Raw genomic sequence first — 57,671 nt, forward strand, 5'->3', positions numbered from 1 at the left:
TAAAGGCCAAACAGATCGAGCACCCAGGACACCGGAACCGATCCACCGAAGGTATTGGTGATCTTGCGCGACTGAGCCGAGGCGCCGTCGCCGCCGGAAGCCCCGACCGTATCCGAACCGTTGAGGTTGACCTGCGGATAGGCCCCCGCCGTCGCGGAAATGACATTGGTCTCGGCCTGAACAATCCTCTCGAGCGCCTGAAGCACGGAAAGGTTCTGCACCATGCCCTGCTGGACATAGCCTGTCAGCAGCGGGTCGTTGAATGCGCTCCACCAGGCGACATCGGTCACATCGCCGACCGGCTGGCTGCTGCCTTCGCTGAACTTGTCCGGCAGCGCCGCTGTCGGCGCCACATAATCCGGCCCGACAACACAGCCGGACAGGAAAACCATGAGCAGCGGAACGGATGCAATACGGCGCAACAACATCTGAAATATCCTGTCAGTTCGGCTGGACCGCAACGCGGACCAACGGCCTATTAGTAAGCGCCGGGCCGGGCCCGGCGCAATATGGTTAACCCGGTTTTAAACCACCTGTTGCTCTTCTGCCGCTTTCTGGTCCTTCTTGCCGATGCCCATGATGCGGCAGACGGCGACGAAGAACGAGGGAACGAAGAAGATGCCAAGGGTGGTTGCCGCCAGCATGCCGCCGAACACGGCCGTGCCGATGGCGTTCTGCGCAGCCGAACCGGCTCCCGTCGCCAACACCAGCGGCGTAACGCCGAGGATGAAGGCGAGCGAGGTCATGATGATTGGTCTCAGACGCATGCGGGCGGCGTGAAGGGTGGCGTCGTAAAGCGAATCGCCCTTCTCGCTCTGCTCGCGCGCGAACTCCACGATCAGAATGGCGTTCTTCGCGGCCAGGCCCATTGTGGTGAGCATACCGACCTTGAAGTAGATGTCATTCTCCATGCCACGCAAGTTCGCCGCCAGAACCGCGCCGAGAATCCCGACCGGAACCGCGAGGATCACAGCGAACGGAATGCTCCAGCTTTCATAAAGCGCGGCAAGGCAGAGGAACACGAACAGCACCGAGATCATGTAGAGATACGTCACTTCATTGCCGGAGATCACCTGCTGCAGCGACATGTCGGTCCAGGCGACGGTGAAGCCGCCGGGCGTCTGATCCACCATGTCGACGAGCTGGTTCATGGCCTGTCCGGAGGCAAAGCCCGGCTGGGTTCCGCCCTGGATATCAACGGCGGAGTTGCCGTTGTAATGCGCCAGCGAAGGCGCGCCCGTGGTCCATTCGATATCGGTGAAGGCGGAGAACGGCACCATGTCACCGCTGAGATTGCGGGCATACCAGCGATAGATGTCCTCCGGTTGCATGCGGTAGGGCGTATCGCCCTGCACGTAGACCTTCTTCACCTTGTCGTCGAGCGTGAAGTTGTTGATGTTCGAGCCGGCGTAGATGGTCGACAGCATGCCCGTTGCTTCGGCGATGCTCACGCCATATGCGCCTGCCTTCTGATCGTCGATCGCGATCTTGAGCTGGGTTTCGTCCGGCTGGGTATCGGTGCGAACCTGCGCGGCTATGCCGCCCTGATTCATCTGCCGGATGATCCGGTTGGTAACCGCAAGCGTCGCCTCCTGGCCCTGATTGCCGCTGTCGACGACATAACCGGTCCAGCCGGTGGACTGGCCGAGGCCGGGGATCGACGGCGGCTGCACCACATAGACCTGAGCATCACGCACATTCATGTAGAAATAGCCGTTGGCGCGCTGGGCCACGGCGGCCGCGGTCAGGTTCTTGTCCGTTCTGTCGTCGAACGGCTTCAGCTCGATGAAGGCCATGGCGTAGTTCTGGCCCTGACCGGCGAAGGAGAAGCCCAGAACCGTGAACACGGCTTCCACGGCGTCCTTTTCCTGGTTGCGGAAATAGGCGCCCACCTGCTCCGTGACGGCACCGGTTCGCTCCGTCGTCGCTCCGGTCGGGAGATTGACGATCACGAACAGCGAGCCCTGGTCCTCATCGGGAAGGAAGGATTCGGGAAGCTGCGTGAAATAGTGATAGACCCCGAAAAGCAGGACGGCGAAAACCGCGAAAACCGGGATCAGCCACCTGAGCATGAGCGCGACGCCGTGGATATAGCCATTGGTCACGCGTTCGAAGCCGCGATTGAAATAGCCCGAAAGTCCGCGATCCTTCTTGGTCGGATCGACGGGCTTGAGCAGGGTCGCGCACAGCGCCGGGGTGAAGATCATCGCCACCATAACCGACAGGATCATCGCCGCCACGATCGTGATCGAGAACTGACGGTAGATGATGCCGGTCGAGCCGCCGATGAACGCCATCGGAATGAACACTGCCGTCAGCACCATGACGATGCCGATCAGCGCGCCCTGGATCTCGCCCATGGACTTCTGCGTCGCCTCCTTCGGCGGCAGACCATCCTCATGCATGATTCGCTCGACGTTCTCGACGACGACGATCGCGTCATCCACCAATAGGCCGATCGCCAGCACCATGGCGAACATGGTGAGCGTGTTGATCGAGAAGCCGGCAAAGGCGAGCACGCCGAAGGCGCCGAGCAGCACGACGGGCACGACTAGCGTGGCGATGAGCGTCGCGCGCAGGTTCTGCAGGAACACCAGCAGGACCACGAACACCAGCACGATCGCCTCGAACAGGGTGTGCACCACCTGCTCGATCGACAGTTCGACGAAGGGCGTGGTGTCGTAGGGGTAGATCACATCGACGCCCTGCGGCAGCGACGGCTTGATGGAGTCCATGAAATCGGTCACCGCTTTCGAGGTGTCGATCGCATTGGCGCCATTGGCAAGCTCGATCGCGAAGCCCGCTGCGGGCAGGCCGTTATAATAGGTGTAGAACTGGTAGTATTGCTGGCCGAGCTCGACCCTGCCGACATCCGAGAGCGTGACGGTCGCGCCGTTCTCGGTCGACTTCAGGATGATGTTCTCGAACTCCGTCACGTTTTCGAGCTGGGTGGCCGAAACCGCGGTAATACTGAGCTGTTGGCCCTCGACGGAGGGATTGCCGCCGATATCGCCGACGGCAACCTGCTGGTTCTGCGCCTGGATGGCGTTGGAAACATCGGCGACCGTCAGATTGTACTGGTTGAGCTTGTAGGGATCGAGCCAGACGCGCATGGCATAGGGCGTGTAGAAGCCCTGAACGCTGCCGACGCCTTCAAGGCGCGCAATGCTGTCATTGATCGAGCTGTCGATGATGTTGCCGAGGTCGGCGGCGGAATACTGGCCGCTGCTGTCGGTCAGCGCGACAACCATCAGGAAGCTGGAGGACGAACGGCTGACGGTGATGCCGAGATTGCGCACCACGTCGGGAAGCTGGGGCTGCACGAGCTGCAGCTTGTTCTGAACCTCGACCTGCGCGATTTCCGGATCGATGCCGGGCCCGAAGATCACCGAAATCTGCGACAGGCCGGGCGATGACGTCGAGGTGAGGTAGAGCATGTCATCGAAGCCGGTCAGGCCATCTTCGATGACGTTGGTCACCGTGGTTTCGACCGTTCTCGCGCTCGCGCCCGGATAGCTGGCGGAGAGCGAAATCGTGGTCGGCGCGATCTGCGGATATTGCGAAATGGGTAGCTGGGAAATGCCAAGCCCGCCGATCAGCATGATCACAATGGCGATCACCCAGGCGAAAACGGGTCTGTTGATAAAGAAATTAGCCATTAATCATACCTCGAGCGCTTGGTTCCGGTGCCTGCACAAGCCTTGCGCTCAGCCATTTCCGCCTGTTGATCCTGCAGCGCTTGATGAACCACCGCTCGAAGAGCCGCCGGAAGAACCCGACGTGTCATCGACGACGACGCCCTTATCATTGATTTTCGCCGGCACCGGCGTGACGTCGGTCACCCCGCCCACGAGCGACTGGAAGCCGTCGACGATCAGACGGTCGCCGTCCGAGACGTTCTTCTGCACCAGCCAGGAATTGTTGGAGACCATCACCTCGTCGAAGACCCGCGTCTCGACCTTGTTATCGGAGGTCACGAACATCGCCGAAACCTTGCCGCCGGCCTCGATCTGGGCGGCGAGCTGCGGGATGAGGTAGCCCTGCTCCTCGGCAACCGTCAGCGTGGCGCGCACGAACATGCCGGGCAGCAGGACATGGTCGGGATTGTCAAAGATGGCGCGCAGGTTCACCGTGCCGGTCGACTGGTCGACCGTGCGGGCCGAGACATCGAGATTGCCGGTCACGTCATAGGTGCTGCCGTCGTCGAGCTGGACATTGACCTTGACCTTGGACAGGTCGCTTTCCGATTTGAAATCGGAATATTTGCCGGTGGCCGAAAGCACCTGCCCGGCTGATTCGTACATGTCGACATAGATCGGATCGAGCTGGTTGAGATCAACCAGCGGGGTCGACGCGGTCGGGGACGCAAGGTTGCCGACCGAAACGTTGGACACGCCGAGAACGCCACCGAACGGCGCGGTAATCTTTGTGTGATCGAGGTTGATCTGCGCCGACTTCACAGCCGCCTTGGCCGCGCTGACATCCGCGAGCGCGGTGTCGTAACGGGTCTTGGCATCGGTCACCTGAATCTCGGTGGCGCCGGTGTTCACGATCCGCTGATAGCGCTCGTAGTTTTCCTTGGCGCCCGGAACGGCCGCATTGGCCTTGTCGAGATTGGCCTGCGCGGAAGCAAGAGAAGCCTCGTAGGTATCCGCCTCGATCTCGTAGAGCAGGTCGCCGGCTTCCACCAGGGCGCCGTCCTTGAAGGCCTTGTTGGTGATGATGCCGGTCACCTGCGGGCGAATCTCGGCATATTGATAGGCAACCGCCCGCGCCGGCAGTGTCGTGGTCAGCGGCACCGTCTGCTCCGACATCGTGATAACGCCAACCTTCGGCGGCGGCGGCTGCTGACCGGCCTGTTGGTTCTTGCCATCATCACTGCAAGCGCCGAGCGCGAATGCGAGAACGGTAAAGGCAGCGATCGGAAGCTTGCGCGACAGCATGGGCACCTATCCAGAATAGAAAATGAACAATGGTCGTTTTCTTAACACAGTCTAAACGTGGCAGGAAACAACATATCTGCCACACATGTGATCGGAATGAGGTTGGCTGCCTCATAACGGTCAAAGTGACGTATATCAGAAATCATCACTTTGCAACTCGGTATTTCAGTCCGCTGTCGATCAGGTCGATGATCAGCGCCGTCTTGTCCGAAAGCGCTTCGGGATCAACGCAATGCAACATCTTCGGGTGGAGCACGCTTGCCAGCATGTCGACGATCACCCCGGCATCGCGCGCCGGATCGCCCGGGCGATATATTCCGTCCTCCATGGCTTCGGCGATCAGGGCGCAGAGCTTGTCCTCGACGAGCCGGCGATAGATTCTGCCGCCCTTGGCGGGATCCTCGAGCACCAGCGGGATCATTTCGAAAAGATACTGATTCTCCAGCTTGTCGCAGACGTGTTCGCGCGCGAGCCGTGAGAGGAAAAGCTTCAGCTTCTGGTCGGGCGTTCCCGATGAATCCTCGATGCTGCAGCGCTCGGCAAGCCTGCGGCCGTGGCGATAGGCAATCGCCCGGCCAAGCGTCAGCTTGCTCTTGAAGTGCTTGAATACATTGGCCGGCGACATATCGAGTTCGGCGGCGATATCGGCGATCGACACGGCGGCAAAACCGCGCGCGCGGAACAAACGCTCGGCGGTCGCAAGGATCGCTTCCCGTGTTTCCGCGCCGCTTCGCCGTGGCCTTCGCATCAGCCCCAGTCCCCGTCGGGATAATAGGCCTGCAGATTGGCGCGGATCCGCGCCTTCACGCTGTCGCCGCTTTCATCGGCGACAAACGGCTTGCCGGTGATCATCTCGAATGCCCGACCATAGACGTCCGAGGCCGCCAGCACGACATCTTCGGGAATCTCCGGAATCGGGTCCTTGTAGGGGTCGCAGCGCGCCACCACCCAGGAGCGGATGAAGTCCTTGTCGAAACTTTCCGGCCGTTCGCCCGCCGAAAACCGCCGCCCATAGCTTTCCGCCATCCAGTAGCGGCTCGAATCAGGCGTATGGATTTCATCGGCAAGCAGGATATTGCCGTCGGCGTCCTTGCCGAATTCGTATTTGGTGTCGGCGAGGATCAGCCCCCGCTTCGCGGCGATTTCCTGCCCGCGCGCAAAAAGCTTCAGCGCCGTAGCGGAGACTTCATCCCACTCGGCCTGTGTCAAAAGCCCCTTCACTACGATCTCTTCCGGCGTCAGTGGCTCATCATGGCCGCCATCGAACGCCTTGCTGGTGGGCGTGATGATCGGCGCGGGCAGCGCTTCATTGTCGCGCATGCCATCGGGAAAGGTGATGCCGTAGATCTTGCGCTCACCGCGCTTGTAGCGGGTCAGGATCGAGGTATCGGTGGTGCCGGCGAGATAGCCGCGTACGATGATTTCGACCGGCAGGATATCAAGCCGCTTGCCCACCACCACGTTCGGATCGGGATAGGCGACGACGTGATTGGCGGCGATATCGGCGGTTTCCTCGAACCAGAACCGGGCGATCTGGGTCAGGATCGCGCCCTTGTGCGGTATCGAAGCCAGCACCCGGTCGAACGCGCTGGTGCGGTCGGTGGTGATGATGATCCGCCGGCCATCCGGCAGATCGTAGTTTTCCCTGACTTTGCCGCGATAGTAATTCGGCAATTCCGGAAAAAAGGCTTCATCGAGAACGCGCAAGAACAATCCCTTCCCTGTTTTCGGCCCTGCCGCAAAGTGTGGAATCTTGCAAAGCCTCACCGCCCTCATTACAGATTGTTAACCTCGTCGGCAATCACAATGAGGGTCCGCCACCCTCATGCAGGTGTCCCATGGATTTCATCCCGTCGCTTCCCGTTCTCCTCGCCTTTTCCGCCGCAACGCTGCTTCTGGCGCTCACCCCCGGTCCCGACATGACACTGTCGATCAGCAAGGCGTTGAAGGAGGGGCGGGCCGCCGGGCTGATGGTGCTTGTCGGCACCAATCTCGGCATCTGCGTCCACACGATCCTGGTCGCCTTCGGCGTCTCCGCCCTGATCATCGCTTCTCCCACCGCCTTCTTCATCCTGAAGAGCGGGGGTGCGGCCTATCTGCTCTGGATCGCGGTGATGGCGATCCGCAAGGGCAATAATTTCGTGCTGGAGGCGGAGGCAAGGCCGGAGCGCAAGCGCGGCTCGCTGAAGGCGGCGATGGCGAACGGCTTCTGGGTCAACCTGCTGAACCCCAAGGTCATCATCTTCTTCATGACCTTCCTGCCGCAATTCGTGACGCCGAGCGATCCGAACGTCACCGGCAAGCTGCTCTTCCTCGGCTTCACCTTCATCGCCGTCGCACTTCTGCCAACAATCGCGATCGTCCTCGCCGCCCACCGGCTTTCCGGCTGGCTGATGGCGCACAAACGCGTGCTGCGCGCCATCGACTGCCTGTTCGCCGGCGTGTTCTCGCTGTTCGCGGTGAAAATATTGCTGACGCAGGCGCGGTGAAATAAGATCGACGGCCATGAAGGCACATGAATTTGACAGGCGGTTTGAGGCAGGCGAGGATCTGAGCGACACTATAGACTGGTCGCAGGCTCGCAGGCCGAAAGCGCGGCCCGAGCACGACGGCACCTCGCCGCCCAGCCCCCAAAACTTCTCGCTCCGGAGGGGAGAGATGTCGCGAAAGCGACAGTGAGGGGAGAGTCTGTCCCCGCGAACGCCGTCACGATTTGAAACGCTGATCCACCCTCACTGCCCCTTTCGGGGCATCTCTCCCGCCAGCGGGAGAGAATATTGGGAGCAAGCGGCAAAGCAGAACCCTGCCTCAATCCCCGTGGTTGGCGATCATCATCGCCTCATAGGCAAGCCGTTCGGTCTTGCGCATGCGCTCCGATTCCGACTTGAGTTGGCCGCAGGCGGCGAGGATGTCGCGGCCGCGCGGGGTGCGGATCGGGGAGGCGTAACCGGCCTGGTTGATGAAATCGGCGAAGCGCTCGATCGTTTCCCAGTCGGAACACTGGTAGTTCGAGCCCGGCCACGGGTTGAACGGGATCAGGTTGATCTTGGCCGGCACGCCCTTCAGGAGCTTCACCAGGTCGCGGGCATCGGCAAGGCTGTCATTGACGTCCTTCAGCATCACATATTCGAAGGTGATGCGCTTGGCGTTGGACAGGCCCGGATACTCGCGACAGGCCTTGATCAGCTCTTCCAGCGGATACTTCTTGTTGATCGGCACCAGCAGGTCGCGCAGATCGTCGCGCACCGCATGCAGCGAGATCGCCAGCATGCAGCCGATCTCGTCGCCGGTGCGGTAGATTTCCGGCACCACGCCGGAGGTCGAGAGCGTGATGCGGCGCTTCGACAGCGACAGGCCGTCTTCGGCAGACGCGATCAGCAGCGCCTTCTTCACCGCCTCGAAATTATAGAGCGGCTCGCCCATGCCCATCATCACGATATTGGTGACCTTGCGGTCGGATTCCGGGATGAAGGCGCCGTTCGGCGCATCGCGGTTCGGAAAATCGCCGAGCGCGTCGCGGGCGACCAGCAACTGGCCGAGAATTTCCTCGGGTCGCAAATTGCGCACCAACCGCTGCGTGCCGGTGTGACAGAAGGAGCAGGTGAGCGTGCAGCCGACCTGGCTGGAGATGCACAGCGTGCCGCGATCTTCCTCCGGAATATAAACGGTCTCGATCTCGACCGGCTTGCCGGCGCCGTGCGAGGGGAAGCGGATCAGCCATTTGCGGGTGCCGTCGGTCGAAATCTGCTCGGTGACGATTTCCGGGCGGGCGATATCGAAGGCCTCGGCCATCTTCGCCCGCAAATCCTTGGCGACATTGGTCATCTCGGCAAAATCCGAGACGCCGCGTACATAGAGCCAGTTCCAGATCTGGCTGACGCGCATCTTGATCTGCTTGTCGGCAACCCCGATCGAGGCCAGCGCCTCGCCAAGCTCCGGCTTGGAAAGGCCGATCAGCGTGGTCTTGCTCTGCACTGAAGAGGCGGCCGGACGGGACCGGGCGCGCTGGGCTTCAAGATCGATTTCGGCTACGGACATGGCCTCTCCGGCAACGCGGCCGTTCGCCGCCGGCCATTCAGGCGGCAGGGCGAACCCGCTGATACGCTATGAAAAATCGTCGGGCGCAATCCTATCGCCGCCCGTTTGCGCGAGCCTATAGCACTAAATTGCCGCTCAGTCATCCCTTGCGGGGCATCGGCCTTTTAGCCGTGCCCCGTCACGGAGGTTCTTATTCGAACTGGCCCGTGTGAAACTGGCCGAGCCAGGTTTCCGTCAGCGGCGCACCATCCTTCGAAAGATAGGCGCGGACATCGACGGTATCGGCGCCCTCATCGAACTTCAGGTCATAGGTCAGCCGCCAGTCGTCGGTGCCGACGATCGGCATGGCGAAGGCATCAAGCAGCTCCGCGCCGGCGCCCACCGAGACCTGCGGCTCGACGCCATCTTCCATCGTCAGGCCAGAGACGGCATCGCCAGAGAACTCGACCACGACCTTGATCTGGTCGTCCGGCCGCGGCTGACCGGGCACGCCGCCGCGCCCGATCCGGCTCGCCTCGGTCTCGGCCAGCGCATCGTTTTCAGGCCCGCGCTTGGCCCAGGTCAGCGTATAGGCGAAATCGCGTTCGTCGCCCGCCTCGGGCAGGTCCTCGGGCAGCCAGTAGGCCACGATATTGTCGTAGATTTCGTCATCGGACGGCAGTTCCACGAGCTGCACCATGCCCTTGCCCCAGTCGCCCTCCGGCGTGATCCAGGCGGAAGCGCGGCGATTGTAGAACACGCCGTCATCGAGATAGTGGTCGAAATCGCGGTCGCGCTGGATCAGGCCGAAGCCCTGCGGATTGTCGTCATAGAAGCTCGAGGTCACCACCCGGTTTGGATTGTTGAGCGGCCGCCAGATCTGCTCGCCGCTGCCTGTGACGATTTCCAGACCATCGCTGTCATGGACTTCCGGACGCCAGTCGAAGGCCATGTTGCGATGGGTCTCGGAATACCAGTACATCGAGGTCAGCGGCGCGATGCCGAGACGCTCCACCGCATCGCGGAAGAACAGCCGGCTCTGGATATGGAGCACCTGGCCCTCGCCATCGGTGTTTTCCGCCTCGATCCGGTAGGCGCCGGCGACGCTCTTGCTGTCCAGCAGCGCGTAGATGACGATGCCCTCATCGGCATCCTCGTCTTCCTCCAGATAGAAGGCGGTGAAGCGCGGAAATTCCTCCGCCGTCGAAAGCCCGGTATCGACCGCCAGCGCGCGCGCCGAAAGGCCGTACTGCTTGTCGGGACCGTCGGTGCGGAAATAGGAGGCCCCGAGAAACGAAATCCAGTCGGTCTTCATATCCGGCCGCATCACCCGGAACCCGGCCCAGCCCGCGACATCCTCGACGGCCTTGGCGGGGCTGTCCTCCGGCATGTCGAAATAGTCGGCGCTGTACACAACTTCGCGGGCTTCGCCATCCGTCACCAGATTGATCGTGACCGGTTCCTTGAAATAGCGACCCTGATGGAAGAACTGCACCGGCGCGTCGCCGACCTCCACGGTGTGATCGGCGCGGAACCTGATCTTCCAGTGGGCGTCGTAGTCGATCTTGTCGAACAGTTCCGGCGTTTCAACCGGATAAGGCTCGAACGGCTTTTCGGAAAGGGCCTTTGCATCCTCGGAAAGCGTTTCAAACGAGAACGGCTTTGCCGGGCCGAGTTCCGGTTCGAAGGCGGAAGCCGTTGCCGGCAGCAGAAACAGGGGAACAACGAACAGGCTGAGAAGAGAGGGCGAAACAGAACGCATCGTCGTCATCAAGAGGTAAACTCCGTTTTGGCCATAATAGTGCTGAAGGCCAAAACGCGGCAAAATCCGCCAGGTTCCGCCTCGATCAAAAAAAGCCCGCGCAATGGCGGGCTTCATGGCTGCAAAATGTGGCTGTTTTCAGCCTACGACGCCGGAAATCCAGCTCGAAAGCGCGGTTTTCGGCGCGGCGCCGACCTTCACGTCGGCAAGTTCGCCGCCCTTGAACATGGCCAGCATCGGGATCGAACGGACCCCGTATTGGACCGCCAGATCCGGATTGTCATCGACATTGACCTTGGCGATCTTGACCTTGCCGTTCATTTCCTCGGCGATTTCCTCCAGGCTCGGGCCGATCATCCGGCACGGGCCGCACCATTCGGCCCAGAAATCGACCACGACGGGTTCTGAAGATTCAAGCACTTCCTGCTTGAAATTGGCTGTAGTGACCTTGACTGTCGTCATTTGATAGCTCCTTGCGTTGCCGGAAACACACCCGGCCCCTTTCGCAAAATCTTGAGATGCATGTGAGCATGGTTTCATAAAAAATCAATGCCGCCCCGTCACTTTGTCGCAAGTCGCGCAAGGGCTTCGGCGAGTTCGGCCTCGCTCAGCACCCGCACCGCCGCCGTCTCTGTATAGATCAGCAGGCAATCGATCGCGCTTTGCGGATAGAGCGGCTTCAGGATTTCGCGATAGACCGCCATCTGCGCCACATGGCTGAAGGGCGGCGTCTCGCTGTCACCCGGCGGATTGCGGTTGGTCTTGAAATCGGCGAGCAGCACCCGGTTATCCGTCACCGCCAGCCGGTCGAGCCGGCCGGAAACGGTATAGGCCCCGCCGGCGAGCCGCACGGTGCCGGCAATCGAGACCTCGGGGCGGGCGGACGGCGCAAACAGCGGCTGCAGCCGGGGATCGCCGATCACCGCCATCACGCTTTCCGCAATCGCGGCGCGTTCTTCCTCCGGCAACGAGAAGGCCGCGCGGTCGAGATAGCGTCGGCAGGCGGCGGCCCGGTCATCGGTTTCAAATCCCGGCAATATCTGCAACAGCCGATGCATCAGCCGGCCGCGCTCCAGCGCCAGATTGATCTCCGGCTTTTCGAACAGGGGCGAGGCCGTCATCGGCGCGGGGTCCTCGACCTCGATGCCGGCGCGCGACGGGCTGAGCGGCGGCTGCGGGCGGGCGGCATCGCGAAACGGCGTCAGCAGCGCCTCCGGCAGCGGCGGCTTTTCGGCGGCGGCCTTTCCGGCCTCGGCCTCGTCAAACCGGCGCGGCGGGATTTTCTCCTCGAAGACCAGTGCCGGCCATTCCTCGCCGCCCGGCCCGGCCATCACCGTCTCGTTGACGCGGTGATCGCCTTGCAGCGCCGACCAGACCATGCGATGCCAGGTATCCGGCACCTCGGTGCGGCCGCGATAGCCCGCCACGATCAGCCGGTCGGCGGCGCGGGTCATGCCCACGTAAAGCAGCCGGCGATATTCCTCCTTCGCCTCGGCCTCGCGCCGGGCGAGATCGGCGGCGACCATACTGTCGGCATCGCGCGCGGCTCCATGCCAGACCGGCACATCGCCCGCCATCACCCGGAAGCCCGAAAGGTTGCGCGGCTCGAACGGCTTGCCGCCGCCATCGACCAGAAACACCACCGGCGCTTCCAGCCCCTTGGCGGCATGGGTGGTCATGATCCGCACTTCATTGCGGCCCTGGTCCTGCTCGCGCTTGATCTCCAGCCCGCCGGTCTCCAGCACGTCGAGAAAGCTCTGCAAGCCCGGCAGGCCGGTATCCTCGTGGCCCTTGGCGGCATTGAGAAATTCATCGAGAATATCGCCCGCCTCGCTGCCAAGCCGCGCCAGAAACGCCCGCCTCCCGCCCTCGCGCGCCAGAATTCCGGCGTAGAAATCGAACGCGGTGCGCCGGCGCGCGGCGTTGATGACCCGCTCCAGCCTCTCGACCGCGACGGCAAGCGTCTCATCGCCGGCACCGGCAAGCCGGCGCAGCGCCGACCAGACATGCTCGCCCGCTTTGCGCATCGCGGCCACAGCAAAGAGATCGTCTTCCGAGAGCGACAGCAGCGGGCTCTTGAAGATCGCGGCCAGCGAAAGATCGTCCTCCGGCAGCACGGCAAAACGGCCAAGCGCGATCAGGTCCTTGACCGCGATATGATCGGCAAGCCGCAACCGGTCGGCGCCGGCGACGGGAATGTCGTAGGGCGATTTCAGCGCGCGGGTCAGCGCATTGACGAAGGCATCGCGCTTTCTCACCAGAACCAGAATGTCACCAGCCCTCACCGTGCGGCTGACGCCGTGATCGACGAGCGTCTCGGTTCCGACCATGGCGGCGATGCGGTGGGCGATCCGCCGGGCAAGGATCGCCGCCGGCGCCTCGTCAGGCGTGGCGTCGAACGGCGCGGTCCAGTCATCGGTCTCGATCACTTCGGCCGGCGCGATCACATCCCACGCCTCGACCCGACCCGGATGGCCGATGCGGTTGGAGATATGAACCGTGGCCTCGTCTTCCGCCGAAAGCCCCTTGCGGTTTTCCGGCACCGAGAACACGAGGTCGACCGCCGAAAGCACCGAGGCGGTCGAGCGGAATGACAGCGGCAGGCCGATCCGCGCGAAACCGGCATCGATCGCCAACACCCGCCGCTCGGCGAGGCGGCCCTCGGCGGAAAAGCGCTCGGGCCGCGCGCCCTGGAATGAATAGATCGACTGCTTCTCGTCGCCGACGGCGAACATGGTGCGCTGTCCCGGCCGCGCACCCTCGCCTGAGAAAAAGTCCTCGCTCAGCGCCCTGACCACATCCCATTGCAGCGGGGCGGTATCCTGCGCCTCGTCCACCAGAATATGATCGATGCCCTGGTCGAGCTTGTAGTGGATCCACTGGCCGGAATCGGGTCGCGTGAGAAGGCTCGCGGCATGGGCGATCAGATCCTCGAAATCGAGCTTGCCGCGCCGGCGCTTCAACTCCTCATAGCGCCGGTCGAGCCGATCCGCGAGCGTCAGCGCGGCCAGCGTCTTTTCGAAGATCCGATAGCGGGCGAGCGTATCGCGCACGGCAAAGACGTGATCGGCCGCGGCCATCACCGCCTCGGCAATCTCGGGCGCTTTGTCACGCAGGCTCTTGAACACCAGCGTGCGCTCCGCCTTCGGCGCGCCGGCCTTGGTCAGAAACGCCTCTTCGAGATGGGTGAAGCGAATTGCCGCGTCATCCTCGGCCAATGCGGCAGCCAGGGTCTCGGCGAATTGCCCGGCGCGGCTGCCGCCATCGGCGCGCGCGATCGCGATCAGCGACGAGAAACTGTCCTCGCTGAGGCCCGGCAACGGCCATGCCTCTCCGGCAAGCGTCTCCGCCGAGGCATCGGCGTCAAACCCGTAGGCCGCGCGCAATGCGTCTTCGAGACCATCGCGCGCACCTTCCAGAAACGGCCGGATCGCATGACGGTTGCGCACGATTTCGCCGAGCAGCTTTTCAAGCCCGCTGTCATCGGCGATATCGAGCACGGTCTGGAACGCCTTCGACAGCGCCGGGTCTTCGCGGCTCGCCGTTGCCGTCAACAGCCCGAGACGGGCGTCCGCCAGAAGCGTGGCGGCGGCGGTGTCGTCCAGCACCGAGAAGTGGCCGGCGACATTGGCCTCCAGCGGAAACCGGTGCAGCAGGCTTTCGCAAAAGGCGTGGATGGTCTGGATCTTCAGCCCGCCCGGCGTTTCCAGCGCATGGGCGAACAGCCGCCGCGCCATCGCGATCTTCAGCGCGTCCGGCCGCGCGCCCTCGATCTCGGCGATCTCGTCGGCAAGGGCCGCTTCCGGCAGCACCGCCCATTCGGCGAGCCGGCGGAACACCCGGTTCGACATCTCGGACGCCGCCGCCTTGGTATAGGTGAGGCACAGCATCGCCGAGGGCCGCGCGCCGGCCAGCAGCAGCCGGACGACGCGCTGGGTCAGCACATGGGTCTTGCCCGAGCCGGCATTGGCCGATACCCAGACGGAGCGGGCGGGATCGGAGGCGAGCCGCTGCCGTCCCGTGGTCCAGGACAGCCAGGCATCGGCATCGGCGTCGTGTCCGGGCGCGGTTTCGGTCTCAATCGTCATCGCCGCCCTCCCCGTCATCGGCCGTCGACCATTCGGCAACCCGGGCCAGATGATCGTATTCGCCGGAAAAATCGCGCGCGCTCGCCGGCACCAGCCGCGAGGCGAATGGCCGCTCGCCGGATTTCAGCGCGATGACGAAGCGGGTGAATTCCCGGAGCGCATCGGCTGCCAGTTCCTCGGCGGTAATGGCGGCTTCCTTGGCTGTCTCCGCCTTTTCCAGCGCCTCGCCGATGAAGCGATGGCCGGGGCGCAGCCGCACATATTTGAGGCTTGTCGCTTCCACCGGCGCAACCTCCTTGAAACCGCCCACCGCAAGGGCCGCCGCCTCCAGCGGCAATTGCGGGTCGAGCAGGGTGCGGGCCTGTTTCAGCGATGGCGAGGAGCCGGTCTTGTAGTCGATGATCTCGGCACCGCCGCCGGCGAGCATGTCGATCCGGTCGGCAATGCCGGTGAGCCGGACGCCCGCCAGCGGAATGTCGAAGCCGGCCGGAACCTCGGTCAGCGATTGCTCGATCGGGACCAGCGCCCGCCGACGGGTCTCGAAGGCCAGGAATTCGTCGGCGACCGAGCGCAGGCGCGGCACCCAGCTGACCGCGAGATGCGGCGCGAGTTCGGCTTCGAACAGCAGTTCCGCGATGATCTCGTCCATCGCCGCCCGGCCCTCCTCGCTGTCCGGTCTCGCGCCCGATTTGATGAAACGCTCGGCCAGCGCGTGGTAGAGAATGCCGCGCTCCTTGACGCCGGGATCGGCGTTTAACGGCAGAAGTGGGTCGAGTTTCAGCACCTTCTGGGCATAGACCGCATAGGGGTCGCGCCGCAGCCGGCCGATCTCGGAGAAGGAATAGCGCTCCGGCTGGCGTTCGGCCGGCGGATAGGGCGCGGGACGGCCGGGAATCGGTTGGCGCGGGGCCGCATCCAGTTGTTCGGCCCAGTCGCGATAGACCGCGCCACGACGGCCAAGGTCGGCGGCAAGGCCGGGGCCGCCAAAGGCCAGCAGGCGTTGCAGCCAGCGGCTGGCGACCGTTGGCGCGGTGCCCTGCCTGAGCGCGCGCGAAATGACGAGCCTCGGCGCGCCGGCAGTCATCCACAGGTCATGGGCAAGCTGACCGACGCGCTTTTCCGGCGGCTCCAACCCAATCTCGGCCTTCATCCCGCGCGACAGGAACGGATTGTTCTTCGGCTGGGTCGGCCACACGCCCTCATTCATGCCGCCGAGCACGATCGTGTCCATGTCCTGCAGCCGCGCCTCGACCGCGCCGAAGATGAACACGCGCGGATTGCCCATCTGGCGCGGCTTGACCGCCTCGGAGGCCGAAAGCGCCGCGACGATCTCGATCCATTGCGGCCCGTCGGCCTCGATCGGAGTCGAGGAGCCCATGATTTCCGAAAGCATGGCCGCCAGCCGCTCCCCGGCCTCCCCGCTCCACAGCGCCGCCAGATCATCGGTCGCATCGCGCGCCGTCGCCTCCAGCGCCCGTCCGGTGCGCGCTGCCCAGTCGGCAAGCATGAGGTTTTCGGTGATCGGCGCCCTGTCCGGCCCGCGCGCCACATGGGTTTCAATCAGCGACTGAAGGGCGAAATCGATGCGCCGTGCGAGATCGCGGGCATCATCGGCGGCGGTTTTCGGTAGTGCCGAGCGCCAGCGCGGCGGGTGCCGGTCGTCGGTCTGTTTCTCCAGCGCATCGTCCAGAAATGCCTCCAGATGACCGAGCGGGACCAGCCGCGTGCCGCCTCTCAGCGCTAAAAGCTCGAAAGCGGCGGCTGCCCCGCGCATGGCGCGGGCCGACAGGCCGAAACGGGCGAGCGGGTGTTTAAGGAGGGCGGCAAGGGTGGCCGGATCGCCGGGCTTCAAGGCCGCCTCCAGCATCAGCGTCAGCAGCGTGCCCTGCCCGGTGGCAGCCAATGGCGTGCCGGCCGAATCATCCGCCTCGATCTGAAACCGCCCAAGTTCGGCCGCCACCCGCCGGGCAAGATCCCGGTCGGGCGTGATCAGCGCCGCGCGCGACGGTCTGCCGTCTTCCGTTTCCTGCTCCAGCGCCAGCCGGAGCGCGATGGCGACGGCCACCGCCTCCTGCCGCTCATTGGCCGCCTCGACCAACGCAACCTCGGCAAAGCCGCGCGCGAGATCATCCGGCGCGATCGTCTCGCGCCATGCCTCCCAGCGATCGGTTGCCTCGGCCGGCGCGAAGGCGGCGGCGAGCACGCTGTGGCGGGCCGCGCTGTCGGGCTCCGGCGTCTCGAGAGCCTCGAATTCGGCCCTGGTCAGGCCGAGCCGTTCGATCAGCCGCGCCATTTCATATTGCGGATGGCTGCGGATCGAGGGATCGGGCATGGCCGGGTTGAGATCGGGCGCTGTCAGCGCCTGAAAATCCGCCTCCGGCATGGCGGTATCGAGGCCGGGCAGCACGATCACGCCGTTTTCCATCTCCGCCGCCGCCGCGATCAGCCCCGCCACCGCGGGAACCGAACCGGCGGAGCCGGCGATGATGACGGGCGAGGAAAGAGTCCGCAGCCGCTCCGCCTCGCCGGCAAGGAGGCCATTGCGATGGGCGACAGCCGAGGAACGGCCGAGTTCATCGAGCCGGCCCGGCCAGTAGATCGCCGCGATGCCGAGAAATTCGGCGGTCAGCTGCCACCAGACCGCGTAATTGTCCTGTTCCAGCGCCGACAGCCGGTCCCAGTCGACGCCTTCGGTCTCCATCGCGTCGATCAGTTCGGCAAGGTCGCGGGCAAGCCACACCGCATCCGCCGGACTGGCCGGCGCCACCAGCGGCGAACCGCCGTGCAGGCCGGCAAGCTCGTCGGAAAGCCGGTTGCGCCAGGGCAGGATCAGCCCGGCAAGCTCCAGCAGCCGCGGCACCGGCTCGATCGGCGGCAGGGCTTCCGCGGCCTCCGGCAGGCTTTCGCCCAAAAACCCCTCATCCTCGTCGACTTCGCCAAGCGCGCGGATTTCCGGCAGGATCGCCGCCTCGCCGCCGAGCTTTTCGGCAAACGACGCGCGCAGTTCGCGGACCGCGCGGCGGGTGGGTAGGAATATTTTCACATCGGCGAGCGCCAGCGGATTTTCGGGGTCGTGTCGGAATTGATCCGTCAGGCTGCCATCGAGCAGGCGGGCGGCAAGGCTGTCGAGAAACGCAACGCCCGGCGGTATCGTCCACAATCTCGCCCGCCCTTGCGCCACGTCTTCGCTCCCTGCTTCGCTTTGCAGGTTTTACGAAGCCTGGCGGAAGGACGCAAGCGCCGCCTCCCCTCACCCGGCGCATACGCGCCACCCTCTCCCCTTCGGGGCGAGGGGGAACCGTGCAGCCATCCTGGGAACAAGCGGCCAGGCAAAACATCGCCGGCTTCCCCTTCTCCCCTTGGGGAGAAGGTGGCCGAAGGCCGGATGAGGGAACAGCGCATCCTCATTGCACGGAGGTGGAGGGACCCGCCTCTCAAATTCCTACAGCGCCGCCGCCAGTTCGCCGGACCGCCCGCCCGAAAGCCGCACCCGCCGCCCCGCGCCTTCCTCGGCAAAAGTCAGCCGCAACGCATCCTTCGGCAGCACCCCCGCGCCCCGGTCCGGCCACTCGATCAGGCTGATTCCCTCCGCCAGCGCCTCGTCAACGCCGAGTTCGATAAGTTCGTCGGGATCGGAAAGACGGTAGAGGTCGAAATGCCAGATCGGCGGTTCGCCGTCATAGATCTGCACAAGCGTGAAGGTGGGACTCGGCACCTCAAGTTCGGGATCGCCGAACCGGGCGCGGATCAGCGCGCGGGCGAAGGTCGACTTGCCCATGCCGAGATCGCCGTTAAGCAGCAGGCAGTCGCCGGCAATCAGAAACGGCGCGAGGCGCCCGGCAAAGGCGATGGTGGCGGCTTCATCGGGGAGAAAGAGGCTGCTCATTCGGCCGCGATGATATCGGCCGACCCCTTTTCCTCGACGGCATCGGGGATCCGGCAGGAAACCGTGGTGCCGGCGCCGGCTTCGGAATCGATGAAGATCTTGCCGTGATGGAGGCCGACGAAGCTCTCGACGATCGCGAGGCCAAGGCCCGCGCCGGCATATTGCGCCTGCCGCCCGCCCGATTCGAAGCGGGAGAACACGTTCTCAAGCGCGTCATCGCTGATGCCGGGGCCGCTATCGGTGACGGTGAAGACGAAATCGCCGTTTTCCCGCCAGCATGACAGCGCGATGATCGAGCCGCGCGGGGCATAGCGGATGGCGTTGCCGAGGATTTTCAAGAGCACCTGTTTCAACCGCTGGAAATCGGCGGTGATCTCGCCGAGCTTCGGCGGCGCGGTGATTTCCAGCGTCACACCGGTTTCCTGCAACCGGCTCGAAATATCGTCGGCGACCGAATCGACCAGATCATCGAGCGACATCCGGTCGCGCTCGAGCTGGAGGATGCCGGCATCGGCGGATTTCAGGTCGATCATGTCGTTGACGATCGTCATCAGCACCGAGGAGGAATTGGCGATGTGATCGACATAATTGCTCTGGCGCGCCGTCAGCGGCCCGATTTCCGGCGATTTCAGCAGCTCGGCGAAGCCCATGATCGAGGTCAGCGGCGTGCGCAGCTCGTGGGAGACGTGTTCGAGGAAGGCGTTCTTGATTTCCTCGGCCTTGCGCAGCGCGTCGTTCTTCTCCGTCAGCGCGCGCTCGACATTGACCGAATCCGTCTTGTTGACGAAGGTCAGCATGGTCTGGGCGTTGGGAAGGGGCGTCACGGCGTAGTCGAGCACCACGCCCGACGCCAGTTCCAGCCGGCCCTGGCGCGACACGCGCTCGTCGTCGAAGGAGGTGATCATCCGGGCGAACAGCCGCCAGCCCTTGGCCGCTTCCTCGTCCTTCTCGCCGATCTGCATCAGTGCGCGGATATGGGTGCCGGGTTCGGCCTCGTTCTCGCCGATCCGCCACAGGCCCAGGAAGGCCGGGTTGGAAAGCTTGAGCCGCCCGTCCGGCCCGAACACCGCGACCCCTTCGGAGAGATGATCGATGGTCTCGCCCTGGACCTTGACCAGCGTGTTGTAGCGGGTCTTGAGCGCCACCTGCTCGGTGTGGTTTTCAAACACCCAGGTGGTGCCGCCGCGCGGATGGGCGGAGGCGAACACGCTGAGCGTCTCCCCGCTCGGCAGATACCAGAGGTCGTTATAGGGCGCGACCGAGTGATAGACCGACAGCGCCTTGTCCTTCCATTCGCGCCACTGATGCGGCTCCGGCAGCTTGCCGTCGGCGCGCAGGCGCTCGAACAGTTCGCCGTTGTCGGGATGGCTTTCGAGGAAGCCCATATCGAGCTTCCAGAGTTTCTCGAACGCCTGATTGTAGAATTTCAGCCGCCGGTCGGCATCGAAGATCGCGACCGCGGTGTTGAGGTGGTTCAGCGTATCGGCATGGCTTTCAAGCGTCTGTTCCAGCGCCGTCTCGGATGCCTGCAGGGCGGAGACGTCGATCGCAATGCCTGCCGAGCCATCGCCGGTCGGCACTTCGGTCAGATCGTAAAAGGCGCGTTCGCCGGCGGTCACCACCGGCTGTCGGCCCTTGAAAGGCGCGCCGGCCTTGACCTTGCCATCAAGCTTTTCCTGGGTGGCGGCCGACAGCAGCATGCGGTTTTCGCCAAGCGCGTCCTCGGCGTCCTTCGCCTCCACGGCTTCGGCATAGGCGCGGTTGACCCAGATCAGCCGGCCCTCGCCATCGCGCTGCCAGGCCGGCGCGTCGACGCCGTTCAGCAGCGTCTCGAACCGCGACAGCGCGGCCTTGGCGCGCTTGTGCTCCAGCTTCAGCTCGGCCAGCTCCGCGCGCAGCGATTCCAGCGCGCCGAAGCGCACATGGGCGCGCCCGCCGGTGGTGCCGCCGATCACTTCCAGCACATAGCCGCCCCTGGTTTCGGCGAGCATTTCGAAGGCCTTGGCGCGGTTGCGCAATGCGGCGACGGCGGCATCGAGCTGTTTGGTGCTGCCCGGCGACAGCCAGTCGGCAAAGGCGAGAAACGCTTGGTCGTCATCGGGAGCCCCGGCTTCATCGGGTAGCGCGCCCAGAAATTCTGGTTCGCTGTCGGGCCCTTCCCAGAAGATGATGCGGCGGTTTTTCTCCGCGTTCAGCGCCTTGAGATTGGAAATCCGTTCGCGCTCGGCCTCGAGTTCGGCGGCCAGCCGCTGGTTTTCGGCCTCGGTGCGGCCGCGCAGGCGCATGAACCACAGCGTCGAGAGCACTGTGGCGGCCAGAACCCCGCCAAAGGTCGAAAGCGCCATGACCTCGCGCGAGGACAGCATCGGCGGCGCGGCTTCGGCGGCAAAGGCTGAAGCCGCCGTCAGCGACAGCGCGGTGCCAGCCAGAAGCAGACGAAACGCCTGCCGCCCGACGCGACCATGCCGCTTGTTATCGTGAGTGCCGCCCCGGCCCATCTAACCATCCGTCATTCCGGCGATCCGCGCTGCTGGCGGAATCGCCATTGTCGAGGCAGCGCCGCTTTTTTCCGAAGCGGCTTTGCCCCAAGGCATTTCATGTTCGTGAAGATCCGGCCGATTGCCGAATCGCGCCCCTTCAAAACATAGACGCTTGACGAATCCGCGAAAAGAGTCCGGCGGAAATAAAGCAAGCGCCCGCGTTCTGGCCAGCGTTTTGCCAGATTATGCGGACATGCTTTCGGAAGTCTTAAAGGGGCGGCGTCAGCCTTCAGGCGAAGGCCGGGGCAGGTCGCTCGCGCACCGTCAGATGCACCAGCGCCGAAACCAGGCCGAGGACGATCGCGGCATACCAGATCATGTCGTAATTGCCGTAGCGGTCGAACCACGCGCCGCCGAGCCAGACCCCGGTGAAACCGCCGATCTGGTGGCTCAGGAACACGAAGCCGAACAGCGTGCCCATCGATCGCGGGCCAAACATCACCACGATCAAACCGCTGGTGAGCGGCACGGTGGAAAGCCAGAGCCCGCCCATCAGCATGCCGAAGATCAGCACCGATGCGGGCGTCAGCGGCAGCCATATGAACACGAGAATAACCACGGCTCTCAGCGCGTAGATCGCCGCCAGCACATGGGGCTTGGCGAAGATATTGCCGAGCTTGGAAGCCAGCAGCGTGCCGAAGATGTTGCCGAAACCCGCCAGCGCCAGCGCCTGCAGGCCGAGCCCGCGCAATTGCGACGGCGACATGCCGGTGCCGGCGCAGAAATTCTGCACATAGGTCGGCAGGTGGGCGGTGATGAAGGCGAGGTGAAAGCCGCAGACGAAGAAGCCGAGCCCCAGCATCAGGAAGCTGGTATGGCCGAAGGCCTGCCTCAGGGTTTGCGGCAGATCGATCGGCGGCGGCGCGCTTGCGCCGGGCGCCTGCTTCACCTTGAGGAAGGGGATCGCGAACGCCATCGGCACCAGGAGCACCGTCAGGATCGCCATCGTCATGCGCCAGTCGAAATGGGTGATCAGGAAGGCGACCAGAAACGGCAGGATCGCTTGCCCGGCCGAGCCGGTGGCGGACGCCACGCCGAGATAGAAGCCGCGCTTTTCCGGCGGCGCGGCGCGGCCGACGACGGCAAGCACCGTGCCGAAGGCCGTGCCGGAAATGCCCATGCCGACCAGCACGCCCGCGCCCATATGCTGGGCAAAGGGCGTGGTGCCGATGATCGAAATGCCCATGCCGAGCACGTAGAAGGCAAAGCCGAGCCACATGGCGCGCCGGTCGCCATATTTATCGGCCAGCATGCCGAAAAACGGCTGGGCAAGCCCCCAAACCAGGTTCTGGATCGCAAGCGAGATCGAGAAGATTTCCAGCCGCCCGCCGAACAGGTCGTTGGACAGCGGCTCGATCACCCCGCCGAGCACCGAGCGCACCCCGAAGGACAGCGCCAGCACGAGCCCGCCTGCGACCATGATGCTGGTCATGTTCTGGGTGGTTTCCGATTGCCCGCGCATCTGTCCCTCAAACCCTCCGAAAATTCCGATCTAGCAGCGTTTCCGCCATAAGAACAGTGAATAGATTTGAAGGATAACCAAGGTTTCGGTGATGTATCGGGCGTCTATCTTGCCGCCATTTTAAACCGGCTTGTAGGCAACCGCCTCGATCTCGACCAGGATGTTGATCATCAGCCGCGCCTCGGTGGTCGAGCGGGCGGGAAACTTGCCCTGTTCGAAAAACGCGGAATAGGCCTTGTTGAACCGGGCGAAATCGCGGGCATCGTGCAGCCATACCGTGGTCTTGCAGATATCGGAGAGTTCGCAGCCGGCGAGCTTCAGCGCCTCCTCGATATTGCGCATCACCTGCGCGGTCTGGGTCTCGACGTCGTGGGCTACGACCGATCCATCGGCAAGGGTCGGCACCTGACCGGAGACATAGACGAAATCGCCGGCCCTGACGGCCGGGCTCAGGGGCGCCGGATTGGACGCGCCGCCTTCGGCGTGGAAATACTCGATCTTGCTCATGAAAAGGCCTTTCTTCGGATTTGGCAAAATGGACCGTCATTCTCCAGCACACCTGCCACAGAAAAACAGCATCGCGCAACGCGCCAAAGCGCCGTGGCAGTGCTGCGGCCGGCTTCTCCAACGAAGGCTTTCCCGATCCCGATCCATCGGCTATGCATCGGTAAATCAACCCGAACCAGAGGAGAGGCCGGATGAAACGACTGGAAGGGCGGGTCGCGCTCGTCACCGGCGGCGTCGGCGGCGTCGGCGCGGCGGTGGTCAAGGATTTCCTGGCCGAGGGCACTGCCGTCATCATCAGCGATATCCGCGCCGACAAGGTGGACGAGGCGGTCGCGGGTCTCAAGGCCGAGGGCCATGCCGTCGCCGCTGCTGCGGCCAGCATCACCGATTACGACGCCTTCAAGTCTGCCGTCGAGGCCGCGACCGGCGAACTGGGCCCGGTCGATATCGTCGTCGCCAACGCCTTTGTCGGCGGCACTTCGCCCACGCTCGACAAGACCACGCCGGAGAGCTTTCGTCAGGATGTTGCCGACAATCTCGCCGGCACGTTCAACACCGTGCGCGCGGTGATCGACGGCATGAAGGCGGCCAGGCGCGGCGCGATCGTGGTGATCGGCTCGGTCAACGGGCTCACCACGCTCGGCCAGCCGGCCTACAGCGCCGCCAAGGCAGGGCTTGAAAGCCTGACGCGGACCATGGCGACCGAATATGGCGAACACAATATCCGCGCCAACATCATCTGCCCCGGTACGGTGCAGACGCCGGCCTGGGACGCGCGGATCGCGCAGAAGCCCGACGTGCTGGACGGTCTTACAAAATGGTATCCGCTCGGCCGCGTCGCCACCCCCGGCGACATCGCAAAGGCGGTGACCTTCCTTGCCTCCGACGATGCCGGCTTCATCTCCGGCGTGACGCTGCCGGTCGATGGCGGGCTGATGGCCGGCAATCTGCAAATGGCGCGCGAACTGACGCTGGAAGATCGCTGAGGCGATCCGCATGTCCGCGCCGAAAGGAACCAATGTGACGTTTGAAGACCTCGAAACCCCCGCCCCGCTTGTCGATCTCGCCATTGTCGACGCCAATCTGAAGCGGATGCAGGATTATTGCGACAGCCACGGCATCAGGCTCAGGCCGCATATCAAGACCCACAAGAGCATCGCCATGGCGAAGCGCCAGCTCGCGCTCGGCGCGCATGGCATCACCTGCCAGAAGCTCGGCGAGGCCGAGGTGATGGCCGATGCCGGGATCGACGATATCCTGATTTCCTATCCGCTGGTCGGCAAGGCGAAGCGTCTCGCCGCCCTTGCCGCGCGGGTGAAGATGACCGTTGCGATCGACAGTGAGCAAGCCCTTACCACAGCCGCCGAGGCGGCCGCGAGCGCTGGCCATACGATCGGTGTGCTGGTTGAATTCGACAGCGGCGCGAAACGCACCGGCGTGGTGCGGGTCGAGGATGCGCTGGCGCTTGCCCGCAAGATCGCCGAAACGCCGCATCTGACCTTTGCCGGGCTGATGACCTATCCGGCGAACGAAAACACCGTCGCCTTCGTCAACGCCGCCCGCGCCGCCTTCGATGACGCCGGCATTGCCATTCCGATGGTCTCGGGCGGCGGCACGCCGGATGCCTTCAGCGTCCATGAGCTTGGCGTGATCGATGAGCTCCGGGTCGGGACCTATATCTACAATGACCGTATGATGATCGGCGCCGGCCATGCCAGCCTCGCCGATTGCGCCTTCGATGTGATCGCCACCGTGGTGAGCCGCCCGGAGGAAAACCGCGCGATCATCGACGCCGGCTCGAAATCGCTCACCAGCGATCCCGCCGGCAAGGGCGGGCCGGGCCATGGCCTTATCCGCGCTTATCCCGATACCGTGATCGACCGGCTGAGCGAGGAACACGGCATGGTCGACCTCACGCACTCCACCGCCAAGCCCGAGATCGGCGAAAAGCTGCGGATCGTGCCCAACCATGTCTGCCCGGTCACCAACCTGCATGACGCGATCTGGGTCGAGGCCGATGGCGAGATCAGCGAATGGCCGGTCGATGCGCGCGGGCTGACGCGATAGGCCTCAGGCCATCGCCGCCTTCATCGCCCGGATCGCGGCGGCGTCGGTGCGGCCGGGCGCGGCGCTCTCAAACCCCTGCAGCTTCAAGCCTTCGGCCTGATGGCGCATCGTGCAGGAGGCATGCAGTTCGCTGACGCCCGGGATCGCCAGAAACAGGTGGGCGTTTTCGGGATTGAGACCGCCGCCCGGCATCAGCGCGATCCGTCCGTCCGCCGCCTTCGCCAGTTCGGCAATCAGCTCGCGGCCTTCGCTGGCGCGCTGCTCCTGCCCGGAGGTGAGAATGCGCGGAATGCCGAGCGCGACCGCGGTCTCAAGCGCGGCGAAGGGATCGCGGGTCAGGTCGAAGGCGCGGTGCAGGGTGATATCCATGCCGCCGGCAGCCGCGATGAGGGTCGCAAGCCCGTCCGCGTCGAGATCGTGATTGCGGTCGAGCGCGCCGATGACCACGCCAGCAATGCCCGCCGCCCGGCAAAAGGCGATATCGCGCAGCATGGTTTCGAACTCCCGCGCCGAATAGACGAAGCCGCCGGCGCGCGGGCGGATCAACACATGGACGGGCACCGGCGCGGCGGCGGCAAGTTCAATCAGCCCGGTAGACGGCGTCAGCCCGCCCTGGTCGAGCGCCGCGCATAATTCGATCCGGTCGGCGCCGGCTTCCACCGCCGTATCAAGTCCGCCGGTATCGCCGACACAGATTTCCAAAAGTGTGGTCATGAACGTCTCCGGTCGAGAAAGAAGACCAGCAGCGCGCCGGCGAACCCGGCGGCGGCGGACAAGATAGCGGTTCCCGCATAATCGGTCACCCTGGTGCCGATCGCGAATTGCGCGGCGGCGATGCCGGCGCTGGCGAACATGTTGACGGATATCAGCGAGGCGCCGAGCCCGGCCTTGTGGGCGATCAGGTTCTGCAGATAGGTCACCGGGATCGAGATGATCGCCGCCGCCCCGAGGCCGGCGATCCCCGTCAGCGCATAGGCCTGCCACACCGCGGTGATATTGCCGAGCAGAAACAGATAGGCTGCGTAAATCACCGTGCCGACAATCAGGATCGCGACCTGCGGCACATAGCGTTCCGCATAGCCCCAGCCGATGATGAACACGATCTCGAGCGCGGCGACGATGCCGACCAGTACGCCGATATCGGCGACCGCACCGCCGGCCTGATCGGTCACGATCAGCGGCAGTACCGCGGCGTTCATATGCAGCATGGCGGTCATCAGGGCGATCGCCAGCAGACGCAGCCACAGCCCGCGCTGCGAGAACGCCGCAAACGCCCTGAAAAAGGACTCCGCCGGCCGCACCCGCAGCGTCTTGTCCGGTTTTGCCATGCCGAAAACGAACAGCGCGAGACAGGCGAGCGAGGCCATGCCGGCGAACAGAAAGGCCGGCAGCATATTCCTGCTTTCGGCGAGCGCGACGCCGACCACGCCCGGCACCAGCACCCAGGAGAGCGACAAGACCGCCCTGATGCCGGAATTGACCGATGCCACCTCTGCCGAGGGCAGACTTGCCGTTTCGGTGCGGACATTGGCGAACAGCAGAGGATAAAGTGCCGTGAACAGCGGAATGAACGCTACCTTCGCCAGCGCGAAGCTGCCGATCGACGGCAGAAGGTAGACGCCGGTAAAGCCGACGAAGCCCGAAACGGCGCAGAGCGCCAGCATCAGCCGGTAGCTGCCGAGCCGGTCTGTGAGGTTGCCGATCAGGACGCTTGCCGCCACCGAAATCAGCGCGCCCGCCGCCATTACCAGCGCATAGGCCCGGTCGCTCATGCCGAGTTCCTGGATGCCGATGACCGAGAGATAGGGCGCTGTGGCGGCACCCGCGAAGCCGAAACAGAAAACGCCCGCCGCTGAAATGCGGATCGACGGGTTTTTCAGAATGAGCGAGACTGTGTTGGGCATGGGGTCAGGCCGTGGGAGGAGAGGCGTTGTCGGGAGATCGCGCAAAGCGCAATATCCGCAATCGCGCCGCGGCGAAAGCCTCCCTCGCTGTTGTCGGCAGGCAGCGCCGGTGACTATTCAGCGCCGGGATGCCCATGGCTTATTCCCCGCCGTCATGTGCCGCCTTCCACCGCTTCGAGGGGCGCGGCTCAGGCGCATAGGCGAAATCGCGCTGGAACGGGTAGCACGGCCCGCGCCGCCTGTGGTTGGGCAGGGCCTCGATATCCTGGTTGACCGCGCCATCGGTGAGCGCCATCAGGTTCGGATTGGCGATCGGCGCGAGCTCGGGCGAAAGATAGCCGGACTTGACCACCAGCAGCCGGAAGGCTTTGGGATCAAGGCCGAGTTGGGTGAAATCCGCGATATTGTGATAGGGACGCCGGCGCGCCGACAACACGATGGTGATGCCGCCGGTCTCGACCACGGCCTGCCGCTCGTCTGGCCCCGCCGGATCGTCAAGGCGGATGACCCGGGCCGTGGCGGTCGCCGAGGGACTTCTGTCATCGAGCGTGCCGCCGATGAAAAGATCGAGCACCGCGCCCTTGCCGGCTGCGAAACAATCCTCCACCGCCGGCCGGTCGGCAATCCCGGCGATCAGGGCGTCCTCGAAGCCGCCTTCCATCAGCGCCACCAGAACATCGGCGCGATCGCCGACCCCGCCACCCGTGGGGTTGTCGCCAGAATCGGCCAGGATAACGGGTTTCGTGTCCGCCCTCTCGGCGATCTCCAGCATCTCGGAAAGCGGGCCGGTGACGGGGCCGAAGGCGAAGTCCTCGCGGGCATCCCAGTAGGCGAGCGCGATTTCAGCCGCCGCCTTCTCGGCCGCCGCCCGGTCGGTCGCCGTCACCACAGCGCAGGCGGTGGCGCGCGGTTCGTCGGCCCAGACATAGCCGACCATCAGATTGGCGTCCCAGATGCCGTCGCGGGTGTCGATATCGGGAAGCTTGCGATAGAGCGACGCAGCGGGTTCATCCTCGGTCGAGGTCCGCTCGCCCGGCAGCAACACCGGCACCGGCGCCCAGATAACGCCAGGGCGCACGCCAGTCTCTAGCGATTTCACCAGCATCGAGAACGCCCGCACCATGGTCTCGCGCACATCGATATGCGGCGCGGTGCGATAGGCCGCGAAGATGTCGATCTGGTCGATGATCGTCTGGCTGACATTGCCGTGAAGGTCGTAGGAGACGGCGATCGGGTAATCCGCGCCGACCACCTCCCGCGCGGCCGAGATCCAGTCGGCCTCGGCATCGTCCATGCCCGCGACATTCATCGCGCCATGCATGGCGAGATAAAGACCATCGAGCGGCAGGCTGGCCTGAAGACGCTTCAGGAAATCCGCCTTGAAGGCCCGATAGGTATCGGCCGATACCGGCCCGCCCGGCACGGCGCGGGCGTGGAGCAGCGGCAGGATTTCGACATTCTCCGCATCATGCAGAAAGCTGAAATAATCCGCCTTTGGCAATGCGTCGCCTTTGAGAACGCGGAAATTTTCCGCCGTCATCAGCGCCGGGTTGCCGGTGGAGCATTCGGTGTGGATACCGCCGACAGCGATCCTGAAAGTCATTGTCCGCCTCACAGTTTCGGGCTTTTAGGGGCAAGGGCTGCAAACCGCAGCCAGTTCTTGCGCGCCTTTGGCGTCCAGCCCGCCTCGGCCACGGCCGAAATGCGCGGGAAGACCAGATGGTTGAAATAGCCGCGCGACAGGAAGTGTTCGCTCCAAATGCAGGATTGGACGCCGCGCATCCGCGCCTTCAGTTCCTCCGGAAAATCGCCCTCCGCCTCGTAAGTATAGCTGTGTTCCGGCGGCACGGTGCCGGCCCAGCTTGCACCCGGCTCCTGGAAAGCCTCGTCCTGCACCATGTCGAGATAATAGGCCTGGCCCGGCGTCATCACCACGTCGTAGCCGTCCTGGGCGAGCGCGATGCCGACCTCGGGCTTTTGCCACGCCATCAGCAGCGTGCCCTCGCGTTCGACGCCGCCGCCATGGGAGACCTCATCCCAGCCGGCCAGCGTCTTGCCGCGTTCGGCGAGCATTTTCTGGATGCGCTTCATGAAATAGGATTGCAAGCCGAACGTGCCGTCGACGCCTTCCTTCTCCATCAGCGCGCGGGCAAGCGGAGAGGCAAGCCAGGTATTGTCGGCCACCTCGTCGCCGCCGATATGGATGTAGCGAGCGGGGAACAGGTCGACCATCTCGTCGAACACCTTGCCGAGGAAGACATAGGTTTCCTCGATCGCCGGATTCAGCGCGTTGTTCGGAAAACCCTGCACCGAGTGATAGCTCTCTGGCGCCTCCTGCCCGTCGGCAAGCTCGGGAAGGGCGGCAAGCGCCGCAGTCGAATGGCCGGGAATATCGACTTCCGGAATGACCTCGATGCCAAGCGCGGCCGCGTGCGATACGACGGCGCGGACCTCGTCCTGGCTATAGAAGCCGCGCACCGGCTCGGCGCCATTGCCAAGCTGCGGCGGCATTTTCGTGCCGGGCGCGCGGGTCGCGCCGATGCCGGTCAGTTCCGGATATGCCTTGATCTCCAGCCGCCAGGCCTCGTCATCGGTCAGGTGCCAATGGAAGATGTTCATCCGGTGCCAGGCGAGGATATCCAGAAGACGCAGCACATCGGCGGTCTCATAGAACTGGCGCGAGACATCGAGATGGGTGCCGCGCCAGCCATAGCGCGGCGCGTCCTCAATCGTGCCGGAGGCCGGGAAGCGGAACGCCGACCCTTTCTCGCGGGCGGCCGACAGCATCTGCGCCAGCACGGTCAGCGCGTATTGGCGGCCGGTGGCGGTCGCCGCGCGGATCGTGATGGTATCGCCGAAGCCGATGGCATAGGATTCTTTTCCCATGGCCGCATCGGTCTCGAACGCGATCGCCCTGCCGCCTTCGACCGGCGCGAGGCTGAAGGGCACATGGCCGCTTTCGAACAGGCGGGAAAACAACGCGATCACGCCATCGACGGACTTCACGGCCTCAAGCGCGCTGCCTTCCGCCGGATAGAGCGCCACTGGCGGCTCTTCGGCCGGGTCGAGCGAGAGCGCGGCCGGCCAGGGCAGGATGAACCACGGCTCCTCGACCTTGCCTTCCGGCAGCAGCGGTTTCGGGCGCTCGGCCACGCCACCGGAAAGCATCAGGTCGTCACACGCGACATCGACATAACGGTCATCATCGAGGATCAGGAAAGCGGACTTCGCGCCATCGGTGCGGTGCTTGGCCGGACGCGTCAGCCCCACGACCGAGAACGACCAGCTTTCGCCGGGCTGCAGCACGAGGCCTTCCGGGGCCTTGAAGGCGTGGTAATTGGCGTTGCGCTCGATGAAGTCCGCGTTTTCGAACCGCGACGCGCCGCTCACCCGGGTGAGCGAGGTATAGGCCAGCGAAAACCCGGAAATCGGCGCGTCGGAGAGATTGAAGAGACGGAAATCGAGCGCCCCGGTGGGGTCGCCCTCAACCGGACGCCATGAATTTTCGAGACGGAATAAGGAACTGGACGCGGCGTTGGTCATGGACCCCTCTTTGTTTATGCATGGTGTTGCCGGTTTATGCGTGGTGTTGCCGCGCGAGAAAAATCAGTCGCCGAGAAGCTGACTGTCTTCTTTGTCGCGGTGAAGGACGAGCTGGGTTTTGATGTTGCGGAGTGTGACGGCGGCATGGTCGCGGGTGCGGTAGGCGACCAGGTTGGCGAGAATGTCGATCACCGCCAGATAGGCAAAACGGGTCGAGGTCGGGCGGAAGATGTTCTCGCCCTCCGGTAGGTCGATGCCGATGACGCAAGCGGCGGCGCGCGCGACGATGCTGTCGCTCTGGGTCAGCGCCACCGTCTTCAGCCCCGCGCGCCTGGCGATCTCCAGCGTGCGGGCAAGCTCGTGGTTGCGGCCGGAAAACGAGGAGACGACGATCAGATCCTCGGCTCCGGCGGCCGCCGTCATCATCAGTTGCATCGAATGATCGGCGCTGGCGGTGATCTGCTTGCCGAGCCGGAACAGCCGGTTCTGCAGCTCCGCGGCGATCATCGAGGAATTGCCGCCCGCGCCGAAGGCGTAGATCATCCGCGCATCGGCGATCATGGCGGACGCCCTCTCGACTGCTTCGAGATCGAGCGCGCGGTGCATCAAGAACAGGGCGTTCTGCGCCTTGGTGACGACATCGGCGGCGACTTCGGACGCGCCGGAGCTTCTGGCCTCCGGATTGAGATAGCGCACACCGACATAGGCGGTCTTGGCGAGCTGGACCTTGAAATCGGCGAAGTTCTGGCAGGACAGGCGACGGCAGAACCGGGTCACCGTCGGCGCGGAAACGCCGGCGCGTTCGGCGAGCTCCACGATCGAGGCGTTGACCGCGAAATCGAAATCATTGAGCAGGATATCGCAGATGCGCTTCTCGGCCTGCGAAAACTGGTCCTGCTGCTCCTGTAGAACCGCGAAAATATCCATATCCTGCGACACTCTCCCTATGCCGGCGCCAGGCGCCGTTCCTGAATCCGAGCCAGCTTATCGCAAAGTTTCAGGATGGTCGGGCTCTTTGTTTTGACGCATCGGGTTATCGAAAAACCGGATTCCACTTTTTCGCCCGATGCTCTATGCAAATTATTTTCTTTATTCGTTGACATGGCACCATAAAAACGGAATTCTGGCTAGAGAAAATCCCCATTCACGAAAAAAATTTAGATAGACGGCCCAAAATGCGTGATCCCTTCGCCAACCCCTTCTCCGATCAAGACCGGCGCGCGATATGGGAGATGCTGGTGCCACGCGATATCGACGCCTTTCTTGCCGCCGACTGGTCGATGGTCGCCGGTGATTTCGTCACGGTCGGCTTTTTCGCGCTTGATGCCGGGCGGCAGCGCAACCCGGACGACTGGCGGCTCGGCTTTCCCGATCTCGATCACTACCGCGATGAGTGGCTGCGCCAGGCGCAGGATTTCGCCAAGAGTCAATACGCCGACGATCCGCGCAGTGCGATCTTCAACGCCACGCGGCTGGAGGAGATCGAGATTTCCGGTGACAGCGCGCTGGTGCGCAAGAAATTCGACGGCGGCATCCGGCGCGCCGACGGCGGATTTGACAGCATGAACTGGCAGACGCTTTATTACTGCCGGCGCGAGGACGGAAGCTGGAAGATCGCCGGCTTTACCGGCTACCTGCCGCATCCGTTCTAGATCGGACAGACGGCAGGGGGGAACGGAAAATGCGGATATTCACGGCGGCGCTGGCAACGGAATCAAACACGTTTTCGCCGATCTGCATCGATCGTTCCGCCTTCATCGCCTCGTTCTACGCCCCGCCGGGCGCCCATCCCGATACGCCGACGCTATGCACCGCGCCGATCACGGTCGGCCGCGCTTTTGCGCGCGAACGCAATTTCGAGCTGATCGAGGGTTCTGCCGCCTGGGCCGATCCCGCCGGCCTCGTCAACCGCCAGACCTACGAGGGGCTGCGCGACGAAATCCTTAACCAGTTGCGCGCCGCGCTCCCCGTCGATGCCGTCGTGCTCGGCCTGCACGGCGCGATGGTGGCCGCCGGCTATCAGGACCCCGAGGGCGATCTCTTGACGCGCATCAGGGATATGGTCGGGCCGGACGTGCTGGTCTGCGCCGAGCTCGACCCGCACAGCCACCTGACGGCGAAACGGGTCGCGGCCGCCGATTTCTTCGTCGCCTTCAAGGAATTTCCCCATACAGATTTCGTCGAGCGCGCCGGCGATCTGTGGCGGATCGCGCTCGATACGCTGGAAGGCCGGGTGAAGCCGGTGATGTCGGTGTTCGACTGTCGGATGATCGACGTATTTCCGACCTCGCGCGATCCGATGCGCGGCTTCGTCGACCGGCTGATATCGCTGGAAAAGGCCGACCCGGAAATCCTGTCGCTGTCGGTGATCCACGGTTTCATGGCCGGCGATGTGCCGGAAATGGGCACGAAGGTGATCGCCGTCACCGATGGCAATCGGGAAAAGGGCGAAAGGCTGGCGCGCGAGCTTGGCATGGCGCTGTTCGAAAAGCGCGGCACATTCCGCATGCCTGAGATCGACGAGCGCCAGGCCGTGCGCCAGGCGATGCAATCGAAAAACCATCCGGTTGTGATCGCCGATATGTGGGACAATCCCGGCGGCGGCACGGCGGGCGACGCCACGGTGGTGCTGGCCGAACTGCTGCGCCAGGGGGCAACCAATACCGCTGTCGGCACGATCTGGGATCCGGTCGCGGTCAGCATCGCCATGGCCGCTGGCGAGGGCGCGGAGATCCCGCTGCGTATCGGCGCCAAATCGGCGCCCGGCACCGGCGCGCCGATCGACGGCACCATGCGGGTGGAAAGGATCAACCCGCATGCCGAAATGCGCTTCGGCGACAGCATCGTGCCGTTCGGCCCGGCGGTGACGGTGCGCCTTGAAGGCATCGACATCATTCTCAATACCGTGCGCGCGCAAAGCTACGACCCTTCGCTGTTTACCGCGATGGGCATCGGTCCGCTGGAAAAGGACATTCTGGTCATCAAGTCGACCAATCATTTCCACGCGGCCTTCTCGCGGATTTCGAAAGAGATCATCTACTGCGCCGCCGGCACGCCCTACCCCAACAATCCCGCGCTCACCGCCTATAAATACGCCCCACGCGACATCTGGCCGATGGTTGACGACCCGCATGGGCTGGATGTGGCGGAGCGCGGCGTCGGCTGAGGATGAAGCGCCGCGCCTTGCCGCCCTGCCCCTTACGGAAGCCCGGCGGCTGCGACATCTGTGTCTTGACGTTCGCTCCGCTCTTTCCGGCAAAGCCCGTTGTCACAGATCTGCCGCGAACGCCTCGTCCTTGCCGATCAGCGCCAGGCCGTGGGCGATCGACAGCAGTTCGCCGCCGGTCTCGATGTCGGAGAACCGGTTCTCGAAAATCCGGCGCACCGCTGGCACGAATGAGGTGCCGCCGGTGAGGAACACCTTGTCGATATCCGTCGGCGACAGCCCGGCGTCGTCGATGGCCTCGTCCAGCGCCGCCTCCATCTGGGCAAGCTCGCCGGCGATCCAGCCCTCGAAATCGGCACGGCGGATGGTGCGGCGGCTGTCGCGGCCGAGCGGCGCGAAGAAGAACTCGGCCTCGTCGGCTTCCGACAGCGCCCGCTTGGCGGCCGAGACCGCCTCATAGAGCGGATAGCCCTCGTCATTCTCGATCAGCTCGATGAACAGTTCCAGCGCGTCCGGGTCGGTGGCGTCGCGCACCAGGCTTTTGAGATCGGCGAAATCGCGCGTGGTCTTGAAGATCGAAAGCTGGCTCCAGCGGCCGAAATTGGCGTAGTAGTTCGACGGCACGTCGAGCGTCTTGCCGAAGCTTCTGTAATGCGTGCCCTTGCCGATCATCGGGCTCACAACATTGTCGATGATCCGGTAGTCGAACATGTCGCCGGCAACGCCAACGCCGGAATGCGACAGCGGCTCGGCGGAAAGCTTCCCGGCGGTCCTCGAAAACCGGATGATCGAATAGTCGGTGGTGCCTCCGCCAAAGTCCGCGACCAGAACATTGGCATCGCTCGTCAGCCGCTCGGCGAAATACCAGGCCGCCGCCACAGGCTCCAGCACGAAGCGGATTTCGGGAAAGCCGAAGCGCGACAGCGCGTCGTTGTAGCGGTCCAGCGCCAGCGCCTCGTCGGCACCGATGCCGGCAAAGCGCACCGGCCGGCCGGCGACCACGCGCGACACATCGGACGGCCAGCCGTCGCCGGCATAGGTCATCAGTTTTTCCAGAAACACCGCCATCAGGTCGGCAAATGTATGCCGGCGGCCGAGCACCGCCGTCTCCTTGAACAGCGGGCTCGCCGCATAGGTCTTGATCGATTGCAGGAAGCGGCATTCGCCGGGATGGTCGATCAGCGTGCGGATCGCCGCAGCACCCGCCTCGGTCGCCAGCGGCGCGCCGAAGCCCGCCTGCCGGTCCTTCATGAAGGACAGGCAGGTGCGCATCGTATCGGTGATCCCGGCACGGCTTTCGAAGGAGAGCGACCGGGTCTCGCCGGCGTTTTCGCCGGGGACCGCGATCACGGTGTTGGTCGTGCCGAAGTCGAGGCCGAGCGCGGTCATGGGGCTTATCCTGTCATGGTGGGCAAAGGGCGGCGGTTATACGTCGGCGGCGGGCGATTGCAAGACCCACAGCGAATTTTCAGCGATAAACCTATGCGTGTCGGCGGCAGCAGTGAAGCCGTGTATGATGCGCCCGGCATAAACAGGAGGACCCCATGAAAGCCGCAACCCTCACTGCAATCGCGCTCTCGCTCGCCGCCCTTCCCGCCATGGCGGAGGACAAGGTTTCGCTCGACCTTCCCGAAGGGACCACCGAGATTTCGGCCAGCTATGACTGCGGCGATTTCACGCTCGACGCCCGCTACATCAATGGCGGCCAGATCATGCTTGCCGAGCTGCAATGGCCCGATAACCACATCATCGCGGCCGAAGTGATCGCGGCCTCCGGCGCGCGCTATGCCGCCGGGCCCTATGTCTGGTGGAGCAAGGGCGACGACGGCACGCTCTATGACGTGACCAAGGGCGAGAACGATCCGGGCATTGCCTGCACCGGAAAATCCTGAGGCGCAATGGACAATTTCTTCGTCCTTTCCGGCTGTTCGGGCGGCGGCAAGTCGACGCTGCTTGCCGCTCTCGCCGGGCGCGGCTATGCGACGGTGGAAGAGCCCGGCCGCCGGATCGTGGCCGAGGAACTGGCCGGCGACGGCGCGGCCCTGCCCTGGGTGAACCTCGCAGCCTTCGCCCGCCGCGCCATCGATGTCGCGATCGCCGATTTCGAACGCATGCGCGGCCACGACAGCCCGGTGTTCTTCGACCGCGGCCTTGTGGACGCGGCGGCGGCGCTTGCCCATGCCGGCGGCGATCTCGCGCCTGATCTGCTGGCCCGATACCGCTACAATGCGCGCGTCTTCATGACCCCGCCCTGGCCGGAGATTTTCGAAGCCGACGAGGAGCGCCGGCACGGTCTGGAACAGGGCAAGGCGGAATATCAGCGCCTGCTGCATTTCTATCCCGAACACGGCTATCGCCCGGTCATCCTGCCGAAGACGACAGTGGAAGCGCGGGTGGATTTCATCCTCGGCCATCTTCGAGCCTCTCTTTAAGACACGGGGCGAACCGCCCGGCCGGCTGCGCGGCTTGACCCCTTGCGAAGGCGGCGCTATCGGCTGATGACTGCCCGGCATGCGGGTACAAGCGGGAGGGGTTCATGGCAGCAGCAAGCCGGATGTCCGGCATCGGCCTTGCGGTGGCGGCGGTGGCCCTGCTTTCGGGCGTCGATGCGCTTGCCAAAAGCCTCGGTATGGCGCTGTCGAGCTTCCAGGTCGTGTTCCTGCGCTATGCCGTCTCGGCGTTGTTTCTCGCCCTTTTCGTCCTTGTCTTCGTGCGCCGGTGGCCGCGCCGGGGCTTCATGAAGGCCCATATGCTGCGCGGCTTTCTGGCGGCGGTGACGGCGAGCCTGTTCTTCTATGGCCTCGCCGGCATGCCGCTGTTGATGGCGCTGGCGCTGGCGATGACGGCGCCGATCTACATGGCGATGCTCGGCGCGCTGGTGTTCGGCGAGCGGCCGGGCCGCTTCGTGCTGGCAGCGCTCGTGCTTGCGGTGTCCGGCTCGGCGCTGATCGTCGCCGCCAAGGGTTCGGGCTTTGCCGGCCCGCCGGTGACGCTGCCGGTGATTGCGGCGGGGCTCGCAGCACCGCTTGCCTATGCCTTCACCGCGATCGCGATGAAGAAATCCTCCGCCGACGATCATCCGGTGACGCTGAGCCTGATGCAGACCGCCTTTGCGGCGCTGTTCTGCCTGCCGATGGCCGTGGTGCTGTGGCAGACGCCGGCGGCCGCGCTCACCTGGCAGATCGGGCTGATCGGTCTTTGCGGCGCGCTTGGCTTCATCTGCCTGATCTCGGCGCTCGCCCGCATTCCCGCCTCGCTCTACGCCGTCATCGATTACTCCGCGCTGGTCTGGGCCGGCTTCTACGGCTTCGCGTTCTTCGGTGAGATCCCGGCCTGGCCGACCCTGATCGGCGGCGCGCTGATCGTGATCGCCTGCGTGCTGACGGCGCGCGACCAGAGACGGCCCGAGGAACTACGGACGAAATCGGGGCTTGAACCCTGATGGTCGCAAGGCCTACATAGCCCGCGACAGAACCGACCGACAGGTGACCCGTGAACACGATCCCGACCGATATCGACGCCCTTGAGGCTGAGCGTCTCCAGCGCGAGGCAATCATGAAGGCGGTCCATGATATTCTGGTGGCGCTCGGCGAGGACCCGACCCGCGAGGGCCTGAGCGACACGCCGCTTCGGGTCGCCAAGATGTACCAGGAAGTCTTCTCCGGCCGCGATGAAGACCCGCGCGCCCATCTTCAGACCGTGTTCCAGGAAGACGGCCATGATGACATCGTCATCGTCCGGGACATCCTGTTCCACACCATGTGCGAGCATCACCTGCTGCCGTTTTTCGGCAAGGCCCATATCGCCTACCTGCCCGAGGGCGGACGGCTGACGGGGCTTTCGAAACTCGCCCGCGTGGTCGATACCGTCTCGCGCCGCCCGCAACTGCAGGAGCGCCTGACCGACGAGATCGCCGACGCCATCAATGATGCGCTCGCGCCCCAGGGCGTGATGGTGATGGTGGAGGCCGAACACATGTGCATGGCGATGCGCGGCATCAAGGCCCACGGCTCCAAGACCATCACGCTGGTCACCCGCGGCCTGTTCGATACCGACCGCGACCGCCGCGCCGAAACCCTGTCGCTGCTGAAGGGCCTCGCCTGACCGCCATTTTTTTAAACGCCCCGCGCGCAAGACGCTTGAAAAACAGCCGCAGAGCCTGTAACAGCGCACTGCAACGCGAAACCGCGTTCGGGCCGCTTTAGCTCAGTTGGTAGAGCACATCATTCGTAATTACCGGGTCCGCCCGAGAATGACGTTCGAAGCCAGTGGGTTGGCGGGTGACAGAATAAAATAGTAGGGCCATAGTAGGCCGGCCCTGCGCTTGGAAGCCGCCTTAGCTCAGTTGGTAGAGCATCGCATTCGTAATGCGGGGGTCACGTGTTCGAGTCACGTAGGCGGCACCAGCTTTTGGTTATGCAACTACCCAAGCGATTGTTCCGTCACGCCTGACGAGGGCAAGTTCAATTCCCGAACGAGAACAACGCGGCTCCATCCGTTTGGCGAGGCGCTCCGTTTCTGGTGTCCAAGGAACCGCCGCTATTTCACGAGCCCCATCGAAGGGGCGGGCCATAAGCAGGCCAACCGCCTCGCATAATCCTCGGCGCAGTCGTGAAAGTTGGCCAGCATGCGTGCTGTTGATAGTGCCGCCCTTGCATTCAATCACTATCTGTCGTCCGTCCGCCACTCCCACCACGTCTCCGACACCGGAGCGAGGGTTGACGATCACAGTTTCATTGCCGCGCCGATAGTTACCTCCATAAGAAGTGCTACCCAGCCCTTCGGTTTTTACGAACCCTGCATTGCCAAGCCAAGCTGGAATGTCGAAGCGTTTGGCGTGCTCGCCATCGGGGTGGATTGAAACCGTCGCCTCGTCTGCATTGTCGAGAATATAGCGTGCCATTGCGAGCATAATGCTCGCCTCCGTCAACCGTTCCTCGATACCCCCTTGCGCTTTGCCTCGCCGTTTCTCAGGCGGCTCATGCCACGTCACATATTCCACAGGCTTCGTCCCATTAACCGAGGGGAGTAGAACCGCGCGTAAAACACGGAGGCTTTCCTTTACTCAGGCGGCATCTGGAGTTGTGTGCAATTGCTGCTCATATGCCTTTAGCAGCTGCCATTCACTCTCGCCGGGTAGCCGAACTTGGATTAGTTCCTTGCCGTTCAGGCTTGTTTTCTTACCGTCCCGCGTTCTGCAAAGCTCGTCGGCCGCTCCCGATGGGCTTGAGAACCGCTGCCCTTCAAGCACAAGAGAGCCGTTATCCACGTGCCCAGTGAAGTGCTGGCCGTTGTAGACCATCTGAAGATCGGTGCCGTGAGGGAGCATTAGTCCGGCAGACTTCCCCTTGCCGACCCACGAGCGTCCCTCTGCTATGGGGCTGGCAGCCAATGAGCGTGCAGAGCGTTGGACTGCAGAGACATCAATACCCAGCATTCGACGCAACACTTCATTAGGCGTTTCATCGAAACCCCGACGTTCTAATTCAATGGCCTTGTGCACATCGAAATCAATTTCGATCGACCGTGTTTGCATCTCAACACCTTTCCTCATTTCCCTTATCTTTCTCTTAAAAAACTCAAAGTCAAGTGATTTGAGTAATTAGAGTGTTTAGAGGGTGCTGACAGTTATCGATAGAATGGGGTGAGTGGTCACTTCGGCGTAAGCCACTTGTTGTAGCGTTTAAGCTGCAGGATTGATCAACTTCAGTGCCCTTCTAATCGCGTGGCGACGGACTTCCGCACGCGCCGCCAATATGTCTGCGCCGCACCGTCGCTTCGATACCACGCGTCGTGTTGCCGCAATAAAGCTTCCTCTGAGGGATCGGCAAAGTGTTCAATAAGTTCGTCGGCAGCACGCGTGATCTCCTCGGAGGGTATCAGTCGCGGTTTGATCGAGTCCGTCCAGAGGCCCCATGCGATCAGACCAGCGAATATGATCAACTGCATAACGCAGAAGATCAGAATTAGCCCGGCAATGAGCTTGACGACTATGTCCCACATCGCAGACCTCAACCTGTTACGATGTAGTCTATAGTCAACATTCCTTCTGCGAAAGCCAAAAATGAGATTCATGGTCCGTGGGCTTATCGTCTTCATTCGTGACTTAGTGCGCCCATGGAAGACGTGCGCGCGATACTCGCCCGAAACATAAAGGCCGCCCGCAAACGGCTGAAAATCTCGCAGGAAGAACTTGCCGCGCGGGCCGAGATCGACCGCACCTATGTCTCGGGCATCGAACGGCAGGTCAGGAACCCAACGATCACCGTTGTTGCAAGATTTGCAGAAGCCCTGGAGACCACCACGGCCAACCTGCTTGATGGCAATAGCCGGTAGTTGCCAGGAATATGCCCCCGTGCGACGCTCACGCGCCGCAAAGCCACGGTCGCCGCCCATAACCCAGCTCAGCGGCCCGTCGGAGGCCGTCAGACGCGCCCGGCGCGTTTGTGCTGGGCTTATAGCCCGCCGCGCCTGGGCGGCCGCAGAGGGCCCTATGCGGGCGGCGTGCAGTCCGGTCAACCTGCCCATAGCTGGCGGCAGCGGGTGTAACCTGTAACCGTAACCTTGGCCCCAAAAAGACAAACAGCAGGAGGGGGAGTGTGGCGCTCCCCCTTGCCGCCGCGCGGCACCGCGAACGGCACCGTTACGCGGGTTACGGTACGCCATAGGCTTACATTCAAAACGGCGGTTCCGCGTCGGAGGAGCCTGTCTTGACCCGCTCCAGCGTGGGTATGCCGCCATCGCCGCGCCGGGCGATCCATTCGTCCTTACGTTCATCGTCGGTGCCGCGCGCAAAACCCTTGCGCGGCGAGATGCCGCCTTGGCCGGGATCGTGCAGGCGGAAGGTGTTATAATCCCAACCGATCCGGTCCATGATCATCCGCAGGCGTTGCGCCTCGGGTGCCCTCATCCTGCCGCCCTCGAAGCCGAGGAGGAGCTTGACGCTTTCCAGCGAGACGCGGCCTGTGCGCTCGCCCAACCAGTCTTCGAGCACGGGTTCGAAGGTGTCTTCGACAAGGCGCACGGTTTGCACGTCCGCTGCCGCCTTCCAGAGGTGGCGCGGTAGCCCGATCTCCTCGCCGGCCCGTTCCCGCACCACCGCCTCGGCCCAAAGCTGGTGCACGTCTTCCTTCAACCTCGCCAGGGCGATTTCGGCCACCTTTACGGGCCAGAAACGGCGATTGCCGGTCAAGTCGCGAAGATAGGCGTCTTCATTGGTGGTGCCGATAATGATGCAGTGCCGGCGATAGCCGCGCGCATCGTGACCGTAGGCCTTGCGGTAATTGTCGGTATCCGTGCTGAGGAATTTCTTCAGGCTCTGGCTCGTGGTGTGGTTCATGCCGTCGAGTTCCTGGCACTCGACAATCCATGCGCGGGCGAGAAGCTCGGCCTTGGTTTTGTCGTCGCTCTTCAAATCGAGATTGCCGCAGAACCACTCCTTGCGGACGGCAAGCCGCTCCGCGAGCCCGGACTTGCCGGCACCTTGCGGACCTTCGAGCACCAGCATCGTGTCGAACTTGACGCCGGGCTGTTTGATCCGCCGCACACCGGCGATCAGCAGCTTGGAGCCGAAGGCGCGGTTGAGCTCGGTATCCTCGGCACCGCAATAGTCCCTCAGCCATGTATCGATGCGCGGCGTGCCGTCCCAGGCGAGGCCGTCGAGATAGTCGATGACCGGATGATAGGCCTGATCGTGGGCAACCGCGATCAGCTCCCGCCTGACGGCGCTTGGACTCGCCTTGAAATGCAGGTCCCGCAGGAACTTGCTGCTCAGGATTTCGATGATTTCATTGAGGTCGCGGTCGCTGAGACCCTGGCCGGTGATCTCGTCGGCATTGATGAAGAGGTTTCGGCGCGCGTCGACGCCGAGCCGCATCAGCGCGTAGCGGACATTGTCGGGATGGTCCTTCAGCGGGACGCGCTGAGCCCGGTGAGCGTGGCGACTTCTTTCGTGGTGAGAAGCTTTTCGGGATAGACAAAGGTGCGCAACGAGACGGGACCGTTCGCGCGAACGGACGATGAGTTGGGATTCATATCGAACCTACCTGTGGTAGGCCCTGCCAAGGCCGGTTAGGACACTCGGCGATCTGCATCATTCATCTGACGTGGCAGGGAAAATCCCCTAAAGAGCGCCACCCGAGGGCTAAAACCCACGGAACCCGCCACGGATTTTCATCCGCTGGATGCCGTCACCTCATCCGCTATAAATATCGCATAGCGTCAGGGTTTTCTCAACCCAAGGGCGCGGTGCGTCAAATCTTTCGCGTCTAACGGTTTGATTGCAAACGATTTTGTTTCACCGAGAAGCAGTGAGCATCCCATTCCGCAAGCTCGCACAGAATGCGCGAGACTGCCTCGTCTCGCAGGGCCTCGGTTGCCGGATCGCTTTCAACGACATGCCGCCTATATTCGCGACAAAGCAGGTCTTTCGCCTCGCGGACCTTGACCGGGCAATCGAGCCCAAGGATTTCACGGGCCGCACTTTCCGCGAGCGAGGCCACCGAACGGGCGGGCGCGCTGTTCGAAGTGGGAACCAGGGCGAATATTTCGGCATTGCAGATATCCCGCCGTCGTTCGCGGATCATATAGGCAAGCGCTTCATCGATTGCGCCATCCGGCGTAGTCGACGGACCCAAGAGCGCTTTCATCGCCAAACCCAGTCGGCGCTCGACGCACTGGCCCGACTCTGCGGTCACCGGATGCGCTGCGATGATTGCCAGCAAGACCCGCTCCAGCACCGTTTCGGTTCCCGCTATCATCGCGTCAGTCCGCAGCATCGACCAGCTCCAATATCCGTTGTGCGACCTGTTCCACCGGCCCGCGCAAGCGCTCGGCATTGACGACGATGTAACCGCCCGTCACGTCGCCCGTGGCGCGATGGTTTAGCAGTCGCTTGAGCGCGTAATAGGGAACGTCTAGGCTCTCCGCGATGGTGATGAAGGTGCGGCGAAGGTCGTGCAGCGTGAAGCTGACCCCGGCACCGGCGCTAACGCGCTGAAGAAACTTCTTCGTCTCGATAAGATGCCCGTCCTTGCCCGGCCCCGGAAACACGAAGGGCGAGCCATTTGACCGTTTGCGGCGTTCTGAGAGGAGGTCGAACAGGAAGGTGGAGAGCGGCAGAGTCAGCGGGTCGCCGTTCTTCGTCTTGGGCAGATGCAGGGTCTTCGCAACAAGGTCCACATTCTCCCAGCGCAGCGCCATCAGCTCACCCCGGCGCATTCCGGTAAAGAGCGCCGTCAACAGGAAGTCGCGGGAATGTTCCGGCTCCGCGTGGACCGCCTTCCACCAGTTCGGCAAATCCTGCGCCGAAACGAGCGTCTGCCGACGCTGCTCGCGATGCCATGCCCGCGCCTGCGTCAATATCTGTGCGGGGTTGGGCGGAAGCTCGTCATGCGTCGCAGCGGCGAAATTATAGACCGACCGGAAATGCCGGAACACGTTGTTCGCGGTCGTCTTGCCCACTTCCGCCGAAAGCTCCTGATGGCGCTTCAACACCATCTGCCGGGTAATCTCGTTGATCGGCTTCCTGCGCCAGGATTTCAGATAGAGCCGCGCCGAGCGGGTGTAGTTGTCGACCGTATGTCTGGAAAGGTGGGGCCGCGCGGCAAAGAAACTGTCGAACGCATCGGCCAGCGTGAGCTTGGTTACGACTTCCCGTTTCTTTTCCTTGTTGGGGTTCCGCCCCTCGGCCATCTCGCCCAAAAGCGCCAGCGCCTTCTTGCGGGCAATCTCCGGCGCGAACAGATCGGCGCGGCCGATCGTGACGCGGCAGGTCCGTCGCTGCACCTGCTTCTCGGCAAAGTACACCTTGGATTTGGTCCCGACCCGCAACCCGAAGCCGGGGAGCAGGGTATCGCGGTAAAAAACCTGACCACTTTGGGGGAAGGGAATGGCATCAACAGCGTGACGCGTAAGACGTAGGTTTGGCATTTGAGACCTCCTTTCGGCCTCAACGCAACCTAACCCACTAATCTATAATTGCTAGTGATATCAGAGACTTATGACACACAAAGAAGCTTTGTCATAGAACCGGAAACGCGATCCAACGCCCGCGCACGCGCGATCGGACGAAAATCGGAATCGCCAGTGTCAGGGTGGCCATCGCCATGGAACAAACATCACATGTAACAGCGATTCAAATAATACACGGTTTCCAATGCGGTGAGGCTCACCCAAGCACCGCGCAGATCCCGGCATCTTACGCTACGCCACCCTCCCCAAGAACTTCTTCGACAATTTCATTGTCGTCTAGGAAGTCCACCGACACAGCGCCTTCAGCTGGATCATGCCCAGCAAGGCGCACCTCCTCAATCACCTGTTGCATCGTAGTGACAATCTTGCGCGGGGTGATCTCCGTAAGTTGCGAAGCAATTGTCTCTATTGCTGCTTCTTCGAACGGGAAAAACTCCCCTTCACCCTCTGGATCGACGCGATTGCTGTTCAGAATCTCTCGCACAAATGCCACGGCATCATCCTTGTCGAGCACAACCAATTCGATCTGCCGATGAATACGGCTCAGGATGTAATCGAAGAACAGCACGGCTAGCTGCGAAATCTCCGCTGAAAGCGCAATGACCATACAGAAACAATTCGGGCAGTTGTCGTAGATGTGGCGCAGAATGTCGTTAACCTCACGTGCCTCCTTGACACTGGCGCGCTCCAGATCGTCCAGCTCATCAATGAAGAGGTACGCGCCTTTCTTGAAGCGCCTCTTGCTCGTTTCTGAGATGTCCATTTCGTGGACAAAAAGGTTCACCAACCGGGTGAAGATCATCATCGCTTGGTAATCAGTGAGCGTCTTGGGCGCGATCAATTTCAGGAAGTCGTCTTCCTTCTGGCAATGGTAGATTTCCTTGGCGAAATTATTCAATTCAACCGGAGGGATCAGTAGCTCGATAATCTTTTCGGCGGGGACATCATGTGTGTGACCGTGGGCGGTGCGGCAAAGCGAAATGCATTCGGTCAGGAAGTTATGGTACGCTTGTACGTTAGCCATAAGATCGGACTTGGCTATAATGTCATCGAGAAATGCTCCGGCAAAGGTCAGCTTGCCCTTGTCCTTGCGCAAGGTCGGAATGAAATAGCACACTGCGTCAAAGGTCTTTTTCTCTTCGTGTAAGATACGGTTCTGCGCCCAAAGCAGAGAATGGGATTTACCAGTACCGTAGTTGCCATAGAGCATGATGAAGTTGGCATTGCCGACCTGATCTGCCAGGGATCGACGAAGATACTTATCGAGTTGCTTCTTCTGTTTTTCATAGCCGACCCAGATGCTTGCGCGCGGATCGGCGGCAAAGTTTGGATTTGACCGGAACGGATTATCTCTCAGATTAGCTTTTTCATAATAGTCTCCAGGCTGCATCACCATTTCCCGTTCTCCAGTTTTTGCCATTGCCCGCGCGCTAGGTACCGGCGCACCTCAGATAGCTCATAGCCGTGCATCATCAATTCTGCGATATATTCTTCCACATAGCCGATCTCATTTTCCGGCACCGAGTAGCAGAGTTCTTCGTTCCGCTGACGTTCACCGAGCGCCATGCCCATGCCCGTAAGATTAGAAGAGCCGACAAGAATCAGCGACGAATAGCGATCACCCTCGCGCAGGCCTGTTTCGTAGCGGCGGTTCTCATCGAAAACGAAGCAATAGAGCTTCGAGTGCAGGCGCGGATATACAAATATACCGACATTCCGTTCGGCCAACTTTTCCATCCACTCGATTTTCTTGTCTTTCGGTGGCGCCGTTATCAGCGCCACGCTTGCCCCGTCTTCGACCTGATCTAGCAAGAGTTTCCCAAATGGCTTAGTGGGCGCAAACAAGTCTCCGTTAACGAACGGAGCAACCAGCCAGATATCTTTGTGGGGAAGATTGCGGCGCGAGAATATCTCGCGGTAGATTTGAGGATGTGGGACGTTGCGTTTGAAGCGATTGACGGGCGGTGGAGCTGCAACCTGTTTCTCACGTTCTGGCATGCCAGCCAGTGCCGCTGCCACCTCAGGCCCACCGTCATCCACGGCCACCGCCGCTTCAATAGCTCCAGCGGCAGGTCCGGTCAGATTGTCTTCGACGCTGTGCTCTCCCGCACGAAACAGATAGATGTTCTCACCCATGCGAATGAAGATGACACGGTAAGCCGTGCGCTTGCGGCTTACATAGCGTATCCAAGCATCATCAATCCCTTTATACGGGTGATCGTCAGCATCAGGCCTGAAACTACCGTCGGGGCGTATGGTCTTCTGCAGTACCCGACGCGCAAAATGCGCGTCGTTATGCTCTTGTAGGTCAGAAATGAAATCGGGAAGCAGAAATACTGGCATACTTATCTCTTGATACTCAATGCACCGCCGGTATGTCGCGATGGCCGTAGGGCTAACCGGCGCTGCTCACCTTTCTGCTCAGCCAAGATAGCAGAAGGGAGGTCGAGCACAGGCTTACGACGCGCGCAGCCCATAGCAATGGCAGACGGATAGGCAATCGTGATCGGCAATTCGCGCCGCAACATGGCTTTTCGCACATGAAGGCTGCGAAAGACCTCAATCATCTCTCCGATAACCTCCACAGCAGCATCCACATCGTTCTTCGCATTCGGTTTGACATGAAGACCGGCATAGGCTTCGGCGAAGTCCACGAGACATGTCCAAAGGTTCTTTGTGTCATCCCCAAATAAGTCGGGCCTAAAGCCAGATCTCACCAGCTCATAGTCCATAGGCCAGAAGGTGAAATAGTCTGTCGTATCGATGTATCCGCGCTGCCGGAGACCATCTAGGAAGTCATGGCCGCGCTGTGTGAGCCCCTTTTTCTCATCCCAAAGTCCAAGCGAGATGGCCCAGTCACGGCGTCTTGGAGGGACTTTGCGGAAATAGTCATCCGAGAATTCGATCTCATCGTCTTCATCCATACCCAACCGTGCCGCTCGCTCAGATTGCAGCGGCTCAGTTCGCCGCAAAGAAGCTACCGACTGACCGCCTCCCGCGCTTCCTTTGTTCTTTTCCTGGCGTTCAATCGTGATGACGCGATTGATAAGCTGCGCGGTCGCTTTACCCTTCAAGTACTCAACAGCTTCGCCGCGCTTGTTCCGCATCATCGCTCTGAGCGTGTCCTTGATGGCCTGCTCCTCGAACCCTGCCAGCAGCAGGTTCACGAATATTTCGCCGTCATTGACTAGGATTGCCCAAAGAAAGAGAAAATCGCGCGCAGCTTGATTTTCTTCCTCCTCACCCAAGAGCTCAGACGCTATCGCGATGGCATCGAGGTTTTCCAAGGCGATCACATCGCCGGAGGTGCGGTGGATTAAGCGCAGCGAGTTAAAAAAGTCGCCAATGTGCTTCTCGGCACTCTTGTCGCGTCCCCAGTTACCTTCGTCCTTGCTGCCGGTTACCAGTTCATGCCAACTCGCAGCTGTGATGTCACGATCTTTCAGGTATCTTGAGGCCAAGTCCCCCACTCGTTCGGCGGTGTATTCCAGACCCACCGAGTAGCCGATCTTCCGCATAAAAATAGCATAGGGATCAGAATGGGCTGTAGCCACCATGTGCGCTCACTCTCGGACGGATTTGGACAAGAACGGTTCGACTACTGGCTTGATCTCCTAGAAAGCACTGACCGGCATCAAGAACACGCATCATGTCGCCGAAATCGGTCAGATTGGTACCCGCGAATTTCATCGTCCTAACCGACTTCGTCGGTATACGATCTACAGCTGCGTTGATATCGCTTTGAAAGCTCAGCCTGTGGCTGAACGTGACATTGACTTGGCTAAGTATGCGATCATCAAGAGCTGAGGGTTGCTGAGTAGCCAGAACTAGCGACAGACCAGCATCGCGGCCACGCTTTACGTACTCCACAAGCGCACTGCGCGCCGGTGAAATTTGATCCCTTGGGGCAACTACATGGGCCTCATCGATGACCAGCCACACCCGATCCGGCGTACCGTCGCCCTCATAAGACTGCTCAAAAAAGCTCGCCGTTTTCTTCTTGTTGTGATGTCGCCCAAGGATATCAAAGAGATTTCGGGCGATCACAGCCGTGATGAGCGATTTGTCCTCATTGCGTAGCTCACGGAGCGAGAGGATGTTGCAACTTCCGTCTTCTAAGAAGTCCCTGACGCTCAGACCAGAGGCCGAAAACAGGTTGGTGCGTCGATAGTCATCCAGCTTGTATGTGATCGCGTTGCGCGAGGATTCCGCCACGGTTGGCCAGTTGGCGTCATCGCCAATGTAACTTAGCATATCGGTAATCTCGAAATCCGTATCACCGAGGGCTTCAAGCGTTGCCGAAATGATATGTCCCTGGGGACTATAGACTTCCTGGCCAAGTAGTGCGCACCATTCTTCCGCTCTTACGTCCTTTGGCCTGATCTGAAGCGTCTGTTCAGTGCCTAGAAACGTGGTCGATCCAGGCGGGGCATAAACCTTTGCCGCGGCGAGGTTGTTTGGCTCAAGATTCCAGCGTTTCAGCTCTTCGAGTTGAAGCTTGTTAGCCTCTATGGATTCGCGAGGCGGATAACCGAGCGTCCAAAATTGGCTCTGTGTATCGATAATTATCGAGGTTATCGGCTTCACGCTGTTCTGGATCGGCGAGGACTTGGCAAGCTTGGAAATTCCTTCCACAAGCACGCCAAGATCAAAGCTTTTACCGCTACCTCGCGTTCCGGTGATATAGATCACATGCGGAAAAGTAGTATCCAACCAGGCATCCGCACCCAGATAACTCTTACCTTTCGTACTCTCTAAAATTTTCCCGACATATAGAAGGTTGGCGTAGTTCTCAGCTTTTAGCGCCCGACCGAAGACAACGTTTTGTCCCTTCGAGACATACTGTACCTTTACAAGCGGGTCTTCGACCGTATAGGGGCTCTTGTCGATAACGGTCCCAAACCGTTCAGCCGACTTGGTCGAGAAACTCATTCTGGTATTCCTTATAAGACAACCATGCCGGTTCGTCGCCCGAGCGAAGCATCAAGACCTTTGTTGGACGCAAGGCGTCGAGATAGTGAGTGTGGTTTGCGGCCGCGATAAAGGCGATACGTCCTGTCGCGATAACCTGTTTGCGCAAGTTGTGGGCAACGATCTTGGCCGTGATGGGATCAAGATCACTGCAAAACTCGTCTAGGAGCCAAACCTCCTCATCTCTGAGCAGCAGCTCGGCGATCATGGCCCGATATTGCTGTCCACGGCTTAGCATCCAGAAAGGCTTAATGAAGGCTAGCGCCTCTGACAGGCCGACGCGGCTCAGGGCAACAAAAGCCTTCTCAGGTGTAAACTTCTCTGCCAAGGCCTCAAATATCGGGATATCATCTCGCAACGGTCGCAACCAGCCAGCGGAATGCGTCAGGCTTCCTGCGCGCTTTACCGTCAGGTTGCCGTCCAAAGTCTTTTCTGGATCAAGTGCGTTCAAAAATACACTTTTTCCGCTTCCGCTGGTACCAACCACGAAGATGATATTGCCATTCGATGCCTTGACGGAGACGTTTTGAACGATATCGGCATAGACCGTGTCGCCCTTCAATCCGAACGCGTCCATGATAATCTTGGTAGATCGGGTTTCTGGCACGCGGTAGGCCGCTCGAATCGACAAGGCGTCTATGTTGATCTGTGTACTTCTAGCGGAGAATTCAAACTGATTTGTAGTAGCGGTTTCCGCCTTAGGACGGCTTTTCAAGGCAGCACGCATGTATGTCGCTGTGTAGTCATCGAGCGGGCAAAGAAAATACGGAATTGGGTTACGAATCACAGAACGCAAGACAGCCCATTCGCCTGTTGTCAGGGCATCCTGATTTAGCTCGATCTTTCTTTTTAGCGCTTCCAGCCCCTCCTCAAAACTGATTTGTAATGTCTTGCAGTAGTCTTCCAAGGCACGGAAATACTTGCGTTGTAAGCTCATCATCCCAAAATCGCCGCTGGGATCGCGAGCCATAGACTGCATATCTTTTAGAACTCGGGTGATATTTCCTTCGGTTCTTCCGATGAATTTGAAGCCAGAAGATGTCACAAAATCTATGTGGCTTAGCATCTCTGCTGAGATTTCCATGAAGATTGGGCGCATTCCGCCGATGTGCCAGCGTTCAGCCGAGAAGTTCTTGGCTGCCTTGATAATTCTCCGTGTCAAACCGAGACCGCGCAACTCCGGGCTAATCACGATGCGCCCAATTCGAACTATCGTGTTTAGGTAGTCCTTCATCGCATGCTGATCCCAGCGCTCCCATCGGATGTCCCGAGCAGGATGGTCAAAAGGATGATTAAAAAGCTCGTGGCGTGGCTTGCACATCATGAGCGGCATTTGGAGTTCGACATATCCCGCTGGCAGCCAACGCTCACCAATTTTTATTGATGCATAGAGAACTGCTCGGCGCCCGCCAGCGGAAGTCGTTGTCTTCGCAGATTCATCGTCCGGAGTTTTTTCGCCTAGTGAATTATTTGTCTTGTAATGAAATTGCTCAAGAAACTCGAGAGCCCGCATGTCGCTTTCAGAGTTGATCTCCCGAATTCGAACATCAAACCTTTCCTTGCCAATGGATACACTATCATCCACAGCAAACAGCGGCGTTAGCGGAATGTCGGGCCCATCCTCCTCCTTTGCAGCCACGAAAACTTTGTCGCTGCCGGAGGCGCCAAAGCGAATCTGGTCGCCTTTGCCGACTACAGCAAACCGATGAACACGAACTGTTACAGAAGCCTCATCCCCACTGCGAACAGTAATGTTTTTATAGTGCCCTTTTGGATTCGAAGTCAGTACACTGTATGTTTTTGCTGTTCTGGTCATAATCAACTGCATTTTCGAACTGATATGTGGACATTCATACCGCATTGATTGAATCGCGACCACCCTTCATTAGGAGCTCGGAATTGCAATCGCTAGGTGGGGCGCTACTTTTCCCCATCAGGAGTTAGCATAGATTGAAGCCCAAACCCGCTGACATCCCGACATCTACCCGCTCCCATCCCCGCCCAAAATGGTCGAACCCGTTGATAGGGGGAGGTCAGCCAGAGAGGGCGTGATTGGCGATTAGTAGGGCAGATCAGGATTTGTATTTCGCTAGTAGGGTCGCGGAGTGAAAGGGGTGGCAACAGGGTGACATGATGTGCTACCTCTCGCCTCGCGAAAGCGGAGTCAGGCCAAGGGCTTGTGCAAGCCGGTCCAATCTGCGGAAACGTGATCTAACTATCTGATATCATTGCGAAAAACAATTCGTAATGATGGGGTCACGTGTTCGAGTCACGTAAGCGGCACCAGTTTCTCAGCCTTAGTATTTGTTTTTCTGCTCCGGTGGACAGGGGTCAGTTGCGAGGAATATCGGAGAAGTTCCTCTCGCCGATGCCAGACAGGCGAATGGGGGCGTGGTCCTCGAACTTCACGACCAGTTCCAGCTCTCCGCCGAGGGCCTCCACATAATCCCTGAGCGTCGAAAGCAGGAAATCGGAACGCTTTTCAAGCTGCGCGACCGATACCTGCCTCTTGCCCATTTTCCTGCCGATATGCTCCTGAGTCAGGTCAAGCGCCTTGCGAAGCTTCTGGAGCGTGTCGTATTCCTCGAGCAGCTCTTTCGCCCGCAGATCGGATGCCGCGATCATCTCGGGAGTCATGGTTTCGGCAAAAACGTCTTCGGCGGACTTCGTCATCACTTTTTATCCTTCCTTTTCAACGCGTGCAGATGGGCCTCGTAGCGCCTGTCAGCCGTGTTGATCAGCTTCTTGTAAAATTTCTTTTCGCTCACGCTTGATTTGTCGGCGGCGACGAGAACCACGGCCTTTCGGTCGGGGTCGAACGCGAAGGCAGCCCTCCAGACGCCACCCGCCGCATCAAACCGAAGCTCCTTCATGTTGGCGTAGCACGAACCGTTCAGCGTATCGGCCCGGGGTCGCCCAAGTTCGGGGCCGCGTTCGGCGAGGAGCAACACCATGGCGCGCAGCTCGATCTTCACTTCGCTGTCGAATGTGCGGAAATCGTCAACGAAATCATCGTCAAAAACCACAGTCCATGCCACGCAATATAGCCTTCAGTTTATATAACTTCAAGGCTATAAAATTATCAGGGGCAGGGCTTTCAAGCAACCTTAGATTTAGTGTCGCGTCTCCCTCCACACGTTAAACGAACACGCGGTTGGGAAGCGCCTAGGGGAGCTGCGTTTCACACCAGCGCACTGCTCTTCAACCGCGTCAGGTCCCGCGTGATCTCCTTGGAGGCTGATTTCAGGACCGGGGCGTAGCGGTCGCAGGCTTCGCGGTGGGAGGAGAAGGCGGAGCGGAAATAGGTGAGGCCGAGACTGGCGACCACGCGGCCGGAATCGTTGAAGACAGGCACGGCCAGCGTATCGGAATTGCGCGGCTCGACATGGGTGGCGCGGGTGGCGTAGCCGCGGGCCCTGGTCATGGCGACCAGCCGGTTCATCTTCTCCGGGTTGCGGGCAAGCGCGTTTTCCGGATCGTCCGACGTCTGCAGCATGCGCAGGACCAGCCCCAGCTCCTCCTCCTCGGCGAAAGCGAGATAGGCAAGGCCCAGACCGCGGGTGATCAGCGGAAGGCGCATGTTGACGGTCTTGTGGAACGGCGAGACCGAACTGTCCGGCACGGTCGAAAACCGCACCACCACGGCATCGCGGTCCAGAAGCGCGATCGAGACCGGCCATTGATGCTTGCGGGTGACGGCGACCGCCCAGGGCCGGCCGGCCTCCACCACCATAGGCTCCTTGTGATAGCCGGAGGAGAGCGAGGCCACCAGCGCGGAGAGCTGATAGCCGCCGACGCGCGGATCATTCTCCACATAGCCCGCCTGTTCCAGCGTCTTCAGGATGCGCACCAGCGTCGGCTTCGGTAGCCTGGTGCGCTCGTGAAGGCTGGCGATCGAAGTGTAGGGTTGCAGGTTCATTTCCTGCAGCACGCGCAGGCCGCGCTCAATCGAACGAATGCTCACCTCATCCTCCCGGTCAGTGGCGTTTCGTCTGTCGAAACGAGATGGGTTTGCGCGTTGTCGGCGCAAATTGTCAAGCCCTATACCTTTTTCCAGCAAGACAAGGAGACTGGCATGGCAGAGAACGGGGCGGAAAACAGGGAGAAGGCGCGCGCGCTGATGGCGACGATCGATGACGGCGTCGTCGACGGGTTGATGAAGGGGGCGGTGGATCTGCACGTCCATTCCGGCCCCTCCACCATGGCGCGCCAGCTCGATCATTTCCAGGCCGTGGAACAGGCGGCCGCCGCCGGCATGCGCGGCATCATGTTCAAGGATCACCACTATTCAGTGGCCCCCTTCCTGCCGATCATGGAGCGCGTGCTCGGCCACCTGAACGTGGCGATGTATGGCGGGCTGGTGCTCAACAACACCACCGGCGGGCTGAACCCCTACGTGGTCGACGCCCAGCTCAACCAGGGCGCAAAGCTCGTCTGGATGCCGACGGCGCAATCGGCCAACCACATTCGCTCCTCCCACCGCAAGTCCCGCCTTGCCTCCAATGTCCAGCTCAAGAAATCGCCCGGCATCACGGTGCTCGATGCCTATGGCGACATTCTCGACGTGGTGAAGGAAATCCTCGATTCGATCGCCGCCTTCGACGCGATCCTGTCATCGGGGCATCTGCATATCTACGAAATCTGGAAACTGTTCGAGGAGGCGAAGAAGCGCGGCGTCAAGCGGCTTCTGGTCAACCATCCGATGTATGGCCTGCATTTCACCTATCAGGACATCACGGAGCTTGCCCAGTTCGGCGCGCTGATCGAGCAGTCGGCCTGCCTCTATGTGGATTCGCGCTTCAACGTGTTCTCCCCGGAGGAGTTGAAGGAGCACATCCTGGCCGCCGGCGTCGAGCATTCCTCGATCGGCTCCGATCTCGGCCAAGTGGACAATCCCTCGCCGGTGGAAGGCATGCGCCAGGCGATCAAGCTGCTGCTCGCGCTCGGTTTCTCCGAGGACGAGGTGCGCCTGATGGTGCGCGACAATTCCGCAAAGCTGGTCGGTCTCGATCTCGGCTGAGCCTTCCTTCTCCGTGTGCCGGATGGGCGCCGAAACACGCAAGCAGACATGAAGCCCGCCCGAACAGCAGGAGACTACCGTGAAACTAGGCACGATCAATCATCAGGGACGCCCGGCGCTGGTCGCCCAAAAGGACGGCAAGCCCGTGCTGTTGTCCGCGCTCTATGCCAGCGCCGGCCTTGGCGATGCGCCGCGCTCGATGCTCGATCTGATCGAGGAGGGCAGGCTCGCCGAGGTGCGCGCGGCGCTCGAAAACGGCACGGCCGAGCCGCTTGACGAAGCAGCCCTCGACTGGCTGCCGCCGCAGCCGCGCCCCTCCAAGGTGCTTGGCGTCGCCTTCAACAATATGGGCATCCGCAAATCCGCCCATCGCGATCCGGGCGTGCCGAACTTCTTCCTCAAGGCGCCCTCCTGCCTCACCGGCCACAACAAGCCCATCATCATGGAAGAGCATTTCGGCGAGACCATTCCGGAGCTGGAGCTTGCCGCGGTGATCGGCAAGCGCTGCCGGAAGGTCACGGTGGAGGAGGCGAAGGAGGCGATCTTCGGCTTCACCATCACCAATGACGTCACCTCGCACGGCCTGAAATTCGGCCTCGATTCGATCGCCACCACCCGCGAGAAGGACCTGATCCGCCCGCATCATCTGGCCTGGCGCAACCGCAAGGGCGAGGACGACAACGACGTCTATTTCGTCTACCACACCCGCTCCAAGGCGACCGACACATTCGGCCCGATGGGCCCGTGGATCACCACCGCCGACGAGGTTGAAAACCCCGATGCGCTGGAGGTGAAGGGTTGGTTCGACGGTGAGCCCTTCGCGGTTGATTCGACGGCGAGCTATCGTTTCAAGGTCGCCGAGGTGATCGCCGAGGCGAGCCGCTACTTCACGCTCCTGCCCGGCGACATCATCTGCTTCGGCACCTCGGCCAAGGGCGTCGGCAACTTCCCCAACGGCCACCGTTCGGTCAATATGCACAAGCTTTCCGGTGTCATCGACATCGAGATCGAGGGGCTCGGCCATCTGTCGAACTCGGTCGTGCACGACTGGAAGTAAGCTGAAACGACGCATGGCGCGGCGCCTGCCGCTCCATGCCGGGAGGAGAAGCCATGCGGCTTGTGGAAATTCAGGGCGCCGGGGGGCCGGAGGTGCTCGCAATCATTGACGGGCCGAAGCCCGAACCGAAACCCGGCGAGGTGCTGATCCGGGTGATTGCCGCCGGTGTCAACCGGCCGGACGTCCAGCAGCGGCGCGGCCTCTATCCGCCGCCGCCGGAGGCCTCGCCGGTCCCGGGGCTCGATGTCGCCGGCGAGATCGCCGCGATCGGCGAAGGGGTGACCGGTTTCAGCGTCGGCGATCCCGTCTGCGCGCTGGTCAATGGCGGCGGCTATGCCGAGTTCTGCACCGTTCCGGCATTGCAGTGCATGACGGTGCCGCGCGACCTCACCTTTATCGAAGCGGCCTCGCTGCCGGAGGTCTATTTCACCGCCTGGAACAACGTCATCTGGCTGGCGCGCCTCGCCGAGGGTGAGAGCCTGCTGGTGCAAGGCGGCACCAGCGGCGTCGGCATGGCGGCGATCCAGATCGCCCGCAAGCTCCGCAACGCCAAGGTGTTCGCCACCGCCGGCAGCCCGGAAAAGCTCGCCGTCTGCGAAGAGATCGGCGCGCAGCACGCCGTCAGCTATCGCGGCGACTGGGCGGCGGAGCTTCGCGCGCTGACCGACGGTTTTGATGTTATCCTCGACGCCCAGGCGGGACCCTACACCCAGAAACAGCTCGATCTGCTGAGGCCCGACGGAAGGCTGGTGTTTCTCGCAAGCCACCAGGGCGAGACGGCCGAGGTCAATATCCGCGCGATCGTGCGCCGCCGGCTGACGCTGACCGGGTCCACGCTGCGCCCGCGCCCCGCCGCATACAAGGGCCGGATCGCGGCCGAGCTTGTACGCGAGGTCTGGCCGCTTCTCGAAAGCGGCGCAATCCGCACCCGCATCCACAAGGTCTTCGCCTTTGAGGATGTCCGGGCGGCCCATCAATTGATGGACAGCAACGAACAGATCGGCAAGGTTGTGCTCGCTGTTGACGAAGCGCGTGCCGGAACGGCGTCGCGCGAAAGGGGAGAAAACTGATGCTGACGGTCGAACACGCCCGCGATCTCGCAAACCATGCCGGAAAACGGCTCGGGCATTCGGAATGGGTGGCGGTGACACAGGACGCAATTTCGGAGTTCGCGCGGCTGACCGGCGACGATCACTGGATCCACGTCGATGTCGAACGCGCCGCCCGCGAGATGCCCGGCGGCAGGACCATCGCCCACGGGCTTTACCTTGTCGGCCTGATGCCGCGCCTGCAGCGTGATATCTACCGGATCGAGCGGCGCGGGCGCGGGCTCAATTACGGTTATGACAGGATGCGCTTCGTCATGCCGGTGCCGGTGGGAAGCCGCATCCGGCTGGCGCTGACGCTGGTGCAGGCCGAGGCCCACCCGAAGGGCACCCGCATCGTCAATGATGCGGTGATCGAGCTTGAGGGTTCCGAGCGCCCGGCGATCGTCGCGCGGCATATCCTGCTGATCGAAGACCCGGCGGGAGACGGCGCATGAGCGAGGAAGGCGGCCTGATCGCAGCCATTCTTGCCCATGCCGATGCCCGGCCGGACGATACGGCGCTTGTCTGCAATGGCGAGGCGGCAAGCTGGCGGCAGCTGCGCGACGATGTTCTGGCGATCGCCGGCGCGCTTTCGGCTGATGGCGACGTTGGCCGCATCGCGCTTCTCGGCACCGCCGATATCGGGCTCGTCACCGCCTATCTCGCCATCATCGCCGCCGGCGGTTGCGCCGTGCCGCTGCCGGCCTCCGCCCACCCCGATGCGCTTGCCGGCATGCTCGCCGATTGTGACCCCGCGCTCGTGTTCGTGCAGGCTGGCCATGACCTGCCTGAGGCCTATGCCGGGCGTATGGTGAAGCTTGACGCCGATGCGGCGGGCCGCGTAGCGGCGGATTTCCGTGCCGCCGCCCCGCCCCTTGCGGCGCCCGTCACCGCCGATCCGGATGCGCCATTCAACATCATTTATTCCTCCGGCACCACCGGGCGCGCCAAGGGCATCGTCCATCCCCACCGCATGCGCTACCGCCAGGCGGCGCGCACGCTGTTCGGGCTCGATGCCGGCTCCACCATGCTGCTCGCCACCCCGCTCTATTCCAACACCACGCTGATGCCGATGCTGTCGGCGCTGTTCCATGGCGCGCGCGTCGTGCTGATGCCGAAATTCGATGCCGAACGCTATCTCGATCTCGCTGAAAGCCTCCGCGCCACCCACACCATGCTGGTGCCGGTGCAATATCAGCGCATTCTCGCGGCGGACAGTTTCGGACGACGCGACCTTTCCGCCTTCAGGGTAAAGCAGTCCACCGGCGCGCCGCTGCCGGCCGCCGCCAAGCGCGCCCTTCTCGACACCTGGCCGGGCGATTTCTTCGAGGTCTATGGCCTGACGGAAGGCGGCTGCACCGCGATCCTCGATGCCGCGCGTTATCCGGAAAAGGCCCATACGGTCGGCAAGCCTGCCGCCGGCAACACGATCCGCATCATTGATGAAAACGGAGATGACGTGGAACAGGGCGAGCGCGGCGAGATCATCGGCCGCTCGGCGATGATGATGTCCGGCTATTTCCGCAATGACGAGGCCAACCGCGCCTTCTACTGGCGGGACCGCGACGGCACGCTCTATCATCGCACCGGCGATATCGGCATGTTCGACGAGGACGGGTTCCTGGTGCTGCTCGACCGCAAGAAGGACATGATCATCTCCGGCGGCTTCAACATCTAC

At 62.2% G+C, this 57,671-nt stretch carries 49 protein-coding genes, 1 tRNA gene and 2 pseudogenes (2 of these 52 cut by a window edge); 16 read left to right on the forward strand and 36 right to left on the reverse strand.

The genetic code is table 11. The annotated features are described in order from the left end of the window. From Mame_RS02930 to Mame_RS02950, 5 genes are all read right to left on the reverse strand, one after another. Positions 1 to 428: the 5' end (the start) of an efflux transporter outer membrane subunit gene (locus Mame_RS02930; RefSeq protein ID WP_018065645.1), read on the reverse strand. 970 nt of this gene lie to the left of the window's left edge; only the first 428 of its 1,398 coding nucleotides appear in the window; its start codon is at positions 426 to 428; its stop codon lies beyond the left edge, outside the window. A gap of 96 nt (positions 429 to 524) precedes the next feature. After that, on the reverse strand, positions 525 to 3,659 hold the full coding sequence (locus Mame_RS02935; RefSeq protein WP_018065646.1) for an efflux RND transporter permease subunit: 3,135 nt from the start codon (positions 3,657 to 3,659) through the stop codon (positions 525 to 527). A 48-nt stretch (positions 3,660 to 3,707) separates the two neighbouring features. Further along, complete coding sequence (locus tag Mame_RS02940) at positions 3,708 to 4,943, reverse strand: efflux RND transporter periplasmic adaptor subunit (RefSeq protein WP_018065647.1); 1,236 nt, start codon at positions 4,941 to 4,943, stop codon at positions 3,708 to 3,710. 145 nt (positions 4,944 to 5,088) lie between these two features. Continuing rightward, entirely contained in the window at positions 5,089 to 5,691 is a 603-nt protein-coding gene (locus Mame_RS02945; RefSeq protein WP_079920676.1) for a TetR/AcrR family transcriptional regulator, read from the reverse strand. After that, the gene (locus Mame_RS02950) at positions 5,691 to 6,650 is read right to left on the reverse strand and encodes a phosphoribosylaminoimidazolesuccinocarboxamide synthase (protein ID WP_018065649.1); all 960 of its coding nucleotides are present in this window, start codon (positions 6,648 to 6,650) and stop codon (positions 5,691 to 5,693) included. The genes Mame_RS02945 and Mame_RS02950 overlap by 1 nt, the downstream gene beginning before the upstream one ends. A gap of 131 nt (positions 6,651 to 6,781) precedes the next feature. Here Mame_RS02950 and Mame_RS02955 point away from each other — a divergent pair, with 131 nt between their 5' ends. After that, the gene (locus Mame_RS02955) at positions 6,782 to 7,432 is read left to right on the forward strand and encodes a LysE family translocator (protein WP_018065650.1); all 651 of its coding nucleotides are present in this window, start codon (positions 6,782 to 6,784) and stop codon (positions 7,430 to 7,432) included. Between the two features lie 319 nt (positions 7,433 to 7,751). Here Mame_RS02955 and rlmN read toward each other — a convergent pair whose 3' ends face one another. The 9 genes and pseudogenes from rlmN to Mame_RS03005 form a co-directional block, all read right to left on the reverse strand. Beyond that, positions 7,752 to 8,981: a dual-specificity RNA methyltransferase RlmN gene (rlmN, locus tag Mame_RS02960; RefSeq protein ID WP_018065652.1), complete on the reverse strand. Its 1,230-nt coding sequence runs from the start codon at positions 8,979 to 8,981 to the stop codon at positions 7,752 to 7,754. Between the two features lie 190 nt (positions 8,982 to 9,171). Then, positions 9,172 to 10,731: an OpgD/OpgG family glucan biosynthesis protein gene (locus Mame_RS02965; RefSeq protein WP_026173621.1), complete on the reverse strand. Its 1,560-nt coding sequence runs from the start codon at positions 10,729 to 10,731 to the stop codon at positions 9,172 to 9,174. Positions 10,732 to 10,860: 129 nt separating this feature from the next. Further along, a complete protein-coding gene (gene trxA / locus Mame_RS02970; RefSeq protein ID WP_018065654.1) occupies positions 10,861 to 11,184 on the reverse strand; it encodes a thioredoxin in 324 nt (107 codons plus the stop codon). Positions 11,185 to 11,282: 98 nt separating this feature from the next. Beyond that, on the reverse strand, positions 11,283 to 14,810 hold the full coding sequence (gene addA / locus Mame_RS02975; protein WP_018065655.1) for a double-strand break repair helicase AddA: 3,528 nt from the start codon (positions 14,808 to 14,810) through the stop codon (positions 11,283 to 11,285). After that, positions 14,800 to 17,991, reverse strand: a complete 3,192-nt coding sequence (addB, locus tag Mame_RS02980; protein ID WP_033410478.1) for a double-strand break repair protein AddB — start codon at positions 17,989 to 17,991, stop codon at positions 14,800 to 14,802. The genes addA and addB overlap by 11 nt, the downstream gene beginning before the upstream one ends. Before the next feature lie 297 nt (positions 17,992 to 18,288). Further along, positions 18,289 to 18,696, reverse strand: a pseudogene (gene tsaE, locus Mame_RS02985) (tRNA (adenosine(37)-N6)-threonylcarbamoyltransferase complex ATPase subunit type 1 TsaE); the annotation flags it as partial. Continuing rightward, positions 18,693 to 21,194, reverse strand: coding sequence for a PAS domain-containing sensor histidine kinase (locus Mame_RS02990; protein WP_018065658.1), 2,502 nt, complete (start codon positions 21,192 to 21,194; stop codon positions 18,693 to 18,695). The pseudogene tsaE and the gene Mame_RS02990, both read right to left, overlap by 4 nt. 271 nt (positions 21,195 to 21,465) lie before the next feature. After that, positions 21,466 to 22,698, reverse strand: coding sequence for an MFS transporter (locus Mame_RS03000; protein ID WP_018065660.1), 1,233 nt, complete (start codon positions 22,696 to 22,698; stop codon positions 21,466 to 21,468). A 120-nt stretch (positions 22,699 to 22,818) separates the two neighbouring features. Continuing rightward, positions 22,819 to 23,205 (reverse strand): RidA family protein, encoded by a 387-nt coding sequence (locus Mame_RS03005; protein ID WP_026173622.1) that lies wholly within the window; start codon positions 23,203 to 23,205, stop codon positions 22,819 to 22,821. Between the two features lie 191 nt (positions 23,206 to 23,396). Here Mame_RS03005 and Mame_RS03010 point away from each other — a divergent pair, with 191 nt between their 5' ends. Together Mame_RS03010 and Mame_RS03015 are read left to right on the forward strand one after the other, a co-directional pair. Continuing rightward, the gene (locus Mame_RS03010) at positions 23,397 to 24,191 is read left to right on the forward strand and encodes an SDR family oxidoreductase (protein ID WP_018065662.1); all 795 of its coding nucleotides are present in this window, start codon (positions 23,397 to 23,399) and stop codon (positions 24,189 to 24,191) included. A gap of 10 nt (positions 24,192 to 24,201) precedes the next feature. Continuing rightward, the gene (locus Mame_RS03015) at positions 24,202 to 25,272 is read left to right on the forward strand and encodes an alanine racemase (RefSeq protein ID WP_018065663.1); all 1,071 of its coding nucleotides are present in this window, start codon (positions 24,202 to 24,204) and stop codon (positions 25,270 to 25,272) included. A 3-nt stretch (positions 25,273 to 25,275) separates the two neighbouring features. On the opposite strand, the gene Mame_RS03020 is transcribed toward Mame_RS03015, so the two are convergent. From Mame_RS03020 to Mame_RS03040, 5 genes are all read right to left on the reverse strand, one after another. Beyond that, positions 25,276 to 25,986, reverse strand: a complete 711-nt coding sequence (locus tag Mame_RS03020) for a copper homeostasis protein CutC (RefSeq protein ID WP_018065664.1) — start codon at positions 25,984 to 25,986, stop codon at positions 25,276 to 25,278. Continuing rightward, a complete protein-coding gene (locus Mame_RS03025; protein ID WP_018065665.1) occupies positions 25,983 to 27,176 on the reverse strand; it encodes an MFS transporter in 1,194 nt (397 codons plus the stop codon). The genes Mame_RS03020 and Mame_RS03025 overlap by 4 nt, the downstream gene beginning before the upstream one ends. Positions 27,177 to 27,315: 139 nt before the next feature. Continuing rightward, complete coding sequence (locus Mame_RS03030) at positions 27,316 to 28,779, reverse strand: M81 family metallopeptidase (RefSeq protein ID WP_018065666.1); 1,464 nt, start codon at positions 28,777 to 28,779, stop codon at positions 27,316 to 27,318. Between the two features lie 8 nt (positions 28,780 to 28,787). After that, positions 28,788 to 30,719, reverse strand: coding sequence for a beta-N-acetylhexosaminidase (locus Mame_RS03035; RefSeq protein WP_018065667.1), 1,932 nt, complete (start codon positions 30,717 to 30,719; stop codon positions 28,788 to 28,790). 63 nt (positions 30,720 to 30,782) lie between these two features. Then, complete coding sequence (locus Mame_RS03040; protein ID WP_018065668.1) at positions 30,783 to 31,646, reverse strand: MurR/RpiR family transcriptional regulator; 864 nt, start codon at positions 31,644 to 31,646, stop codon at positions 30,783 to 30,785. Positions 31,647 to 31,894: 248 nt separating this feature from the next. Here Mame_RS03040 and Mame_RS03045 point away from each other — a divergent pair, with 248 nt between their 5' ends. Continuing rightward, complete coding sequence (locus Mame_RS03045) at positions 31,895 to 32,371, forward strand: hypothetical protein (protein WP_018065669.1); 477 nt, start codon at positions 31,895 to 31,897, stop codon at positions 32,369 to 32,371. 29 nt (positions 32,372 to 32,400) lie between these two features. After that, positions 32,401 to 33,885 (forward strand): M81 family metallopeptidase, encoded by a 1,485-nt coding sequence (locus Mame_RS03050; RefSeq protein ID WP_018065670.1) that lies wholly within the window; start codon positions 32,401 to 32,403, stop codon positions 33,883 to 33,885. Between the two features lie 102 nt (positions 33,886 to 33,987). On the opposite strand, the gene Mame_RS03055 is transcribed toward Mame_RS03050, so the two are convergent. Continuing rightward, entirely contained in the window at positions 33,988 to 35,274 is a 1,287-nt protein-coding gene (locus tag Mame_RS03055; protein WP_018065671.1) for an Hsp70 family protein, read from the reverse strand. Positions 35,275 to 35,429: 155 nt separating this feature from the next. Here Mame_RS03055 and Mame_RS03060 point away from each other — a divergent pair, with 155 nt between their 5' ends. The 5 genes from Mame_RS03060 to Mame_RS03080 all read left to right on the forward strand — a co-directional run bounded on the left by Mame_RS03060 (position 35,430) and on the right by Mame_RS03080 (position 38,291). Beyond that, positions 35,430 to 35,777, forward strand: coding sequence for an MliC family protein (locus Mame_RS03060; protein ID WP_018065672.1), 348 nt, complete (start codon positions 35,430 to 35,432; stop codon positions 35,775 to 35,777). Positions 35,778 to 35,783: 6 nt separating this feature from the next. Then, complete coding sequence (locus Mame_RS03065) at positions 35,784 to 36,317, forward strand: AAA family ATPase (protein ID WP_018065673.1); 534 nt, start codon at positions 35,784 to 35,786, stop codon at positions 36,315 to 36,317. A gap of 104 nt (positions 36,318 to 36,421) precedes the next feature. Beyond that, positions 36,422 to 37,327: a DMT family transporter gene (locus tag Mame_RS03070; protein ID WP_079920677.1), complete on the forward strand. Its 906-nt coding sequence runs from the start codon at positions 36,422 to 36,424 to the stop codon at positions 37,325 to 37,327. Between the two features lie 50 nt (positions 37,328 to 37,377). Next, positions 37,378 to 37,989, forward strand: a complete 612-nt coding sequence (gene folE, locus Mame_RS03075) for a GTP cyclohydrolase I FolE (RefSeq protein WP_018065675.1) — start codon at positions 37,378 to 37,380, stop codon at positions 37,987 to 37,989. 226 nt (positions 37,990 to 38,215) lie between these two features. Continuing rightward, a tRNA-Thr gene (locus Mame_RS03080) sits at positions 38,216 to 38,291 on the forward strand. An 8-nt stretch (positions 38,292 to 38,299) separates the two neighbouring features. Here Mame_RS03080 and Mame_RS03085 read toward each other — a convergent pair. The 3 genes from Mame_RS03085 to Mame_RS03095 all read right to left on the reverse strand — a co-directional run bounded on the left by Mame_RS03085 (position 38,300) and on the right by Mame_RS03095 (position 39,888). Next, positions 38,300 to 38,797: a hypothetical protein gene (locus Mame_RS03085; protein WP_235726831.1), complete on the reverse strand. Its 498-nt coding sequence runs from the start codon at positions 38,795 to 38,797 to the stop codon at positions 38,300 to 38,302. Between the two features lie 153 nt (positions 38,798 to 38,950). Beyond that, entirely contained in the window at positions 38,951 to 39,421 is a 471-nt protein-coding gene (locus tag Mame_RS03090) for a hypothetical protein (RefSeq protein ID WP_018065677.1), read from the reverse strand. 170 nt (positions 39,422 to 39,591) lie between these two features. Further along, positions 39,592 to 39,888: a hypothetical protein gene (locus Mame_RS03095; RefSeq protein ID WP_018065678.1), complete on the reverse strand. Its 297-nt coding sequence runs from the start codon at positions 39,886 to 39,888 to the stop codon at positions 39,592 to 39,594. Positions 39,889 to 40,002: 114 nt separating this feature from the next. On the opposite strand from Mame_RS03095, the gene Mame_RS03100 reads away from it, so the two are divergent. After that, positions 40,003 to 40,221: a helix-turn-helix domain-containing protein gene (locus Mame_RS03100; protein WP_033410483.1), complete on the forward strand. Its 219-nt coding sequence runs from the start codon at positions 40,003 to 40,005 to the stop codon at positions 40,219 to 40,221. A gap of 340 nt (positions 40,222 to 40,561) precedes the next feature. Here the strand turns inward: Mame_RS03100 and Mame_RS03105 are convergent, their stop codons facing one another. The 13 genes and pseudogenes from Mame_RS03105 to Mame_RS03160 all read right to left on the reverse strand — a co-directional run bounded on the left by Mame_RS03105 (position 40,562) and on the right by Mame_RS03160 (position 52,792). Next, complete coding sequence (locus Mame_RS03105; RefSeq protein ID WP_018065680.1) at positions 40,562 to 41,761, reverse strand: virulence-associated E family protein; 1,200 nt, start codon at positions 41,759 to 41,761, stop codon at positions 40,562 to 40,564. 32 nt (positions 41,762 to 41,793) lie between these two features. Beyond that, the gene (locus Mame_RS27505) at positions 41,794 to 41,919 is read right to left on the reverse strand and encodes a hypothetical protein (protein WP_257789097.1); all 126 of its coding nucleotides are present in this window, start codon (positions 41,917 to 41,919) and stop codon (positions 41,794 to 41,796) included. Positions 41,920 to 42,152: 233 nt separating this feature from the next. After that, positions 42,153 to 42,608 carry a hypothetical protein gene (locus Mame_RS03110; RefSeq protein WP_155122014.1) on the reverse strand — a complete coding sequence of 152 codons (456 nt, stop codon included), beginning with the start codon at positions 42,606 to 42,608 and terminating at the stop codon, positions 42,153 to 42,155. Positions 42,609 to 42,648: 40 nt separating this feature from the next. Then, complete coding sequence (locus Mame_RS03115; RefSeq protein WP_418287796.1) at positions 42,649 to 43,578, reverse strand: tyrosine-type recombinase/integrase; 930 nt, start codon at positions 43,576 to 43,578, stop codon at positions 42,649 to 42,651. A gap of 18 nt (positions 43,579 to 43,596) precedes the next feature. Then, a pseudogene (locus tag Mame_RS27665) lies at positions 43,597 to 43,815 on the reverse strand (hypothetical protein); the annotation flags it as partial. A 268-nt stretch (positions 43,816 to 44,083) separates the two neighbouring features. After that, complete coding sequence (locus Mame_RS03120; protein WP_018065683.1) at positions 44,084 to 45,253, reverse strand: hypothetical protein; 1,170 nt, start codon at positions 45,251 to 45,253, stop codon at positions 44,084 to 44,086. Continuing rightward, positions 45,247 to 46,200, reverse strand: a complete 954-nt coding sequence (locus tag Mame_RS26505) for a phospholipase D-like domain-containing protein (protein WP_155122015.1) — start codon at positions 46,198 to 46,200, stop codon at positions 45,247 to 45,249. The genes Mame_RS03120 and Mame_RS26505 overlap by 7 nt, the downstream gene beginning before the upstream one ends. Positions 46,201 to 46,202: 2 nt before the next feature. Beyond that, entirely contained in the window at positions 46,203 to 47,414 is a 1,212-nt protein-coding gene (locus Mame_RS03135; protein ID WP_018065686.1) for a hypothetical protein, read from the reverse strand. Next, positions 47,392 to 48,789: an ATP-binding protein gene (locus Mame_RS03140; protein WP_018065687.1), complete on the reverse strand. Its 1,398-nt coding sequence runs from the start codon at positions 48,787 to 48,789 to the stop codon at positions 47,392 to 47,394. Before Mame_RS03140 ends, Mame_RS03135 begins: the two co-directional genes overlap by 23 nt. Then, the gene (locus Mame_RS03145) at positions 48,764 to 50,644 is read right to left on the reverse strand and encodes an ATP-binding cassette domain-containing protein (protein WP_157624543.1); all 1,881 of its coding nucleotides are present in this window, start codon (positions 50,642 to 50,644) and stop codon (positions 48,764 to 48,766) included. Before Mame_RS03145 ends, Mame_RS03140 begins: the two co-directional genes overlap by 26 nt. A gap of 515 nt (positions 50,645 to 51,159) precedes the next feature. Then, the gene (locus Mame_RS03150) at positions 51,160 to 51,501 is read right to left on the reverse strand and encodes a helix-turn-helix domain-containing protein (RefSeq protein ID WP_018065689.1); all 342 of its coding nucleotides are present in this window, start codon (positions 51,499 to 51,501) and stop codon (positions 51,160 to 51,162) included. Next, positions 51,501 to 51,854, reverse strand: a complete 354-nt coding sequence (locus Mame_RS03155; protein ID WP_018065690.1) for a type II toxin-antitoxin system RelE/ParE family toxin — start codon at positions 51,852 to 51,854, stop codon at positions 51,501 to 51,503. Before Mame_RS03155 ends, Mame_RS03150 begins: the two co-directional genes overlap by 1 nt. A 155-nt stretch (positions 51,855 to 52,009) precedes the next feature. After that, a complete protein-coding gene (locus Mame_RS03160) occupies positions 52,010 to 52,792 on the reverse strand; it encodes a DNA-binding transcriptional regulator (RefSeq protein ID WP_018065691.1) in 783 nt (260 codons plus the stop codon). A gap of 111 nt (positions 52,793 to 52,903) precedes the next feature. On the opposite strand from Mame_RS03160, the gene Mame_RS03165 reads away from it, so the two are divergent. The 5 genes from Mame_RS03165 to Mame_RS03185 all read left to right on the forward strand — a co-directional run. Further along, positions 52,904 to 53,848, forward strand: coding sequence for a DUF6282 family protein (locus tag Mame_RS03165; protein WP_051085122.1), 945 nt, complete (start codon positions 52,904 to 52,906; stop codon positions 53,846 to 53,848). A 79-nt stretch (positions 53,849 to 53,927) separates the two neighbouring features. Further along, the gene (locus Mame_RS03170) at positions 53,928 to 54,905 is read left to right on the forward strand and encodes a fumarylacetoacetate hydrolase family protein (RefSeq protein WP_018065693.1); all 978 of its coding nucleotides are present in this window, start codon (positions 53,928 to 53,930) and stop codon (positions 54,903 to 54,905) included. A gap of 53 nt (positions 54,906 to 54,958) precedes the next feature. Next, positions 54,959 to 55,975, forward strand: a complete 1,017-nt coding sequence (locus Mame_RS03175; protein WP_018065694.1) for an NAD(P)H-quinone oxidoreductase — start codon at positions 54,959 to 54,961, stop codon at positions 55,973 to 55,975. Beyond that, positions 55,975 to 56,448, forward strand: a complete 474-nt coding sequence (locus Mame_RS03180; protein WP_018065695.1) for a MaoC family dehydratase — start codon at positions 55,975 to 55,977, stop codon at positions 56,446 to 56,448. Before Mame_RS03175 ends, Mame_RS03180 begins: the two co-directional genes overlap by 1 nt. Then, a protein-coding gene (locus Mame_RS03185) for a class I adenylate-forming enzyme family protein (RefSeq protein ID WP_018065696.1) crosses the window boundary here: on the forward strand, positions 56,445 to 57,671 show its 5' portion. Its footprint extends 282 nt past the window's final position; the window shows 1,227 of its 1,509 coding nt (coding positions 1-1,227); the start codon lies at positions 56,445 to 56,447; its stop codon lies off the right edge, out of view. Before Mame_RS03180 ends, Mame_RS03185 begins: the two co-directional genes overlap by 4 nt.

Origin of the sequence: Martelella mediterranea DSM 17316, from assembly GCF_002043005.1 — a bacterium.
Lineage (GTDB): Bacteria > Pseudomonadota > Alphaproteobacteria > Rhizobiales > Rhizobiaceae > Martelella > Martelella mediterranea.

Coding starts and splice junctions, on each gene's coding strand:
- Mame_RS03065 (WP_018065673.1), top strand. CDS start 35,784: ATGGACAATTTCTTCGTCCTTTCCGGCTGTTCGGGCGGCGGCAAGTCG.
- Mame_RS03020 (WP_018065664.1), bottom strand. CDS start 25,986: ATGACCACACTTTTGGAAATCTGTGTCGGCGATACCGGCGGACTTGAT.
- trxA (WP_018065654.1), bottom strand. CDS start 11,184: ATGACGACAGTCAAGGTCACTACAGCCAATTTCAAGCAGGAAGTGCTT.
- Mame_RS03040 (WP_018065668.1), bottom strand. CDS start 31,646: ATGGATATTTTCGCGGTTCTACAGGAGCAGCAGGACCAGTTTTCGCAG.
- Mame_RS03115 (WP_418287796.1), bottom strand. CDS start 43,578: ATGGCCGAGGGGCGGAACCCCAACAAGGAAAAGAAACGGGAAGTCGTA.
- Mame_RS03165 (WP_051085122.1), top strand. CDS start 52,904: ATGGCAGAGAACGGGGCGGAAAACAGGGAGAAGGCGCGCGCGCTGATG.
- Mame_RS26505 (WP_155122015.1), bottom strand. CDS start 46,200: ATGCCAGTATTTCTGCTTCCCGATTTCATTTCTGACCTACAAGAGCAT.
- Mame_RS03060 (WP_018065672.1), top strand. CDS start 35,430: ATGAAAGCCGCAACCCTCACTGCAATCGCGCTCTCGCTCGCCGCCCTT.
- rlmN (WP_018065652.1), bottom strand. CDS start 8,981: ATGTCCGTAGCCGAAATCGATCTTGAAGCCCAGCGCGCCCGGTCCCGT.
- Mame_RS02945 (WP_079920676.1), bottom strand. CDS start 5,691: ATGCGAAGGCCACGGCGAAGCGGCGCGGAAACACGGGAAGCGATCCTT.
- Mame_RS03180 (WP_018065695.1), top strand. CDS start 55,975: ATGCTGACGGTCGAACACGCCCGCGATCTCGCAAACCATGCCGGAAAA.
- Mame_RS02965 (WP_026173621.1), bottom strand. CDS start 10,731: ATGACGACGATGCGTTCTGTTTCGCCCTCTCTTCTCAGCCTGTTCGTT.
- Mame_RS03005 (WP_026173622.1), bottom strand. CDS start 23,205: ATGAGCAAGATCGAGTATTTCCACGCCGAAGGCGGCGCGTCCAATCCG.
- Mame_RS02990 (WP_018065658.1), bottom strand. CDS start 21,194: ATGGGCCGGGGCGGCACTCACGATAACAAGCGGCATGGTCGCGTCGGG.
- Mame_RS03045 (WP_018065669.1), top strand. CDS start 31,895: ATGCGTGATCCCTTCGCCAACCCCTTCTCCGATCAAGACCGGCGCGCG.
- Mame_RS03140 (WP_018065687.1), bottom strand. CDS start 48,789: ATGAGTTTCTCGACCAAGTCGGCTGAACGGTTTGGGACCGTTATCGAC.
- Mame_RS03095 (WP_018065678.1), bottom strand. CDS start 39,888: ATGTGGGACATAGTCGTCAAGCTCATTGCCGGGCTAATTCTGATCTTC.
- Mame_RS03150 (WP_018065689.1), bottom strand. CDS start 51,501: ATGACGAAGTCCGCCGAAGACGTTTTTGCCGAAACCATGACTCCCGAG.
- Mame_RS03175 (WP_018065694.1), top strand. CDS start 54,959: ATGCGGCTTGTGGAAATTCAGGGCGCCGGGGGGCCGGAGGTGCTCGCA.
- Mame_RS27505 (WP_257789097.1), bottom strand. CDS start 41,919: ATGAATCCCAACTCATCGTCCGTTCGCGCGAACGGTCCCGTCTCGTTG.
- Mame_RS02935 (WP_018065646.1), bottom strand. CDS start 3,659: ATGGCTAATTTCTTTATCAACAGACCCGTTTTCGCCTGGGTGATCGCC.
- addA (WP_018065655.1), bottom strand. CDS start 14,810: ATGACGATTGAGACCGAAACCGCGCCCGGACACGACGCCGATGCCGAT.
- Mame_RS03145 (WP_157624543.1), bottom strand. CDS start 50,644: ATGACCAGAACAGCAAAAACATACAGTGTACTGACTTCGAATCCAAAA.
- Mame_RS03010 (WP_018065662.1), top strand. CDS start 23,397: ATGAAACGACTGGAAGGGCGGGTCGCGCTCGTCACCGGCGGCGTCGGC.
- Mame_RS03100 (WP_033410483.1), top strand. CDS start 40,003: ATGGAAGACGTGCGCGCGATACTCGCCCGAAACATAAAGGCCGCCCGC.
- Mame_RS03000 (WP_018065660.1), bottom strand. CDS start 22,698: ATGCGCGGGCAATCGGAAACCACCCAGAACATGACCAGCATCATGGTC.
- Mame_RS02955 (WP_018065650.1), top strand. CDS start 6,782: ATGGATTTCATCCCGTCGCTTCCCGTTCTCCTCGCCTTTTCCGCCGCA.
- Mame_RS03050 (WP_018065670.1), top strand. CDS start 32,401: ATGCGGATATTCACGGCGGCGCTGGCAACGGAATCAAACACGTTTTCG.
- Mame_RS03090 (WP_018065677.1), bottom strand. CDS start 39,421: ATGCAAACACGGTCGATCGAAATTGATTTCGATGTGCACAAGGCCATT.
- Mame_RS03030 (WP_018065666.1), bottom strand. CDS start 28,779: ATGACTTTCAGGATCGCTGTCGGCGGTATCCACACCGAATGCTCCACC.
- Mame_RS03120 (WP_018065683.1), bottom strand. CDS start 45,253: ATGGTGATGCAGCCTGGAGACTATTATGAAAAAGCTAATCTGAGAGAT.
- Mame_RS03035 (WP_018065667.1), bottom strand. CDS start 30,719: ATGACCAACGCCGCGTCCAGTTCCTTATTCCGTCTCGAAAATTCATGG.
- Mame_RS03105 (WP_018065680.1), bottom strand. CDS start 41,761: ATGCGGCTCGGCGTCGACGCGCGCCGAAACCTCTTCATCAATGCCGAC.
- Mame_RS03015 (WP_018065663.1), top strand. CDS start 24,202: ATGTCCGCGCCGAAAGGAACCAATGTGACGTTTGAAGACCTCGAAACC.
- Mame_RS02940 (WP_018065647.1), bottom strand. CDS start 4,943: ATGCTGTCGCGCAAGCTTCCGATCGCTGCCTTTACCGTTCTCGCATTC.
- Mame_RS03070 (WP_079920677.1), top strand. CDS start 36,422: ATGGCAGCAGCAAGCCGGATGTCCGGCATCGGCCTTGCGGTGGCGGCG.
- Mame_RS03025 (WP_018065665.1), bottom strand. CDS start 27,176: ATGCCCAACACAGTCTCGCTCATTCTGAAAAACCCGTCGATCCGCATT.
- Mame_RS03135 (WP_018065686.1), bottom strand. CDS start 47,414: ATGGTGGCTACAGCCCATTCTGATCCCTATGCTATTTTTATGCGGAAG.
- Mame_RS03055 (WP_018065671.1), bottom strand. CDS start 35,274: ATGACCGCGCTCGGCCTCGACTTCGGCACGACCAACACCGTGATCGCG.
- Mame_RS03085 (WP_235726831.1), bottom strand. CDS start 38,797: ATGCTCGCAATGGCACGCTATATTCTCGACAATGCAGACGAGGCGACG.